This is a genomic window from Arthrobacter sp. HMSC08H08 (assembly GCF_001807575.1).
Taxonomy (GTDB): domain Bacteria; phylum Actinomycetota; class Actinomycetes; order Actinomycetales; family Micrococcaceae; genus Pseudoglutamicibacter; species Pseudoglutamicibacter albus.
The window spans coordinates 1-57,671 of the sequence record NZ_KV789409.1 but is presented as its reverse complement, the minus strand read 5'-3'; the positions used below and the strand labels follow the sequence as shown (position 1 = coordinate 57,671).

Sequence of the window (57,671 nt, the reverse complement as noted above, 5' to 3'; positions counted from 1 at the left end):
ACGATTTCGGCTGATTCCTCGGCAGAAGACGCGATCAGGCTGTTCATGCGTTCCGGTTGCTCCCGTGTTCCGGTGATCGGTGAAGACAGCGACGATGTTCGCGGCGTCGTTCACCTCAAAGACGTGATCGGGAACCTCTATTCGGATGAGCTGAATGCAACCAACGTGCTCGAGGTCGCTCGGCGTGCCCGTTTTGTACCTGATTCCAAGCACGTCAATGAGCTGTTGCAAGAGTTCCAGCGCGAATCCACGCACTTCGCGATTGTTGTGGATGAATACGGTGGCACCGCGGGGCTGATCACGCTTGAGGATCTTCTTGAAGAGCTCGTGGGCGAGATCGATGACGAATACGATTCGGATACACCTGACTACACGCAGCGCGAAGACGGAAGCTATGAGGTCGATGCCGGCTTCCAGATCGAACACCTAGGCGAACTTTTCGACCGCGAACTTCGCGATGAAGACGTCGATACGGTTGCCGGGTTGATGGGTAAGCTCATCGGCAAGGTCCCGATCGTCGGTTCCGTCGCTGAGATCGATGGGCTACGCATGGAGGTCAGAACCCTCGAGGGTCGCCGCAACCGTCCGGGCAAGATTATCGTCACGGAACTTGATCCACCTGTTGACAATGAAGCAGAAGATGATGGCGAAAGTGAATCTAATGCTGGCGCCACGACCATGCAACGCTATGAGCGGTTGCGAGGCGATCAATCGGGCGAGGACGGCACTCGCGCGGATGGCGCGGACGCTGGCTCAACAGATAGGCGCGTATCGGACCGTGACACACTAAGTGAAGAAGATGGGTCCGCTGGTAATGCTCAGCGGGCTTCGATGAGACGTGAAAGTGAGCAGGACTAATGCCTCCAGCACATGATTTCCGAGCTGGTTTCATTTCCCTTGTCGGGCGCCCTAACGCAGGGAAGTCCACTCTGACGAACGCTCTGGTGGGCCAAAAGATCGCGATCACCTCGAATAAGCCGCAAACAACCCGGCACACGATCCGTGGGGTTGTTCACCGCGAGAACTATCAGCTCATCTTGGTCGATACCCCTGGTATTCACCGCCCACGGACTTTGCTGGGGCATCGGCTCAATGACTTGGTTGAGAACACGTTGCGGGAAGTCGATGTCATAGGTTTCTGCACACCCGCAAATCAGGCGGTAGGGCCGGGGGACCGTTTCATCGTTGAACAGCTCGCCAAAGTTAAACGCACACCGGTGATCGCGATCGTCACCAAGACTGACACAGTGGATAAAGCCCGCATGGCTAACCACCTTCTAGAAGTCCAGGCGATGGGGGATGAACTCTTGCCTGGCGGGTTTAGAGCGATCGTTCCGGTTTCTGCACTCAAGGGTGAACAACTGGCAACCCTCGAAGACGTTATGGCTGAACACATGCCTGTCTCGCCGCCGCTGTATCCCGATGGGGACGTGACTGATCAGCCTGAACTCAAACTCGTCTCCGAGTTCATCCGCGAAGCCGCACTCGAGGGTGTCCGGGAAGAGCTTCCGCATTCGCTCACGGTCACCATCGAAGAGATGGCGCCGCGTGAGGACCGCCTGGAAGACAATCCACTCACCGATATCTACGCAACCTTATATGTTGAGCGTGATTCGCAGAAGGCGATCGTGATCGGTAAGCGCGGTTCGCGGCTACGGGATGTTGGGCAGCGTGCCCGACGATCCATCGAGGCGATGCTCGGAACTAAGGTCTACCTCGATATCCGCGTCAAGGTCGCTAAAGATTGGCAGCGCAATGCCCGCCACCTCGACCGTTTCGGTTTCTAACGCTCGGCTGAGGCGTAAGTCCACAGTTGCGTCATGAATGCACAAGCACCCCGGCCCGGGTGTTAGCTTTTAACCATGATCACGGTGCGCATGCTTCTTCTTGCTTGCCGCGACGAGATGCCACAGTTCTAAAGCCTTACTTACCCCCGCGCCAACGGCAGGTTGAAGGTAAACGTTTCGGCCGAGTCTCGTCGCGGAGTCTTTTGTTGCGGAGTTTTTCGCGCTCGGCCGTCGCACATTCGTCGTCTACAGGAGCTAAACCGTGAAGAATTTCCAGCAGCCATCTGGCATGCCAGTACACAAGTACGTCCCTTTTCATGAACAGATCACCGTTGATCTGCCTGACCGTACGTGGCCGGATCAGAAGATCACGAAGGCGCCGCGCTGGTGCGCGGTTGATCTGCGTGACGGTAACCAAGCACTCGTTGACCCGATGGACACCGACCGCAAGCTGAAACTGTTTCAGCTGTTGGTTGAGATGGGTTTCAAGGAGATCGAGGTGGGGTTCCCGGCCGCGTCCCAAACCGATTTCGACTTCGTACGCCACCTCATCGATAACGATCTGATCCCCGAAGACGTCACGATCCAGGTTCTGACCCAGTCGCGTGAGCACCTCATCGAGCGCACGTTCGAAGCCCTCGACGGCGTACACCGTGCGATCGTGCACCTATATAACTCGACATCGATCTTGCAGCGCCGCGTGGTGTTCCGTCAAGACGAGGACGGCATCGTCGATATCGCGTTGACCGGTGCCCGTCTGTGCAAGAAATACGAAGAGCAGATGTCCGGTGACACGGAGATCGTCTACGAGTACTCGCCGGAGTCCTACACGGGCACCGAGCTGGAGTTCGCTCGCCGGATCGTCGATGAGGTCGTCGAGGAGTTCGGTGCAACCCCGCAGAATCCGATCATCGTCAATCTGCCTGCAACGGTAGAGATGGCGACTCCGAACGTGTATGCCGATTCGATCGAGTGGATGCACCGCAACCTCAAGAACCGTGAGTCCATCATCCTCTCGCTGCACCCGCACAATGACCGCGGAACCGGTGTTGCTGCCGCGGAGCTTGGCTACATGGCTGGTGCCGACCGCATCGAAGGTTGCTTGTTCGGCAACGGTGAGCGCACCGGTAACGTGGACCTGGTTGCGCTGGGTATGAACATGTTCAGCCAGGGTGTGGACCCTGAGATCGATTTCTCTGACATGGATAAGATCCGCCGCACCGTCGAATACGCTAACCAGATGCCGATCCCTGAGCGTGTCCCGTGGGGTGGCGATTTGGTCTTCACCGCGTTCTCTGGATCGCACCAGGACGCGATCAAGAAGGGCTTCGAGGCGATGGAGGCCGACGCCGCGGCAGCTGGCAAGACCGTGGACGATATGGTGTGGGCTGTCCCTTACCTGCCGATCGATCCACGCGATGTTGGCCGAACCTACGAGGCTGTGATCCGTGTGAATTCGCAGTCCGGCAAGGGCGGGGTCGCCTACCTGTTGAAGGCGGATTACGGTTTGAATCTGCCGCGCCGTCACCAGGTTGAGTTCTCCCAGGTGGTGCAGAAGCACACCGAAACCTCCGGCACCGAAGTCACCTCGGAGCAGTTGTGGCAGGTCTTCAACGACGAGTATCTGCCCGCCAAGCAGGACGATTCGCAGTGGGGTTATTTCCGTCTGCTCAATGTTGAGAGCACCCACGAACCAAACGATTCAGTCAAGCTCACCGCGACCATGAAGATCGACGGTGTCGAGCGTGTACGCAGCGCTTCCGGTAACGGTCCGATCGACGCGCTCGTGAACCTGTTGAACTCCGAGGGTGTTGACGTGCGAGTCTTGGATTACACCGAGCACGCCCTCGAGGCCGGCGGTGCGGCGCGAGCTGCCGCCTACATCGAGGCAGCAGTCGATGACCGCGTCTTGTGGGGCGTTGGCATCCACACCAACACGACGCTTGCTGGCTTGAACGCTGTGATCTCGGCAGTCAACCGTGCGATCCGTGACCGTCAAGCGGCAGGCACCGCTGCTTCCTAAACCCTCGCACCGATTCCGGTAGCAGGCATTGTTGTGGGTGGGCCGAGCGCATCAACGCACGCCCCACCCACGTCTGTCTACGGCATAGGTCTATAGGCTGTAAGCATGGCCCGTGGTTCAACTTTCTCTGCGCGTTCTTATAAGGACCGCGCTATCGTGTTGCGCCACTATAAGCTCGCTGAAGCGGACCGGATCGTGGTGTTGCTGACGCAATCGCACGGGCAGGTGCGGGCGGTCGCGAAGGGTGTACGCCGGACCGCGTCCCGGTTCGGTGCGGTTTTGGAGCCGGGCATGGTGATCGATGTGCAGCTCGCTCAAGGCAGGAACCTGGATACCGTAACCCAGGCGCAGATCGTGGAGCCGTATGGCGCTACGTTGAGTGCGGACTATGTCCTCTATAGTTGCGCCGCGGTCATGGTTGAAGTTGCTGAGAAGCTCACTCGTGATGACGCCGATTCCACGCATGTCCAGTTCACGTTGCTCTACGGGGCCTTGAATGCTTTAGCCACGCGGCAGCAGCATCCTTTCGCTGTGCTTGATTCGTACGTTTTACGTTCTCTTGCGGTTGCCGGCTGGGCGGCCTCGTTCGCTGAATGTGTCCGATGCGGCGCGCCAGGTCCGCATCGTAGCCTCAACGTCCCGCTGGGTGGCGCTGTATGCCCCGACTGTCGGCCTGCGGGTTCCCGTAGCCCAACGCCGGAAGTTATGGATCTGTTGGATGCTTTGAACACGGGGGAGTGGGCACGGGTTCAGCGCGCTGATCACGTGACGATGCGGCAGGCCGGTGAGATCGTGACACAATATGTGCAGTGGCACCTCGAACGCTCAGTTAGGTCGTTGAGTGTGCTTGATCGCGCGCAGGATGTTTGAATCGGAGGTTTGCGCTCATAGTGGCTGATGTTTCCGCTTCAGTTCCAGCACCAGGCCAAGGGGCTGTCCGCTTCACGCCGGACTATAAGAGGTCTTTGTTGCCTCACCATGTTGGCATCGTGATGGATGGCAATGGGCGATGGGCGAATCAGCGGGGCCTTCCCCGTACCGAAGGGCACCGGGCGGGGGAGCAGGCGCTACTCGATGTTGTCGCAGGAGCCATCGAGGCTGGCATTAAGCATGTTTCGGTGTATGCGTTCTCCACGGAGAACTGGAAGCGTAGCCCGGACGAGGTCCGCTTCTTGATGGGTTTCTCACGCGATGTTTTGCGGCGCCAGCGTGACACGTTGAACGAGTGGGGTGTGCGTGTTCGTTGGTCTGGTGAGCGTGGTCGGTTGTGGAAGTCAGTCATCTCTGAGTTGGAGACTGCCGAACAGATGACGCGGAATAACACCGTCATGGACCTGGTGATGTGCGTCAATTACGGCGGCCGTTCGGAGATCATGCGTGCCGTGCGCGAGATCGCCTCCGATGTTGCCTCCGGTGCGCTGTCTGAGCGGGGTGTCACTGAGAAAGCGTTGAACGCACGGATGTATCAGCCGGATCTTCCTGATGTGGATCTGTTTTTGCGCACCTCGGGCGAGCACCGGATTTCGAATTTTCTTCTATGGCAGTCGGCGTATGCGGAACTGGTTTTCTTGGATACGTTGTGGCCGGATATGAGCCGTGAAGTGTTCTGGGACGCGTTGGGCCAGTATGTTTCGCGCGATCGCCGTTTCGGTGGCGCGGTGAATAAGCCGGCGTCGTTAGGTTCCCAGCCTGGTTCGTCCCCTGCTATAAACGGCGAGGTTTAGCCCATGCACCATGGGCACTGTATTGGTCTGGAACGTTGTACTGATCAGGAAGTTGCTTGATGCGTTTTTACCCTACGTTTTTTAAGCTTGCGTTTTCTCGCATGGATGCGGAGAAAGCTCACCACCTCGGTTTTTCGATGATCCGCTTGGTCGAAAAATGCGGCCTTGGCGCGGTTTTGCGTCGCTTGACGCGCCCGTCGACTCCCGTGCGGGCAATGGGCTTGACCTTCCCTTCAGCTTTCGGGCTGGCGGCCGGTTTCGATAAGCACGGCGAGGGAACCACTGCGCTGACTAACCTGGGTTTCGGCCACATCGAGGTGGGTACGGTCACAGGGCAGGCTCAGGATGGAAACCCTCAGCCTCGCTTGTTCCGTCTGGTTGAGGACAAGGCGATTATCAACCGGATGGGTTTCAATAACGAGGGTGCTGCAGCGATCGCTCCACGTTTGGCCCACACACGCGAGGTTTTGAGCCGCCGCGCCGGTATCCGCCCGATCATCGGCGTGAACATCGGTAAAACCAAAGTGGTTGAGCTTGAGAACGCTGTTGATGATTACCGGCTTTCGGCCCGCACTCTGGCGCCGTACGCGGATTACATGGTCGTGAACGTTTCTTCGCCGAACACACCGGGCTTGCGGATGCTGCAGGATATTGAGGCGTTACGTCCGCTGCTAGCGGCCGTTCGCGAGGAAGCCGATGCGGCGGTTACCGACCGCCGTGTTCCGTTGGCGGTGAAGATCGCCCCGGATCTTGCTGATGAGGATGTCCGCGACGTTGCCCGTTTGGCTCAAGATGTGGGGCTCGATGCGGTGATTGCTACCAACACCACGATCAAGCGGGAGCCACTTTCAACACCAACGAATGAGGTCGCTGCCCTGGGTGCTGGCGGTTTGTCGGGCCAGCCTCTGCGAGAACGCTCGATCGAGGTGCTAGAGATACTGCGTGAGGCACTCCCAGAAGAGATCGCGATCATCTCCGTTGGCGGTGTCACTACCGGCGAGGACGTGATTGAACGCATCGAAGCAGGCGCTGATCTAGTCCAGGGCTATACCGCTTTCTTGTATGAAGGTCCGTTCTGGGTCCACCGCATCAACCGTGCACTCAAGAAAGCCTATAAACGCAAGGCTGCTTAGCTGCCAACGCCACACTTACTGCACGGTAGCTTCCCTTAAACACGGTTCGGGACCCTGTCAGGGTCCCGAACCGTTGTGTATTGAGCATTAGACCGCGGTGCTAGCACCGGCGGATTATCACTCAGGGTATTCGCCGCGCTTATTCTGTGGTTTTGGTTGGCGCATCGGGCGGAACTGCAGCGCACGCATGAATGCGTACCACATCGTTCCCTTCTCGACCTCACCGAATTTCAACAACAAACGCTTCTTGAGCTGGCGGCTTGCCCAGATGCCATCCACAATCACGATGAACAGGTAGATCCACATGATGAAGACCATGTTCGCCTGCGCCTCGGGAGGCAGGATCGAGGACATTAGAAGCGAAGTGACCAGGAAGAGCACCACAACGATGAGCAGGGTCTCACCGATGGATGTTCGGGCGTCGATGAATTCACGGGCGTAGCGGCGCTGTGGCCCCTTGTCGCGGGCGAGCAGGTAGCGTTCATCCCCGGTACGCATCCCTTCACGGATACGCGCGGCCTCAGCGGCGCGGCGCTCACGCTGACGCTGCTTCGCAACAGCAGGGGAGCCACCTACCAAAGGGCGGCGGTTCTTTGCTTCCTGTTCACGGCGTGAAGGGGTGGGGCCCTTCTTAGCGCTAGGGGAGCGGCCCTTGTCTTCTTCCACTACAGGCTCGGGGGCATTCGTTTGAGCTTTGCCCGCCCGTTCATTCTTTTTACGACCAAACACGGCCCCAATCCTATCGGCCTTTGGCTCAATTACCGAACACGCGACGTGTTATTGGCCTTGGTGACCGTATTAGTGTTGGGTCTATGACTGAAACAAACGAACCCCTTTCCGTTGTCTCACCTGATGTGGTCGATCAGCTGCGTTCAGCAGTTGATGGCCAACGTGAACAGCTCATCAAAGAGCTGAGCGCACTCGTTGAGATCCCTTCGGTCGCGTGGGATGATCTTGACCCGCAGCCGGTGATCGATTCCGCGGAAGCGGTGGCTGAGCTGTTCCGCTCAGCTGGTCTCGAAGACGTCCGTGTTCTCTCCGCTGCTCGCCCTGATGGGGCGCAGGGCCGCCCGGCTATCATCGCGCGTCGCGAAGCAGCAGACGGTATGCCTACCGTGCTCATGTATGCCCACCACGACGTGCAGCCCACCGGGGACGTGGAGCTATGGAACACGGACCCGTGGAAAGCCACTGAGGTCAATGGGCGCCTGTATGGCCGCGGCACGGCCGACGATAAAGCAGGCATCATGGTCCACGTTGGAGCGCTACGCGCTATCGACCAGGTAGCTGCCGCGACCGGGCTTGGCTTGACGTATTTCATCGAAGGTGAAGAGGAAGTCGGTTCGCCATCGTTCGCTAACTTCCTGCAAGAGAATCGCGATGCGCTGGCAGCTGAGGTCATCATCGTTGCTGATTCGAGCAACTGGAAGGTCGGCCAGCCTGCCTTGACCACGTCGCTACGTGGCCTCACGGCAGGAGAGTTCGAGGTTCGGGTACTTGAGCACGCTGTTCACTCAGGTGTCTTTGGGGGCCCCGTTCTGGACGCCCCGACGATCGCGGCACGCTTGGTCGCAACCCTCCACGACGAGAACGGTGACGTGGCAGTTGAGGGGCTGGCCGTCGCCTCGACTGCCGAGATCGACTATGACGAGGCTGATTTCCGAGCCGATGCCAACGTAGTTGGGGGCTTACGTTTGGCAGGCACCGGTTCGATCGCGGATCGTTTGTGGCGCAAGCCAGCCATTTCGCTCATCGGTATGGACATCACCAACGTGTCGCTGTCTTCCAACACGATCATCCCGATGGTGCGGGGCAAAGTTTCAGTGCGTCTAGCACCGGGCCAGGACCCGGCGTTGGCGGCGAAAGCTATGGAAGAGCACTTTGCGAATCAAGACATCTTCGGTGCCGAGATTAGCTATAAGACCACGGAGGTTGGCCCGTCCTTCGCGACCGATACCTCCTCGCCGGCTGCTCAGGCGAAGATGTGGGCCCTTAAGCAAGCATGGAACGTCAAGCCAGTGGAAATGGGGCTTGGAGGCTCGATCCCATTCATCGGCGACCTCCAGGCGGTCTTCCCAGACGCCGAGATTCTCGTCACCGGTATTGAAGACCCGGATACCCGAGCACATTCGGCCAACGAATCGCTACATATTGAAGACTTCTTCAAGGCAACACTTTCGGAAGCTCTATTGCTTACGCATCTGGCCACTGAAGCGGACAACAGCTAAGGGCCTCGGACTACACTAGAGACAAAACAAGGTTTTCGATGGCAATAGAAATATCGCCTTCGATGACCGCAACAAGGCACACAGCATGCTGGATATCCGGCGTGCTGGGTATGGAGGTTTCTCATGACAACAGCTGCAGAGACTGCAAGCCATGAAGTCACTTTGACTGATGGTGCTGCCACTAAGGTTCGTGAACTGCTTCAGCAGGAAGGCCGCGATGATCTTCGACTACGGGTCGCTGTACAACCCGGTGGTTGTTCGGGTCTGATCTACCAGCTGTACTTCGACGAGCGTGTCCTCGACGGCGACGCCATCCGTGATTTCGATGGTGTCGAGCTGATCGTGGATCAGATGTCGGCTCCGTATCTTGCGGGATCGACCGTAGATTTCGAGGATTCCATCGAGAAGGTCGGCTTCACGATTGATAACCCGAACGCTGCGGGTTCATGCGCCTGCGGCGACTCGTTCCACTGACCAACATTAAGTGCATTCGGCGCGCCAACTGTGCGTCAGAGCGCAAAGAACGGTACTCTCTAAGGAGAGTAGGTGTGCCAGTTTCTCCACCGGCCGCCGCTTACCATCACGTCATCCGCATACACTCAAGAGGAAGGGCCGTCTGTGAGTTCGCAAGTTCGGACCAGCGGTCGCGTCAAGACTAAGGTCTTCGGCGGGATCCTTGCCGTTGGGGCACTAGCCCTCGCGGGATGCACCCCCGTGTCCAAGAATGGCTTCCTGCCCCTGGAAGATCTGGACACGACCAACCACACTCGCTCACTCGCGGAGCTGTGGAATCACTCCTGGATCGCCTCGTTGGTAATCGGTTTGATTACCTGGGGCTTGGCTCTGTGGTGCATCGTTGCCTACCGCCGCCGCAAGGGCGATACCGGTTATCCAAAGCAGCTGAGCTACTCGCTGCCACTCGAGGTCTTCTACACGGCGGTCCCGATCGCCATTATCATGACCTTCTTTACTTTCACCCACCGCACGCAGCAGAAGGTTGACACCCCAGTTGACTCTCCGCTGACCGTTAACGTCTACGGCAAGCAGTGGGCTTGGGACTTCAACTACGACTACGAAGGCGATCAGCGCTACGAGGTTACGACCCAGGTGCACGAGCCGGGCAAGGTCGTTGACGAGTCCAAGCTCCCGACGCTCTACCTCCCAGTTAACGTTCCGGTTCACTTCAAGTTGAACTCGCGTGACGTGATCCACTCGTTCTGGATTCCTGCATTCCTTCAGAAGATGGACATGATCCCAGGTAAGCAGAACCACATGTGGCTCACCCCGCAGAAGGAAGGCACCTACGCAGGTAAGTGTGCTGAGCTTTGCGGTGAATACCACTCCGAGATGATCTTCCAGGTCAAGGTTGTCTCCGAGGAAGAATTCAAGAACCAGCTCGCGAAGATGGAGAAGGGTAGCTTGAAGGAGGAGTACAACCGTCTTGAGGTTACTCCGACTAACGATCCTTCCTACCATCGTCTGACTGGCGAAGAAGAGCCAAGCCGAGAAGGGAAGTGATGACTCGTGGCAACTTTTGAATACTCGTCCAACGAGTCTCGCACCGTAAGTCAGCCGGTGGTGCCTAAGTCCAAGGGCCGCATCATCGTCGACTGGATTACGACGACTGACCACAAGAAGATCGGTTACCTTTACCTGATCTCCGCGTTTATTTTCTTCTGCATCGCCGGTGTCATGGCGTTGCTGATCCGTGCAGAGCTCTTCGAGCCAGGTATGCAGATCCTGCACACCAAGGAGCAGTACAACCAGCTGTTCACGATGCACGGTACCTTGATGCTGCTGATGTTTGGTACGCCGCTGTTCGCTGGCTTCGCCAACGTCCTCATGCCAGTACAGATTGGTGCACCGGATGTGGCCTTCCCACGTCTGAACGCGCTGGCTTTCTGGTTCTTCCTGTTCGGCTCGCTCATCGCGATGTCTGGCTACATCACCCCTCAGGGTGCAGCATCCTTCGGTTGGTTCGGTTACGCCCCACTTGCTTCCTCGACCTTCAGCCCTGGTTTGGGCGCTGACCTCTGGGTCTTCGGTCTGGCACTTCAGGGTTTCGGTACCATCTTCGGTGCGGTGAACTTCATCACCACGATCATCACCTTGCGTGCACCGGGTATGACCATGTGGCGTATGTCCATCTTCTCCTGGAACACGCTGATTACCTCGATGCTGATCCTCATGGCGTTCCCACCGTTCGCAGCAGCACTGTTCGCCCTCGGCGCTGACCGCCGCTTGGGTGCCCAGATCTTCGATGCCTCCAATGGTGGCCCGGTTCTCTGGCAGCACCTGTTCTGGTTCTTCGGTCACCCAGAGGTCTACATTCTCGCGCTGCCGTTCTTCGGTGTTGTGTCTGAGATCTTCCCGGTCTTCTCCCGTAAGCCGATCTTCGGTTACAAGGGCCTCGTCTTTGCAACCATCGCGATTGCTGCCCTCTCGGTTGCGGTCTGGGCGCACCACATGTACGTGACTGGCTCCGTCATGCTTCCGTTCTTCGGTTTCATGACCATGCTGATCGCGGTACCAACCGGTGTGAAGTTCTTCAACTGGCTCGGCACTCTATGGCGAGGATCCATCACGTTTGAGACTCCAATGATCTGGAGCCTCGGCTTCCTCACGACCTTCCTCTTCGGTGGTCTGACCGGTATTACGTTGTCTTCGGCACCGCTGGACTTCCACGTTTCCGATACCTACTTCGTTGTGGCTCACTTCCACTACGTGATCTTCGGTACCGTCGTGTTCGCGATGTTCGCAGGCTTCTACTTCTGGTGGCCAAAGTGGACCGGCAAGATGCTCAACGAGCGCCTCGGCAAGATCCACTTCTGGCTCGTGTTCATCGGTTTCCACCTGACCTTCCTGGTTCAGCACTGGCTCGGCGTCATGGGTATGCCACGTCGCTACGCTGACTACCTGCATTCCGATGGCTTCACCGCCATGAACCAGGTATCCACGGTTGGTTCCATGATCCTCGCGATCTCGATGATTCCGTTCTTCTTGAACGTATTCATCACCCACCGCAACGGCCGCCGCGTACAGGTTGATGACCCGTGGGGCTTTGGCGCCTCGCTCGAGTGGGCAACGCCTTGCCCACTGCCACGTCACAACTTCTACTCGCTGCCACGTATCCGTTCCGAGCGTCCGGCACTGGACCTGCACCACCCAGAACTCGCTTCGGGTCGTGTAACGCCAACTGGCCCAGTGGCATCGGTCTTCGGTCCGGCTGACCAGGGAGATAAGTGATTAAGTTATGAAAATTAGTGGTTACTTTTTCTTAGCTGGTGTTCTGTTCTTCATTCCGATTGGAATCGTTTACGGTTTCATGACGAGCTTCGAGGAATGGGTAGGTTTCCCAGCACTGGTATTGCTTGGTCTGATGACCGGCATGATCGGCTACTACTTCAACAAGCATGCTAAGCTGTCCGACAACCTGCCGGAGGATGACACTGAGGGTGAGATCGCTGAGCGCGCTGGCATCTACGGTCAGTTCACTCCGTGGTCCTGGTGGCCACTGATGCTCGGGGCTGGCGTAGCCATCGGCTTCGCAGGCCTGGCCATCGGCTGGTGGGTTTTCTACCTCGGCCTAGGTGCTGTAGCAGTCGGCGTCCTCGGTTGGGCGTTCGAACTCAACCGAGGCTCCTACCGCCACTAAATACCAGCTGACATAGTTTGAAGGGGCTTCCGCACCACGGTGCGGAAGCCCCTTCAAACATTTAACGATCGAAAGTATCTTGTTGCCGATATAGTTGAAACGTAAGCCCTCGTCGTTTCTCATCTTCACGTGTCAGACCTTCCGCGGCAGGACGTTCCATGAAGAATCCGTCAGTTACCACCGAGAGCACTCACGACAATCCGGCAACGCAAGAACCACCGCCAACACAGGAACTACCGGCATCCTCAAAACCGTTGGCAACTCCCACAGAGCAGGCCGTCACCAACACGGATCTCATCCTGCAAGCACTCGTAGACGCTTGGAAACATCACCCGATGGGAGCGCAAGGGCCAGCCTCCCGGGGGCAACGCAGCAGGGAATCCTATAAACGTTCAGACGGCCTCACAGAGGCTTTGCGTGGCGTTCTGCTGCAGATACCGCCAGGAACGCGCTTACCGGGGGAGAGACCCTTAGCTGAGGCTTTAGAGGTATCCCGTACGACGCTGAGGAATGCTGTCGAAACGCTAGCCAGGGAAGGTTATGTTCGCGTTCAGCCGGGCAGGGGGACACGTTCAGCCCGGCCTACCTCCACGCCGCCCACGTATGGGCTACGCACCTTCGCTGAGGAGATGCGTTTACGGCACCGCACCCCAAGCGTTCGCTTGATCCGTCACGAGGTTGTGAAGGCGACGAATCTTCTTGCGCGAGAGCTTCGTCTTGAGCGGGGCGAGGAGATCCTGTACCTGCAGCGGCTGCACAGCGCCGATAGCGCACCTGTCGCGGTTGAAGAGATGTACGTTGCGTTGCGGCGCACTCCGGGCCTCTTAGAAGGGCCTCCCAGCGCTCGGATAGAGAAGCATCTGGATGAGCGTTGCGGCGTGTCGTTGAATCGTTCACTCGAACAGATTGAGGCTGTCACAGCAACGTTGATGCAGGAGCGGATGCTGAATCTGAGTTCCGGTGCAGCGCTTCTACAGATTGTGCGCCACCAGTTCTCAGGTGAGGATGTAGTGGTCTTTAGCGGTACGTTCTATAGGCCTGAGGCTTTCCCGATCAGGCTTGATCTCAGGCGCCAGTAGAGCTTTTACCTGCATGACTGCAGGTGGAGATGGCGGCCCTGCCAATGCTCTATCAGCCACCGATCGTGGCTAGCTATGATCAGTGTTCCCGGCCAGTCACGTAAGGCTCGTTCCAACGACTCGATGGTGTCGAGATCCAGATAGTTGGTTGGCTCATCCACGATCAGTGTTGACGGGTGGGCTGATATGGCAACAGCTATTTGCGCTCTGCGTTGGTTTCCGTCCGATAGCTCCGGGATTGGTGTAGACCACATTGCTGGGTGGATGACGCCCTTACCGAGCTGACCCACACCGTTGTGCCAAATACCAACGGTGAATCCGGGGTCGTTTTCCATTGGAAGTCGTTGCGGAACCATGGTCACAGGCTCCTCGCGGGTTATGATCCCTGACGAGATGACGCCCTGTGGCGGCTGAGCGGTGGCGATCCACTGCAGCAGTGTCGACTTCCCGGCGCCGTTATCGCCAGTAACAAGTAGATGTTCACCGGCAGCTAGGTCGAGGTCGCACGGTGCCAGCCGGTGCTCGACAGCAGCGTGCCGAATGCTGAGAGCTAGGCCTTCGTATGGCTCTGGAGTTGGGATGCTGAGTTCGAGTTGATAGTCGCGCGGCTTACGGACTTCCCGCTCTTCTAGTCGTTCTAGCTTGACGTCATCGTTGCGTGTGCGTTTGACGGATGTCGCGGCTGCGCGGTCGGCGAAGAACTTCTTTGCCTTACCCGTCGCGGTCTTGAGGCGTACCCCGCCGCGCGCGATCGTCATGCTCTCGTTGCGGTGCTCGCGTATCTGATGTTTATGCGCTTGTTGCTCGGCATGAATCTGACGATGTGATTGCCGTGCTTTTTCTTTCGCGTCGAGATACTGCGAGTAGTTGCCAGCATTACGGAACAGCCCGCCAGTAAGTTCGTGGCCTTCGGCTCTAGCGAGCTCTTGCCAAACCGTGATGTCCATGTCGTAGATGACAGTCGCAACGTTCTCAATGAACAGACGGTCGTGACTGCTTACAAGCACAGGGCCGGGCCACTTGGTGACCATCGCGGTGAGGAAGTCGATCGCTTCACGGTCCAGGTGGTTTGTCGGTTCATCGAGTATCAGCACGTCTGGTTGTAGCGTGAGCAGCGCAGCTAAGTGAAGGCGTGCACACTGACCGGGGGAGAGACTCGTGAGCAGACGTTCCGAGGAACCGGAAAGCACCCCTAGACCTAGGCCTTCAAGTGTTTCATCTAGGCGTGCTTCGAGTGACCAGACATCGTGTGCCGTCATCGCGGCCAAGAGCTGGTCATATTCGCGCTCGGTCCCAGAGTCGCCAGTAGCCAGCGATGCAGTGGTTTCTTCGAAGCGGTGGGACAGTTCGTGCAATGGTGCCAGCGCTGCCGCGAAATACTCCGCCACAGTACCGTTGAAGCCTTCTGCTTCGTGAATCGGTGGCTCGACAACTCCAGAAGCGATGTGACCGCTGTCTGGTTTGAGGCGCCCCAAGACGAGGTTCAGGAGAGTGGATTTGCCACAGCCATTGGGCCCCACAAGGAAGGCTCGTTCACCATCACTGACGTGGAGGGATACATCATCCAGAACCTGGTGTGAAGCATAGGCGAAAGAAATACTCTGAAGATTGATAGAAGGCACAGCGATCTCCGTAACATTGCAGGGCTTTAGCAACACAATGGGCACCTATAGCGTGCCGCCCGCTGCCAATAGAAGCGGGGTGGAGATCACTTGTTCATGGTTATGAATTATACACACCAGTTAAGTGGGACTCTTGGCTAGATGTACTAACCGGAGACATTGATTGAGCTGGGCGCTGGAAGCAGCCTAGGTGACGTTTGTTGCTACTAGTATGTACACTGGTGGCATGGATACAAGGACACGTCTCTTGGATGCCACTCAGGAACTGCTGTGGGAGCGGGGTTACGCGGCAACCAGCCCGAAGGACATATTGAGCCGAGCCGCCGCGGGCCAAGGCAGCATGTACCACCACTTCTCAGGCAAGCAGGACCTCGCAGTGGCCGCTCTGGAGGCCAGCGCGGCGGCCATGCGGGATGATGCGGATGCGTTGCTCCGTGGCGAGGGAACGGCCACGGAGCGTCTCGTCGCCTATCTCGAGCGTCAGCGCGACTCCCTCCGGGGCTGCCGCATGGGTCGCATGACTTATGACGCCGACGTGCTCTCTACGCCTGAGCTGCTTCAGCCGGTCTCTGCGACCTTGGCCTGGCTGGTCGAGACGATCGGGGCAGTCGTCAGCCAGGGGATCGACGCGGGTGAGTTCCCGTCCGAGATTGACGCCCACCAGTTGGCCTCGATGGTCGTGGCCACAGTGCAGGGCGGCTATGTCTTGGCTCGCGCCCAGCAAGATCCTGCAGAGTTCGACGCTGCCGTCCACGGCGCAACCACGCTCCTGCGTACTTGGAGTCGGCGATGACCTTTACTCCTGAGCACTTCACGGGTGCTGTCGAAGCCACGACCTTGGCGGCGCCTACTCGTGAGTCGACTCTGGCCGTGTACGCCGTCACGTCCGCAGCTGGAGCGCACACTCACTGGCACACCCATCCCAAAGGGCAGGGGCTGTATGTCACGGACGGCGTTGCCCTAGTCCACATTGAAGGGCAAGCGCCCCAGCACCTGGCCGAGGTCGAGTCCATCTGGATCAACGCCGGGCAGCGGCACTGGCATGGCGCTACACCTGAACGGGCCATGACCCATGCCGCCTACCAGCAAGCTGCCGATGACCTGTCGACCATCTGCTGGCAGGAGGCCGTCACTCCCACGACTTACTCGCACGCCACCAAGGTGAACCGCTGATGTACGCCATGCAGTACCAGATCACGTTGCCCACCGACTACGACATGCAGATTATCCGCGATCGCGTCACTCGCACGGGACATCTCATGGACGGTTACCACGGGCTGGAGTTCAAGGCCTACCTCATCCAGGAGAATGCCAAGGGTGCACCCCAGAATGCCTACGCGCCCTTCTACGTCTGGCGCGACATCGACGGAATGCGTCAGTTTTGCTGGGGCGAACCCGGCTACTCGGCCATCGTGCGCGACTTCGGCCGCTACCCGATCCACGACTGGACTGTCCACCAGTTTGTTGCCGGCCCGGCCGACTACTCCGCAGCCCGAAGCCTGACCGTCAAGACCGTGCCCCTCCCGGTTGGTGCCGCGCCCTCCCACTGCATCGAGGACATCACCGCGGACTTCCTCGCCACGACCACTGACTCCACCGTGGCCCGCGTCGCCGCCGTCGACGTCACGACCTGGACCGTCATCCTCGTCGAACTCTGCACCCGTGAAGCCGACGAGAGCTCCACCGATGTCGCCGCCTACGAGGTGCTGCACGTTTCCGCTACTGCCTGACTCACACACCTTCGAGCCGCCCCGCGGGGGCACTTGGCCTTCTTGGGCGGCATCTGCCACTCAGGGAGGCTTCATGTCTCATCCCAACGCCGCTCTCACGCCGCGCCACCGCTTGATCGTCGCCCAGCTCGTGGTCGACCAGGGCTGGCCGATAAGCGAGGTCGCCGCCAGGTTTCAGGTCTCTTGGCCCACTGTGAAGCGCTGGGCCGACCGCTACCTGGCGGGCCAGTCCATGCAGGACCGCTCCTCGCGGCCTCACCACTCGCCAAACAGGACCAACCCGAAGACGACGAAGCGCTGCATCCAGCTCCGCCTCCGATTGCGCGAGGGCCCGCTCCAGCTCGCGTGCCGGCTGGGGATCGCGCCGTCGACGGTCCACCGGATCCTGGTCGACGCGCACCTGAACCGGCTCACCCACGTTGACCGCGCCGCCAGGGAGCCAGTGCGCCGTTACGAGCACGACCATCCCGGGGCGATGCTGCACGTCGACGTGAAGAAGCTCGGCAACATCCCCGACGGCGGCGGCTGGCGCTACGTCGGCCGGCAACAAGGCGACCGCAACCGAGCCGCCACCCCGGACAAGCCCCGCAACAAGTACCGGGATCCGCTCATGGGCAAGGCCTACGTCCACACCGTCATCGACGACCACTCCCGCGTCGCCTATGCCGAGATCCATGACGACGAAACCGCCCTTACCGCCACCGCCGTCCTCGTCCGGGCCGTCGAGTGGTTCAACCAGCGCGGTGTCACCGTCGAGCGCGTCCTGTCCGACAACGGTGGCGCCTACCGCTCACACCTGTGGCGAGACACCTGCGCGGAGTTGGGCGTCCGGCACAAGCGGACCAGGCCGTATCGGCCGCAGACCAACGGGAAGATCGAACGTTTCCACCGCACCCTGGCCGACGGCTGGGCCTACGCCCGCTGTTACACCTCCGAAGCTGAGCGGCGAGGGGAGCTTGACGGCTGGCTGCACTACTACAACCATCACCGGCCCCACACGGCCTGCGGCAACCAGTCACCCTTCTCACGATTGACCAACGTCCCCGGCCAGTACAGCTACAAGGATGCTGTCGAAAGAACCCGGGTAACGCAAAAGGGTGGGTCCGAAACTTTCGTTTCGAGCCCACCCTCAGCTGTTGTGTGGAGTGAAGCTTACTTCTCTACCGAACGGTGATCAGATCCTTCGATCTCATCGTGGTGTTCGTGAGCTGCTTCGAGTTCTGCCGGGGTGACCGGTGCAACACGGTCCTCGAGGAAGAACTTGGCCCACTTGGCGCGGCGGCGCTCCTTCTTGGAGATCTTGCCGTCTTCATCCGGCTGGGCCGGGATGTAGGCAGGGGAGTTGTAGGAGACCAAGCGCCAACGGTCGTATTCGCTGAGCTCGTTGTGCTTCTCGTGGAAACCACCGTCTGGGCTCATCAGAACGATGCCGGATTCGCTACCGTGCAGGACGGTCTCGCGGTCCTTACGCTGAAGCGCGATGCAGATTCGGCGGGTAATGATGAAACCGAGGATTGGGCCCAGGAAGAACAGGACACGCAACCAGTAGGTGACGTCGTTGAGCGAAACCTTGAAGTGCGTTGCTACGAGGTCAGAGGACGCTGCAGCCCACATGACGCAGTAGAAGATCACACCTGCAACACCAACGGCCGTACGGAACGGAGCGTTACGTGGACGGTCGAGGATGTGGTGCTCGCGGTTATCCTTGGTGATCCAGCGTTCGATCCATGGCCAGCCGAACATCAGCGCGAACAGGAACAGAGCCGGGCCAAGCGCTGGCAAGAGCACTGCGAATGCGAAGGTGTTGTCACCCCATGGGAGCGATACGACGCGCTCGAACGAGAAGTCGCCGAGCATACCTGGCATGAGACGCAACGCGCCGTCAACCCAACCGATGTACCAGTCAGGCTGAGTACCCGCGGAGACCGGCGATGGGTCGTATGGGCCGTAGTGCCAGATCGCGTTGATCTGGAAGACACCCGAGATGAATGCCAAGGCACCGAAGACGACGAAGAAGAAGCCGCCAGCCTTAGCTGCGTAGACAGGACCAACCGGGTAGCCGACCACGTTGTTGTTGGTGCGGCCCGGGCCAGGGTACTGGGTGTGCTTGTGAACGACGACCATCATCAAGTGGACAACAATCATCGCGAGGATCATCGCTGGAACCACGAGGATGTGCAGCACGTAGAGGCGAGGAATAATGTGCTCGCCTGGGAACTCGCCACCGAACAGGAACATCGAGATGTACGTGCCGACGATCGGGATGGCCTTGATAACGCCATCGATAATGCGCAGACCGTTACCGGAGAGCAGATCGTCTGGTAGCGAGTAGCCGGTGAAGCCAGCTGCGAGACCAAGGATCAACAGGACGCAACCGACAACCCAGTTGAGTTCACGTGGGCGACGGAAAGCGCCGGTGAAGAATACGCGCAACATGTGCACGGACATCGCTGCTACAAACAGCAGCGCAGACCAGTGGTGTAGCTGACGCATGAACAGGCCGCCACGCACATCGAAGGAAAGGTCCAACGCGGTGTGGTAGGCAGCGGACATTCCGATTCCCTGGAGACCAGGGTAGGAGCCATCGTAAGTGACGTGCGTCATCGACGGATCGAAGAAGAACGTCAGGAACGTACCGGACAGAAGGAGGATCACGAACGAGTAGAGGGCTACCTCACCGAACATGAACGACCAGTGGTCAGGGAAGACCTTGCGGCCGAACTCCTTGACGAGCGACTGAGCGCCCGTGCGGGTGTTCACAAAGTTGGCAATACGACCAGTTTTGGTCTTTGCCTCGTATTCAGTGACCGTATTAGTCATAGTGATCAACCACGCTCCCAGTAGCTCGGGCCAACAGGCTCCTGGAAGTCGCTACGCGCAACAAGGAAGCCTTCGTCGTCAACGGTGATTGGAAGCTGCGGCAGAGCGTGCGACGCTGGGCCGAAGACAACCTTGCACTCCTGCGTGAGGTCGAACGTCGACTGGTGGCATGGGCACAGCAAGTGGTGCGTGTGCTGCTCGTACAGTGCGATAGGGCAACCAACGTGGGTGCAAATCTTGGAGTATGCAACGATGCCGTTGACATGCCAGTCTTCACGACCAGGGGAGATGTGCATCCGGTCTTCAGACAGGCGCATGACAAGCACAACAGCCTTGGCTTTCTCATTGAGCTTGTCTTCCTTGAGCTCATTGAGGCCCTCAGGAATAACGTGCACTGCAGAACCGATCTGGATATCGGATGCCTTAATCGGCAGACCTGAAGGGTCACGAACGAGGCGGACACCTTCGTGCCACATAGTGTGACGCAGAGAGTCAACCATCTGGTTCGCGGTCTTCTTGGTGCGATCAAGGTCGCGGAACATGAAGATTGCTGGAAGCGGCGCGATAGCAGCTGCGCCGATGAGCGTGCCGGTGAGGACCTTACGGCGGCTCATGCCGGACTCTTCGATGATCTCCTCGATCATCTGCTGAGCTTCAGCTCGGCCAGCCTCAGGAGCGATCTCGTGGCGCTCTTCAACAACTTCATGGTCTGGCATCAGGGACTTAGCCCAGTGGATGACGCCAAGACCGATACCGAGCATCGCGAATGCGGTACCCAGACCGATCAGCGTGTTCTGCAAGCGCAGCTTGGTGCCGATTTCGATGCCGGTGTGGCCGACTCCGAAGTAACCGAAGAAGAACAGGATTGTTCCCAAGATGGAGATCAGGAACAAGACGAAGACTTGACGAGAAGCGCGCTTCTCGGCCTTCGGATCTACGTCGGTGATACGCGGGGTGTGCGGCGGTAGACCGGGGTTCTGGAACTCCTTAGGAGTTCCCCCCTGACCGACCGGATCGACGGCACCCGACGTGTGCGGGTTGCCGTGACGTTCGTCGCTCATAGTGGCTTACTACCTTCTCTTAGATGTGCAAGTGGAGATGACATGATGCGTCCCCAACATTAGTTGGGGAGCACGTGGATCATTAGGCGCGACGCGACGTGATCCAGATGGTGAACGAAATGATCAGGGCGAGACCTGCAGTCCAGATGAACAGACCTTCAGCCACCGGACCCAAACCACCGAGCGGGAAGCCGCCTGGGTTGCCCTCGTTCTCAAGCATCTTGAGGTAGCCGAGAACCTGGCGCTTCTGGTCAGGTGGCAGGTTGGTGTCGTTGAAGACTGGCATGTTCTGAGGACCAGTGACCATGGCCTCATAGATGTGCTTTTCAGAAACACCGTGAATGGTTGGCGCGAACTTACCACGGGTCAGAGCACCACCAGATGCACCGGCGTTGTGGCACATAGCGCAGTTAACGCGGAAGATCGTGCCGCCGTCAGCGATCTCTTCTGGAGTCAGGTTGGAGTGATCCAGGGTCTCCTTGGATGGGACAGCTGGTCCTGCACCAAGGGATGCAACATATGCCGCAAGGTCAGCGGTCTGCTGCTCGGAGAACTGCTTCGGTTTGATCTGAGCCTGTGGGCCCTGCATCTGCATAGGCATGCGGCCGGTACCGACCTGGAAGTCAACCGATGCAGCGCCAACACCAATCAGGCTTGGGCCAGCAGGGGAGCCTTCAGCGTTAGCACCGTGGCAGGTTGCGCAGTTGGCGGAGAAAAGCTTGCTGCCGTTTTCTACGTCGCCCTCGGCGGTTGCCTGAGCTTCAGCATTGGCGGAAGTTACGGAACCGGCAACTGTATATACGCCACCAGTCACAACCAAGCCGAGCACAAGCAGGGCGAGGAGTGCTAGCGGGGAGCGCCGGCGCTGGGACAAAGCCTTCACGTGCGGATCCTCAATTCGGGTTTATGGGCAATGAAGTGATGACGGTGGGAGCCGTTGACTACTTCAGGATGTAAATGATGATGAACAGGGCCACCCACACTACGTCGACGAAGTGCCAGTAGTAGGAGACGACCATGGCAGAGGACGCTTCATGGGCACCGAAGTTGCGTGCCATGTAGGTACGTCCAATGACGATCAGGAAGGCAATCAGACCGCCGATCACATGCAGGCCGTGGAAGCCTGTGGTGATGAAGAATGCGGAACCGAAGGCCGAGGACGAGAACGTCACGCCTGCCTGTACCAATTCGGTGTATTCGAAGGCCTGGACGGCAACGAAGATGGCACCCATCAGGAACGAGAGGATGAACCATTCCGCCAGCCCCCACTTGCCGATCTCGAAGATGCCGCCGGTACGCCGCGGAACCGCAGGCTTACCGTGCGCTTCGACCTTGTTCACGCCGATCTGGCAGGTGAAGGACGAAAGCACAAGGATCGTCGAGTTGATCAAGGCAAGAGGGAAGGCCAAATGCTGGGTATCCGCTGCCCAGACGTCTGGCCTTGTGGCCTTGAGGGAGAAATACATGGCGAATAGAGCCGCGAAGAACATCAGTTCGGACGACAACCAAACGATGGTTCCGACGGCCACCATGTTGGGGCGGCGAGGAATGGCCTGCCCCTGCTTGCTGAGTGATGAAGTCGCAGTGGTCACAGACCCATTATCCCTATTTCGACCCGTTTTGCCCAACGGCACGCCGCCTCTGGTGTCGTACATCCCCTATTAACCGCTTGCTCTCGGGGTTCTCGTGGTTACGAAACAAACAACCAGGCAAGGCGGTGTCCGTCTCAGAGAATCCGAGTTCTGTGTGAGGAAAAGAGTTACGTGCTTAGCGTCACGTTCACCGATTGTTTCGCTTCGACCTTGTAACCTGGCCACGTGACGATGACTAGTGAAGTTTTTACCTGGCCCCAGATCCTCGCGCCTCTTATGGAGGGGCGTGACATCACGACAAGTCAAGCAGCGTGGGCGATGCGTGAGATTATGCAGGGATCTGCAACCGATGCGCAGGTTGCCGGCTTCCTCATCGCGTTGCGCACCAAGGGGGAGACTGTCGATGAGTTCACTGGGCTTGTGGATTCGATGGTCGCCGCGGCCCGACCGCTCAACGTGGAGGGGGAGACCCTCGACATCGTAGGTACGGGCGGTGACCGCCAGAACACCGTCAACATTTCTACGATGGCCTCGCTTGTGTGCGCGGGTGCTGGCGCGCGTGTAGTGAAGCACGGTAACCGTGCAGCGTCCAGCTCGTCGGGCTCAGCTGACGTGATCGGGGCGCTTGGCGTTCGGCTGGATGTTCAGCCTGAGCATTTGCTTCCGGTTCTTGAAAAGGCTGGCCTCACGTTCTGTTTCGCGCAAGTTTTTCACCCCTCGATGCGGTTCGCGGCTCCAGCACGTGCACAACTAGGGGTGCCTACGGCTTTCAACTTCATGGGTCCTCTCACAAACCCGTCTGACCCGAGCGCTTCGGTTATTGGTTGCGCGATCGCCCCGATGGCTCCGATCATGGCTGGCGTTCTTGCCAAGCGAGGCAAGCGTGGCCTGGTTTTCCGTGGCGAGGATGGCCTTGACGAGTTCACGACCACCACTTCAAACAAAGTATGGGAGGTCCGTGACTGCGAGGTTGCAACGTTTGAATTCGATGCTCAAGACATCGGTGTTCCACGAGCTACCTTGGATGATCTGCGCGGAGCTGACGCCGAACACAACGCACAGGTGGTTCGCGACGTTTTGGCGGGGGAGAAGGGGCCTATCAGGGATGCGGTCCTGCTCAACGCAGCCGCTGCGTTGGTCGCCTTTGACAAGGAAGCCTCAGGCTCTTTCAAGGACCGAATTGCCGCGAAGTACGCAGTAGCCGAGCAATCGATTGATTCGGGTGCCGCTCAGAAGGTTCTCGAAGCCTGGGTTGCCGCGACACAAGAGGCATAAAGAGGAAATCCTTAAACGCGTGAGGCGTACCTAGTCTGGCCAACGGCTAGATACGCCTCACGCGTATATAGGGATCTATTATTCGAGGCCCAGCGAGAACGCTGCCTCAAGATCGTGTTGAGAGAAGGCTCGGAACGCGATGTTGGTGGTCGTGGAGACCACACCTTCGACCTTATTGAGATGGTTTGGGATAACCTCAGCGAGGTCTTCGTGATTCATGACACGCACGATAGCGATGAGGTCCCATTCACCGCCAGCAACCGAGTACACCTCAGCCACTCCATCGAGCTCTGAAATCTCCTGGGCGGTCTCCGGGATCCGTTCGGCCTCAACATCGATCATCACAAAAGCGGTAATCATGACTCTCCTTATACGTGGCAACTTATTCAGGGCATCTAGACAGGGCAACCTAGACAGGACCTATAGGACTCGCAGACCACTGTACGCGCGGGGGAGTCACACAACCTATATGCCCATACATTTTTAGACAAACATCAACACTGAAGTGGCACACCTATGGTGTTCAGACGCGGTGGCGCATGAAGAGGCCGCTGATCATGCGGCGGCCAATCAAGAACAGGAACAGCACACCGGCTGTCACGAGAATGAACGGCAGTGCTGCAGTGGCTCCGCCGACGATCCGTAGCAGAACGCCAATCACGACGACCAACGCCCAATAGATGAAACCGTGCGGCCAGATCTTCCAGTAGGTTTGCCATCCGCGGGTCACTGCGAATGCGATCAGGACCGCAACCATGAACGGCCACGCGACCTGGAAGATCCCGCCGGCGCTGAGTTCTTCATTATGAGAGCTACGCCCTGTGGTTGCGAAGACAAGCATGAGGGCGAGATCGACGATGAGCCACAGGATCCACACGAAACGTTGCATACACATCAGTCTATGCCGGGCAGAGCCCGGTGGGGCGTGGGCACCACAACATTACTTGACATAATGTAGATTATCGGCGCTTTTTATATAGGTGCCGCGACGACGCCGCAATACAGTCCATCCAGTCCATACAGCCCATCGTGAACCATTTCCCAGTGCGATAATGATACACATGTCCTCTGAGTCAAACAATCACTCCAGCACCCACTCCAACGAGCCCCAAGCTGACACCCCAGAACGCGCGCCGTTTTCTTCAGAGCCTCTGCCGCTTGTGCATGTTGGCGACCCTGTCTTGCGTCAGGTCTGCGATGACTGGGATGGATCTGATACGCCTGAGTTACGCGAACTCGTTGAACGCATGGTCGCCACAATGCACGACGCGCCGGGCGTCGGCGTTGCCGCACCCCAGGTCGGCGTGAATCTTCGCTTGGCGGTTCTCGAGGATCTCTACGAAATACCGGCTAGCTTCGCCGAGGCACGTGAACGGGAAAAGCTCGAGCTCATGGTCGTACTCAATCCGTCCTATGAACCGATCGGTGATCGAACGGCTACGCATTACGAGGGTTGCCTTTCGATGCCAGGCTATACGGCTGCAGTCGAGCGCCCTGCTGACATCCGCGCAACATGGCAAGACCTTGACGGGAATCTACACATCCGCGATCTTTCAGGTTGGCAGGCTCGCATCTTCCAGCATGAGACCGACCACTTGGCCGGCATCATCTATATCGACAAAGCCCACATCCGTAGCATCTGCACCGATGAGAACTACGCGGGGCTGTGGGCCGAGCCGACACCTCATGAAGTCCGCGAGGCGTTGCAGTTTTGAGTCGCCCTTCACCGCACCTCTCCCCTGCTGACAACAACGCTAGCATAACAATGCATGATACAAAAGAGGTCGCCCCTCAAGATTCACACGGATTTTCGTGGACCTTGACCTGCCCTGTATGTGGCATCGAGCCCTCGCCATTGACCATCGAGTACAAGGGCAATAGGAAGCCAGCTACCGCATCGTGTGCTTCAGGCCACCGCTTCGATGCCGCCCGCCAAGGACACATCAATCTACTGACCGGCCGCGGCACCTCGTTCACACCGGATAGCCGCGACATGGTGGCCTCACGCATTCAGTTCCTTGAAGCGGGGCACTACGAACCGATCGCGCGCACCATCCGGGAGGCCATAACAAAGCACACCAGCCTTGACCACACAAGCGATACGAAAGAGAGAGCGGATCATTGCTCCGCTCCCCTTGTGCTCGATGCCGGATGCGGCACAGGCTATTACCTCGCCCACGCAATCGCCGGGCTGGGCGCTGGCGCACGCGGCATCGGGTTCGACATTTCTCCCGCCGCAGCGCAGCGTGCCGCGCACATCGACAATGTTTTGGCCCTCGTGTGGGATGTGTGGCGCACTTGGCCTATCCCCACACATTCAGCCGATGCAATCCTCAATGTATTTGCTCCTCGCAACTGGGAGGAATTCGACCGAGCACTCAAACCATCCGGCGCGCTGATCGTGGTGACTCCCCTACCTGAGCATCTGGCTGAGATACGCGATCTCGCAGGCCTCTTAGCGATCCAAGAAGGAAAACAGGAACACCTGCTCGCTGATGCCGCTCGCCACGGTTTCCATCTTGTGGGCGAACACAGCCTCAAAGAAACGATGCTGCTAGAGCCTCAGGCGGTATCGGCTCTAGCGCACATGGGTCCAGCCGGGCATCATCACAGCCGCGATGAGATCCGTGCGCGCGTCGAAAGCGAATGGGACGGGCACGTTCCCGAAACGGCCCAGACCCATTCAGCCTTGCAGGTCACATGCAACGTCATGATCAGCGCTTTCAAGAAACAGTGAACATTCTTTTCAAACTGATCATTCTGCTCAAACAGTGAGCGTCCCCAGCGAACCAGCAGCCATGAGACCAGTGAAATCCACTAATTCCCTAACTCATGCGAAGATAGGGTCATGATGCATTGGATCATGGAAAACGGTTGGGCGTTTTGGCTCATCGTGATGCTCGTCATGCTCGGAATCGAGATGCTCTCGCTCGATTTATGGTTCGCGATGCTCGCAGGTGGGGCCCTCGCCGCTACCCTCACATCGCTGGCCGACGCTGAATTTTGGTTGCAGCTCATCGTGTTCAGTGTGGTTTCTTTGATCCTGATGACAACGTTGCGGCCCTTCGCGATGCGGATGTTGCGCAAACGAACCACAGACGCCCGCTCCAACGTTTCCCGGCTCATCAACAGTGAAGCCCTCGTCCTCGAACGAGTCACTAAGCAGACCGGGCTCATCCGCGTTGAAGGCGACGAATGGAGCGCCCGCACCAATCTTGCTCAAGGCATCGCACCAGGTGAATACGTCACGATTGACAGCATCCAGGGTGCAACCGCCTACATCTCCCCTGTCCGGACACACGAAAGCTAACCTATGTCATCAGTAGACTCCTCGGAGCCGTTCCTCTCCCCGGCGCTCGTTGTGGCGCTCGTGGTTGTGGTGATTGCGCTCATCGTTTTAGTCAAGTCCATCCACATCATCCCGCAGGCTCGTGAACGCATCGTTGAACGTTTGGGCCGTTACCACCGCACCGCGAAAGCGGGCCTGACCCTGGTGGTGCCGTTCATCGACCGTCTCGGCCCGGTCATCGACTTGCGTGAACAGGTTCAGACCTTCCCGCCGCAGCCGGTGATTACCGAAGATAACCTCGTGGTCAACATTGACACCGTTGTCTACTACCAAGTCACTAACGCGAAGGATGCCACCTACGAGATCGCGAACTATATTCGCGCCGTTGAGCAGCTGACCACCACGACGCTACGTAACGTGGTCGGCGGCATGAACCTTGAAGAAGCCCTGACTTCGCGTGACCGCATCAACGGTCAGCTGCGCGGTGTTCTCGATGAGGCGACCGGCCGCTGGGGTATCCGCGTATCCCGCGTTGAGCTCAAGGCGATTGATCCGCCGATGTCCATCCAGGACTCGATGGAAAAGCAGATGCGTGCTGAACGTGACCGCCGTGCCGCGATCCTCACCGCAGAAGGCGTCAAGCAGTCCCAGATTCTGACTGCTGAGGGTGAACGCCAGGCTCAGATCCTCAAGGCTGAGGGTGAAGCGAAGGCCGCTGTTTTGCGTGCACAAGGTGAAGCTGAAGCGATCCGCAACGTCTTCGAAGCGGTCCACACAGCTGACGCCTCTCCTAAGCTGCTGGCGTACCAGTACCTGCAGCAGCTACCAAAGATCGCCGAAGGTGAATCGAATAAGCTCTGGTTCATCCCGACCGATGTCACTGATGCGATGAAGGGCCTCGGCAATGCCTTCGGCAGCCCTGGCGCTTCATTCGGTAGCGCTTTCGCCTCCGATTCCTCCGAAGCCGGCGGCACGGCTGGAACGGACGCGAAGAACTAACCTGTCTGGTTCGCAGGGTGCACCATGATGTGCGGGAATAATTCCGCCGGCATCGTTGTTGCACCCTGCGAATCATTTTTCATTGGAATTAAACAACGACAAGCAAACACTGAGGAGAACGTGTGAGCGATCGCAGCCTACGCGGTATGCGTCTTGGATCTCAGTCGATGGAGTCTGAGGCAGGTGTCGAGCCTGCAGCTCGTCAGACCGTAACCTACGAGACTGAAGACGGCGAACGCATGGATGTCGTTTTCGCCATCGAAGCCGACGTCCCGACCGTTTGGTACACCAAGACCGGCAAGAAGGCTAAGCGGATTGACGGTGGCGAAGAGGAACCAACCAAGGAAAAACCGGTTCGAACCCACTGGGACATGCTGCTGGAGCGTCGCTCTTTCGACGAACTCGAAGTTATCCTCAAAGACCGCTTGAACCAGTTGCGTGAGGCCCGCGGAGAGAAGCCGAAGAAATAGGGCTCACCCGGCCGGCTGAACGCTAGAAGGCCGAGTACGTACACGTTGAGGGGCTGCACCGATGTTCTCGGTGCAGCCCCTCAACGTGTATGTTGGGCTGCTCAGCAGATTGACGCTTAGCCCTTGAACAAGCTAACGAGCTTTTTCGCTCGAGCCTTCAGGCCCCATCGAACAACGTTGAGCAACGCTTCGACGATGATGTTGCCGCTCATCTTCGATTCGCCCAGCTCACGGTCGATGAAGGTCACGGGAACCTCAACGATCTTGTGTCCAGCCAGTGCTATCTGGAAGGTCATGTCGATCTGGAAACCGTAGCCGACAGACTCAATCGAGCCGAGCAGCTCATCCGTGAGAATCTCCACCCTATATGCGCGCAAGCCAGCCGTGATGTCTTTCAAGTTCAGGCCCAAGAAGAAGCGGGAGACGAACGATCCGGCCTTCGAAAGCAGCTTGCGGGACGCCGGCCAGTTCTTGACCTCGCCCCCAGGAACCCAACGGGAACCAATCGCGGCATCCGCGCCGCGTTCGATCGCACGCAGCAAGCGAGGCAACTGCTCTGGCTGATGCGAGCCGTCAGCGTCCATCTCCACCAAGACGTCATAGCCGCGCTCTTTACCCCACCCGAAACCAGCGAGGTATGCGGCACCCAAGCCCTGCTTACCCGGACGGTGCAGAACGAAAACCTGCTCATCGTGCTCGGCGATCTCGTCAGCGAGCTTGCCGGTACCGTCAGGCGAGTTGTCATCGGCGATCAAAACGTCCACGTGTGGAACCGCGGCACGAACACGCTTAACGATGCTTTCGAGCGTCTCAATCTCGTTGTATGTAGGGATGATAGTCAATACACGCACAGTGTTTAGTCTAACCTTTCACGATCCTCATCCACGCTTAGGCGGCCGTTGCACAGCACTGACTGCGCAACGGCCCACACCATTATGGGTGCAAACCTTGAGCGTCCCATAGAATTTCGCCATGCCGCAGCGTCGCCCAGCACTCCGGCAGCTTCTCACCGTCAAGGTCCGGAAGCATCGGGGTCCGTGCCCGCGCATCCGTTGAGAAACTGGTTCGCGACTGATCAGCAGAACCGACCACGAGCTCGCTCGGTTCCCAGATCGCAAACGTGGCTGAAGCTCCCCAACGCAAGACGCCCGCCGTAGGGTCAGGACTATTCAAGGCGCGGTAGCCGGCGCGCGTATGAGCGAGGAATCCCGCGCGTGCAGGCAGAGTCTGTTGCGCATCGTGGTGATGCATCGCCGCACGAATCGCCTTCCACGGATGAGCCTGGGTCACCGGGGCATCCGAGCCGAACACGAGCGGAACCCCTGCCGCAGAGAGCGAGCCGAACGGGTTCATACCGCCAGCCCGCTCGACGCCTAGGCGGGCCTCATACATGTCGCCTGTATGACCCCACAACTCATCGAAGCGCGGCTGAACACTCGCGGTGAGGCCGTAGTCCAGCATCGTCTCAATGTGTGCAGCATCCAGCATTTCAGCATGTTCGATGCGGTGCCGTTGCTGCCGGATCGCACGGGCACCCACCACATCAGCGGCGAGCCGATACCCTTCCAGGAGCGCGTCCAGCGCCGCATCGCCGATCGCGTGGAAGCCTGTCGAGACGCCCGCGGTAACGCACGCGATCACGTGCGCCGCTACCTGCCGAGGGGTTAGCAGCAACTGCCCCTTCTCCCCCGGCGCGTCCGCATAATCCTGGCGAAGCGCCGCGGTATAGGCGCCAATCGAACCATCCATCGACAAATCCCCGCCGATGCCAGCTAAACGCCTGTAACGGCTGTTGGAGCTGAAAGACGCCACGAGCTCGCGCGCCTGCTCTTCAGTCTCGACAAGCTGCGCCCAGAACGCATCCACCGAAGGGAAAGCCCGAGCCTCTTGTTCGCACGTTGCCAGAAGAACCTCGAGGTCACGCCCGCCCGAAACGTGCGGTGCCGCCATCTCCGTCACCAGCGCATGCCCCGTCTGAGCGAAACTGCTCAAAGCTCTCCGTTGCCAATCACGCAGTTCATCATCGCTAGCTGTGAGCGCCCAGTCTCGCAACGCATGATGCTCTTGTTCACTCATCCACGCACCATCAAGCTCACCCGATGGAACGTCCAGGCCAGCCGCGGTGAGTGCCGCACTCGAGGCCAGAGCCGTGTGCAAGTCTCGACGCAGAATATAGGCCGGGCGGGACCCCACCGCACGGTCCAGTTCCGCTACGGTCGGCAAAGCTGCCCCGTCCGCTACTCCAGCGTCACCTTCACAAGCCGCCTCATCCCACAGCGTCTCATCCCAACCGGACGCCAAAACACGCTGTTTCTCGCCCAAGCCGGCCGCGTAGCGGGACAATTCATCCAGAAACTCAGTCTTGGAGCGCACATGATCCAGCTGCAGAGTCGAAAGATGCCTGCCGGTCTCAGTGATATGAGCGTGAGAGTCCACGAAAGCCGGCGCGATGAGTGCGCCTTCAACATCAACGACCGTCATGGCATCAGAGATGATCGTCTTCGCAGCAGCGTGGGTACCCATCCACGCGATCGTTCCGTCCTCAACCAACATTGCAGTGGCGAACGGATCCTCCGGCGCATAAATCGCAGCGCCCACATACATGACCGGCTTAGTCATGCGTCTCCTTTTCTTCTAACGCTTCCTCGACCACCGAGGAGACCTCCACGATGCCTCGCGAGATCAGATCCGCCGCAGCCGCCGCACTCGCACACACATCCGGGGCAATCGCCTCGTTGCTAGCAACCTGACCTAAAAAGTCGATGGTCTGCTTAGCCCAACGTACAAAATCGCCGGCCTCAATCGGGGACGCAAAAAGCGCATCAGCAAGGTCCTCGCCCGTCGCCCAACTGTGCATCGGCTGAACAAGCGAACAATCCGGGGCGGGCGTCGGCTCGATGTGGTGCTTCTTCTCCAAGCGAGAAAGCTCCTCAGCGATGCTCACGGCTTCATCCCAGATCGGGCGAACACCGGTAGGCCACACGTGCGGAACCACATCCGCATCCCGTTTAGGCATGAACACGAACATCGTCGCAGCCGCGGCCATCGCCGCAGGGGAAAGACCAGAGAACAACCCCGTATTAGCTACCAGGCACGTCAACAGATCGCGCTCGCCGTACATCCGCAGCATCACAGTGCCCGCGTCAGTGACCCGCGCATCTTGGCCGCGTCCCTTGACGTAGCCGACCTCCTCCAAGACGTGCAGAACACGGTCGAAGGTTCGCGCGATCGAGTTGGTGCGTGCCTGAATCTCTCCGTGGAGGCGGTCTGTTTCTCTTTTGAGGCGCTGATAGCGCTCGGCCCAACGCGCATGCTGTTCACGGTCAGGGCACTGGTGGCACGGGTGGTCTTTGAGCTTGGCACGCAGTTCTTCGATGCGTTCGTTCGCATCCTGCTGACCCGGGAACGTGAAGCCCACAGTCCGCGGGCGGTGCTTGGGCGACCTGTTGGCCGCTGCGTTACGTGCCCGGCGAGCCAACTCGATGCGCTCCGTAGGGGAAGCTCCCTTAAAAGACTTAGGAACCTTGACCCGCGCCACAACCTCAACCGGAGCGTCGAGGTCATTGACGCTCAGGCGGCGGCTCGCCCCTTCCATCGTGACCACGAACGGACGCGGGTCGCGCAAGGACGGGCTGGGTTGGGTCACCACAACAACGCCAAGCCCGCGCCGGCCACCCACCTCAACGATGTCGCCGCGAACTAGCGATTCCAGCGACATCTCGATAGCGCTCTTGCGGGCACGGTTACGTCCCGAGGAAGCCGCTTTCTCCGCGGCAGAAAGCTCGGCACGAAGTTGCGCGTATTCCTTGAAATCACCCAAGTGACACTGCATGGCTTCCGCGTAGCCATCGAGGGATTCTTCACGCGAATCCAGCTGGCGGGCAAGCCCCACAACAGAAGCATCGGCCTGGTATTGAGCGAAAGACCGTTCAAGGACTTCACGCGCTTTCGGAGCCCCCAACCGGCGAACCAGGTTGAGGCTCATGTTGTAGGTTGGGCGGAAACTTGAATTCAGCGGATACGTGCGCTTCGAGGCAAGCCCGGCAACCTCGCCCGGCTCCATCCCTCGATGCCACGTCACTACCGCGTGCCCTTCAACATCGATTCCGCGGCGCCCGGCCCGTCCGGTGAGCTGGGTGTATTCCCCCGGGGTGATCGGGACATGTGTTTCGCCGTTGAACTTATCGAGCTTCTCCAACACCACTGAACGTGCGGGCATGTTGATACCCAGAGCAAGGGTTTCCGTCGCGTAAACGACCTTAACCACCCCGCGCACGAACAGGCGCTCCACGGCTTCCTTAAACACTGGAACCATGCCGGCGTGATGCGCGGCAATGCCTCGCAGCAAGCCCTCACGTAGCTGCCAATAGCCGAGCACATCGAGGTCTTCGGCAGGCAGATTCTGCGCTACTTCATCCAGCTCGGCACGGATGATCCTCTGTTCGTGTTGGTCCGTAAGCCTCAGACCCGCGTTGATGCACTGCTGGACAGCGAGATCGCATTGCTTCCGCGAGAAAATGAACACGATCGCTGGCAACAGGTGCGCTTTCTTCAGCGTCATCACCACGTCAGGCCGTTGGGCCTTTGCCGGAACGAGGTGATGTTCTTCATGCTGTTCATGCCCAATGCGAGCATGAGCGCTCCCCTCAGCACGGTGCGCCGAGTAGCTTTCCCCACGGCTATAACGCTGCGCATCTTCCTTGAACTCTTTAGAACGCTTAGCGCGCCCGCCTTGACGGCCACGCCCGCCACGACGGTTGCGGCCACGCCGCTCGCGCTCATTTCGACCATGTGAACGGCTACCTCGTGGCGCGCGCCAATCCCTCAAACCGCCACGGGAGTTTTGCTGCTGAGCAAGCCGCAGCAGGTGCGGATTCACCAGTTGGTCAACACCGGCGGTCTCCTCGAAGGAAACATCTTCAGCGAACAGATCCACCAGCTGCTTGCCCACCAGAACATGCTGACTGAGCGGGACTGGCCTGTGCTCGGTCACCACCACATCGGTGGCCCCGCGCACTGAGTTCAGCCACCCGCCGAACTCTTCAGCGTTGGAAACCGTAGCCGAAAGCGAAACCACCTGGACCCGTTGCGGCAAATGCAGAATAACCTCTTCCCACACCGCGCCCCGGTCTTTATCCGCCAGGTAGTGGACCTCGTCCATGACCACATATTCAAGTCCCTCGAGGGTTGTGGAGCCCGCATACAGCATGTTCCTGAGAACCTCGGTGGTCATCACAACTACCGGGGCCTCAGAGTTGATGCTCGTGTCCCCCGTCAGCAACCCGACGTTATGGGCGCCATACGTGTGGGCGAAGTCAGAGAACTTCTGGTTCGACAACGCCTTGATCGGGGTCGTATAGAACGCCTTAGTGCCGCGGGCCAGCGCCAAGTGCACCGCGAACTCACCTACGATGGTCTTACCGGCGCCTGTCGGAGCGGCAACCAGGATATCGCGCCCGGCTTCAAGCGCGTCACAAGCCGTGAGCTGGAACTCATCCAAATCGAACGAGAATTGCGACGTGAACCGGCCGACCTCGTTCCGGTTACGGCGTTGCCTGGCTGCTGCTGCTTGGAAGCGCTCGGCGGGGCTGAGTCCCTCTACTTCAGATGACACGTCTTGTCCTCGATGCTTTCTTGACTCCTGCTGGGGTCGGTTGACGCGGTGGGCGGGTTTCCGCGGTGTCGTCTAAAGCTCATCACTTCCTTTGGGCGCCGATACAGCCCGAGCGGCCTCGACCTCGGTTGGTGCCGCTTCGCGGTTCTTGACCTCGCGTTTGGCCCGCCGCCGGTCCAGGATCCAACAGAACAGTGTGGCCGCGATGAACAGCACCAGCATGGGACCGGCGATGAAGAACATGCTCAACGCGTCACCACCGGGTGCGGCCACAGCTGAGAACACGGTGATCAGAAACACCGTGATCCGCCAATGCTTCAGAATCGACTTAGCAGGCAAAATCCCCACCAAGTTGAGCCCAACCATCCCGACCGGCAGAACCATCGCAATCCCGAACGCGAGAGTCAGGCGGGTCACGAACGGCAAGAAGTCCATGACCGGGATGATGTTGTCCGCCTGGTCAGGGGTTAGCGAGAGGAAGAACCGGAGCGCATGCGGGATCACATAGATGCCGAGCGCCACACCCATCAGAAACAGCGGGATCGCCGCCGCCATGAAGGAAACCGTGAGGCGCTTTTCCTTCCGTAACAGGCCAGGGACGATGAACGCCCAGATCTGCCAGATGAACATCGGTGCCGCCAAGACCATACCGATCCACAGGGCGACCCTGATCATGACATCGAGCGGGGCGATCGCCGAACCGAAGTTGATGGTTCCACCAAGATCGGAAACGAGCTCGATCATGAACGCCATGACTGGCTTATACAGGAAAAAGCCAACGATGGACGTGACCAGTAGCGTGATAACGCAAACAATGAGCCGGTTGCGGAACTCTTTAAAGTGCCGCTTTAAGGGCATGTGCCCGCCGGTGTTCTTCCGCCGAGTGCTCGACACCACTGAAGGTTTACTTGTTCTCTTCCCGAGCCTGCGGGGTGTCTACGATGCGGCCTTCAAGAGGCTCTTTGGGCTGGTTCTCAGCCGAGCTGGATTCCGCCTTGCCTTCCTTCTCGGAAGCCTTGGCAGCTTCTTCGTCCTTCTTCATCTGCCGCATCTCGGATTTGAAGATGCGGGTCGATTCACCCAGGCTGCGTGCGATGGTCGGCAACTTGGGCAGCGCGAACAGCACAAGAATGACGACGATGATGATCGCCCAGGCCATGGGTGACGGCGGATGCATAGTTGCTACTCCTTCAAGCGTTCGGTGAGACAACCCGCCAAACATGGGTTGTCATCTAACTTCTCTTATTCTAGTGCAGGGGTCTACCCAGGCAGGTGAGCAACGGCGGCGGTTGCGAGACCTCCGTGATTGCGAGACGCCCTGGTTCCGAGACGTCGGCACTCAGGCTTGGCGGAGTGTGGCTTGAGGTTTCGCCGTTGTGCCTGGGCATAGCCGGCATCGTTGGCGTTAGCGGACTGCGGTGTCCTCATCGACGTCGTGGATGTCTTCCCAACGGCGTGGCCGTCCTGTGGCCCACAGCATGTCGATGCGGCGCTTCCGGCGCGCTTCAACGCGATGATCGCGTTGGTTGGCTCGAGCCGCGCGCACCACGGCGGGGTCAGCAAAGGTGGCGTCCCAGCCGACGGGCGTTCCGTGGCGGCCTTCCGCGCTCAGCGAGGCGACCGGTTCAGCGTCAGTCTGTAACGCATCGGCGATCTTCTCACTTGCTTGAGACACATCAACGAGCGAAGCACGCACTTTACGCCATAAGTGCAGGGCGCCCCAGGCGAGCATCGCGATCAGCCCCAGGGAAAGTGCGAGCCATAACAAGGTCCACATGAACCAATTCACTTCTGCTCCTGATGGTTGGGGTTTGGATCGTGTGCCGGGATCTGCTTCAATGCGCGCATCCCGTCACGCCACGAATCAGTTCAGTGCCCACTGTACGGCACTTCCGTGAGCGATCGAGTAACCCCTCGAGCGCTAAGCTGACGTCGTGCCGCAATTGGGTCGGCGCGATGATGCGCATGTCCCCGCCTGCTGCAGCGACCGAACGCGCGACCCGTTCAGCACTGATCACCTCGATGCGGCCGATGAGTTCATGCTCGGTGCGCTTGGTTGCACTGGGACGGAACGCGGGCGCCATCCACTCTGCATTCGGTCCGAACGCGACCAGGGCGTCGATCCCTTCGCCCTGCTCTTGGGTACCGCGCGCTTGAACGCCGTACGGGTGTACCGGAGTGTGGGTCGCTTCGCGCTCAGTGATGTTCATATGCACGATGCGCTCCAACAGGAAGGTACGCTCGTCGCTTCGAAGATGGCACCACGCCCGCACATAGAGCTTGTCATCAACCCTGATCAGAGTGAGCGGATCGATGCTGCGTTCCGTGGTGGCGTCAAGGCCCGCATATTCGAGCTCAACGGTTCGCCGGTCTGCGATCACTTGGCCTAGTTTCTGGGCAAAACCTGCCGTTTCGTGGCCGGGTTCTCCTGCCTCGATGGCGACGACCTTATCGAAGGCGCCGAGCTGTTCGCGTGCTTGCATCAGTTTGTGCATCACAGTCTGCGCCGCTGCATGGACAGTGGGGGCAATGCCTGGGATCGAAACCAACAGTTGACAGCCCAAAAGTAATGCAGTGGCTTCTTGCAATGACACGTTGAGCGGGTACCTCAACGCATCACCTCCGGTGAGTTGAACGTTTCCGTTCTCGATGCTCAACGCAAAGTTCTCTTGAGATCCCGCTGCGTCTTCGGTCAGCTGCGCACCTAACTCAAGGGTTGCAACCCGTCGCTGGATTTCGCTGACGCTCACACCGAAGCGATGCGCCAGGTCTTCCAGGCCGGTGATCCCTTCGCCCTGGATCACAGCAACCAAGCTCACAACATCAGCCAGGACGTGATCTGTTGAAGGCCTTCCGCCTGCTGATATACGCACTCTCGGAGCCGCGGCATCAGCGCCTGTTGGGTCAGCATTCGCGGCAATGGCTGCCTCGACCAACGCTTCAACATCCTCGAGCGCTGCGCGTTCGGGCTGATCGGTTTCTGTCACATCAAGTTCCGGGACACCGATGTCAGCTTCCGCATCGACCACGGCAGCCCCGATAGCCGCGCATTCCCGCACCACATCGGGATAGACGCCCTGGATCTCGATGACCTCTACCCCACCACCGTGAGCCACGCTGCGGCCGCGAGCCTTCATCTCAGCTCCCGTACCTTCAGCAACAGCGATCAGCACCGTATGGCGAGGCTCACGCTCGCTCAACCTGCCGAGCTCTTGACGCATCGAAAACTTATCCGGGCGCCCATAGATCTCGTGGACCATTTCGGTTTTGCGTGCGTTGGCTTGCGCGACATGCCCTTGGACGCGGTCGAGCCTGAACATCCGTTCGCCCCCGCGTTCGATGTCCCCACCGAACATGTACCAACGGCCCGCTTTCTGCCCCACACCCCACGGCATGATTCTGCGTGAGGTCAGTTCACCGTTGGCCGCACGGTAATCGAACGCGACCGGATATTCGCATAAGGCTGCCAGGATCAACGCTTCAGCGGCCTCTGGCGGGTTGCTCAGCTCGACACGTGCTCCGAGCCCCGAGGTTTCCCTACCACTGAGGCGATCGGATGCACCACCAACGAGCCGAGCGGATGCTCGACGCGCGTGGGATCCCCAACTGCTACCCCCAACAGCGGCCGCGGCAAGAGAGGTCACAAGCCGTTCAGTCTCGCTCAAATGAAGCTCAGGTAGCCTGTGCGCGGGCAGGTCGATGCGGTAGCGCACCTCCCCTAAGCCGTCAGCTTCGAGCCTTTCCACAGTGAGTTCAAGCCCGAGCGCGCGCAGACGGCTCTTATCGCGTTCAAATGCACGTTCAAAAGCGGCGTCGCTGAGGCCGCGATACTCAGGGATACGTTCCCGGAGCATGGCTGCAGTGAGTCCTATGCGAGTCGAGGTAAGCACGCGCATGAGCCCCACGGCTTTCGCCGCAGGGCTCACGGGCTTAACGTTGCTTCTGCTCACTGTTGCTTCTTAGCTTCGTGCGCTAGATTCTCTCCGGGCTTCTAACACGCCTTTTCTAGCGCACTGCCAGAAGATCAACCACGAAGATGAGGGCTTCGTTAGGGCCGATCGCGGGAGGTGCTCCGTGTTCGCCGTATGCGAGGTTGGCTGGGATTTCGAGTCGGCGGCGCCCGCCAACCTTCATGCCGAGCAGGCCTTCGTCCCAACCCTGAATAACCTGACCGATGCCTGCGGTGAATTCGAGTGGCTGGCCACGGTTCCAGGACGCGTCGAACTCTTCTCCAGTGGAGAAAGCAACGCCGACGTAGTGGGTTGTCACGTGCGAGCCGCGTGCGACTTCCGAGCCGGTGCCTTCGATCTCATCGATGATTTTCAGCTCGGTTGGTACCTCGCTACCTGGGAAGTCGATTTCTGGTTTCTCGCGGTCGATATCAAAGTTCCGCTGTCCAAAAGACATACTGCTTTTCTCCTGCGTCTTGGAGGTCGGTGTTTAGGCTGTGAGGTCGATGTTTTGACTGGTTAGTCGTTGTCGGTTGCGTCCCGCTGGGTTTCAACCTTCTCGATGGTCACGAGGAACACGAGCGTGCCCTTTGGTGGGTTGCCGGTGTCCCCTGGGGATTCCTCGCCGTAGGCTTTATCCCCCGGGATCGTGAGCAATACCGTGGTGCCGGCCTTGAGGCCTTCGAGGCCTTCCGTCCAGCCTTGAATAACCTGGTTGAGCCCGAACGTGCTTGGTTCAGGTGCGTCGAAGTTACCGTCGAACTGTTTGGCATCGGACCATTTAGCGCCGGAGTAGCGCACCGTCAGCATGGATTCCTTGGTGGCCTTAGGCCCCTTGGTGCCTTCGTCGATGACGTCGACCTGGAGTTTCTTAGGTGCGTCAGATTCAGGGATGGTTACCGTGTAGGTGTCTTTCTTACCCTTGTCTAAGCTTGGCTTATCGCCCTTTTCCGAAGACTTCTTCCACTTCACTGACGGGTCTTTCGCATCCTCAACATGGATGACCCACAACTGCGGGCTGTCAACGCTAGGCGAGGTGATGAAGTAAGCGATGTCGGAGCCTACGGTCGCTTCTTTGAGACCGTCGTAGAGCCCTTCAACACCAACGAGTGCGTCCTTGTCGAGTGTGAGCGCTTGCGGCTGCTTGAAGCTACCCGGCTGCAGTTCCTTGCCCGTTTCTGCATCGAAGGTCGCCAGACGCAACTGGACGCTCTGACCGTCCTTAAGCTTGGCGCCATCACCCTTGTTGACGAGCTTGGCTGTGGCTTTTTCGCCCTTGAGCGGGTTCTTGAAGTCCGCTGCGACTTTGTCTTTGCCCTCATGGGTGATCTTCACGGAGTCCAAGTCAGCAGGTGCGCCAGTGTTTCCCTTGTCCGTGTCTTGTTCTGTTGTTTGAAGTTGACTATCTCCGGACGCCGAGCTAGCGGGTTCATCTTTGGAGCCCGAGCATGCGGCCAAAGACAGGGCCAGGGTGCCGACTAGGGTTGCAGTCGCTAGTTTGCGCACTGAAAACCTTCCTTCGCAGTATGAGCAGAGACGAGGGTGGATATTCGTGGGTTAACTCTACAGTCCACCTGGGACCATGTTTCGCGCGGGAAGTGAAGCGAAAACTGTGTCGATGTCGGTGGCGGTGTTCTCTACGCCACGCACGTGTTCGCCGGAGCCAAGCGATTCCCGGTTCAGAGGAAGTGCACCGATCAGCTCCGCCGCTGCCTGCGATGTCGCCTCAAGCGGGTCTGGCATGAGCACTTTCGTTTCGGCAGTATCTGTGAGCCGGAAGCTCATCCAATCAGCTTTATACCCCGCCCCGCACGTCTTAGCTGCAGCGATCAATGCACCGCGTGAGAATGCCCGTGTGGTGCGCGGTGGATTGGTACGTGCGTGTTCAACCGCATCGGGTGCTGTTATCCGCTCCAAGAGACCAGCGGCTTCCAGTTTTTCTTGCAACGAGGAACTACCCGGTTGGGCCAGCTCATGATAAGCGAGTTCGAGGCGGCGCATGGAGGCATGGCTCCAGTCCACTCCGCGGCGGGCAGCATTGCGTTCTAGGAGTCTGCGTTTAGCCTCAAAATCTAAAGTTGTGGCAACAGTGCTGAGGTCTTCGGCCTGCCACGCATCCAAGGTTCGGCGCCACAACGTCAGTGCGGTGGCCATCAGCGGGTCACGCTCCACAGCCCCACTTCGTTGAGCGTGAGCTGCGGCTTGTTCATAGAAATACTCCTGAACATCTACAGCGCTGAGCCGGCGGCCGTTGTCGAAGTTCACAAGCGTGTGCCCGTCCGCGTCATCAGACACGGCACGTAGCGCATCCACCGGATGCGCTATCTCACCAAGATCAGACCCGCCACCGGCCTCGAGCCAATCCAAAACAAGCCACGTCGAAGCGACCTTCAATAAGGTGGAAGCCTCAGACACATTGGTGTCGCCCACAATCACGTGCAGACGCCGGTGCTTAGCCGCATCCGCATGTGGTTCATCGCGGGTGTTGATCATCGGGCGGGAACGGGTCGAACCTGAGGAAACGGCCTCCCACATGTGCCGGGCGCGCGGAGAGAGCACATAGCGGGGTTTGTCATCGAACAAACGGATATGGCCTGAGCCGCATAGCAACGGGCGTGTTACCAAAAAAGGGATGAGCGTATGGGCCAGCCGGGCAGCAGCCAGCTTACGCGGGATCATATAGTTCTCGTGGCAGCCGAAAGCGTTACCGGCGGAGTCCACGTTATTACGCAACAGGTGCACGGTCCCTGGATGGGGTGAATCCTCCCAGGAGTCCTCGGCTATCTGTGCAAGCTGTTCCAGGGTCCGCGCCCCTGCACGGTCCTGTTCGAGCACCTCGCCCAGCATCGAGCATTCGGCGGTAGCAACCTCGGGGTGGGACCCGACATCCAGATAGAGCCGCGAACCGTTCGGTAGGAACACCGAGGTCGCTCGTCCCCATTCGATCACCGGCTGAAATAAATGCTTGGCAACCTCATCGACCTCAGGGGCACGCCCGCTACGAGCGCTGTAGGCAAGACCGTATTCGGTTTCCAAGCCCACAATCCGGTTCGCGGCAGGGTACGGCTGGCTCACTGCCCGCCCTTTTGCACGTAGCCGGAAACGAACTCGGAAGCGTTGCTTTCCAATAATCCGTCGATCTCATCGAGGATCGAATCCACGCCTGCGTCCTGACCCTGCGTGTTGATCTGCGGGGTGTCCGCGGTTTCGTTGCTCTGTTCCGCGGGTGATTCGCTCTGTTGGTTGATGCGTTCCTGGGCCATGTTCTACTCCCTACTTCCCTATGCCGTTTCAGTTCCCGGTGGTCTTTGCATGCCGGTTGCTGTGTGCCTCCATGCTACAAACCCGCCTGTTAGAGGGCGTGCGGGTCGCTCGCGCTCGCCGTGTGTGCGTTCATTGATGCGTTGATGGATGAACAGAATTCGCTCAAGCGGAATTCGTTCGGGGATGTGGCGCTGACTTCCTCGCAGGTGCCCGCCCACGGCACGGGCATGTCGATGCGTTCGATGGGGCCGTTGGTTTCGAAGGTCAGGCTCTCCCACGATGCGGCGTTCAGTTGGCTGCCGAATGTTGTCACGGCCTGGCCACGGGCCCACGCGCGTGTGTTGGCAGGTGGTGTGGTCATTGCCGTAACGATATCGGCTTCCGTAAGCACGGTTTCTGCTTTGCCGGCGCACTCAAGTGCCCACGCTAGGCCTTTACCTTCCCTCATGTCAGACCATTGCAGGTCGATGAGTTTGAGCTGGTCTGCTTCCCAGGCGTCCGGATCCTCAATGTCGAGCCCGCCACGAGCGGCGTAGGCCCGCAGTAGCGCGTATTTGCCGCGCCATTCAACTAACCGGTCAGCGACAGTGTCGTTAGCACGCAACGCATCGATCACCCGCCGCCATAGTGGCAACACCTCGCGCTCCGCTCCGGTAGCCTCGGCGTCGCTTGCGGCGTAGGCTTCTGCCGCTTCGAGATAGCTCTCCTGGATATCAAGCGCACTCACTCGCTGGCCATCAATCGTTGGCACCTGAACGTGCAATGCAGGGTCGTGGGAGAAAATTTTCACCGCGGCCACCGGATCAACAATCTCAACGCGCGGGCATCGGCCTGCTTCGATGAGACGCAAAACCCAGTTGGTTGCACCCATACGGAGGCGAGCGGAAACACCCCAACAATTCGCATCCCCCACAATCACGTGCAAGCGGCGAAAACGACTATGTTGAGCATGCGGCTCATCCCGCGTGTTCACCAGTGGGCGCCGCAGAGTGGTTTCCAACCCTACGCGCTGCTCAAAATAGTCGGCACGCTGGGAGACCTGAAAACCCGGTTTCTCACCGAACTGCCCCAACCCAACCCGGCCGGAGCCGCAGACGATATGCCGAGTAGCGAAGAACGGCAGCAGGCCTGACACGAGGGCATCGAACGGTAACGCACGCGGGGTCAGATAATTCTCGTGCGTTCCATACGAGGCACCCTTACCGTCCACATTGTTCTTGTGCAGAAGAATCTCGTGCCCGATGCGCCCGCTAGCGATCCGCGCCGCCGCGCCCGCCAGGCGGTCACCTGCCTGATCCCACACCGCGGCATCGTAGGAGTTCGTGGTCTCCGGGGAGGAATATTCGGGGTGAGCGTGATCAACATAGAAGCGGGCACCGTTACCCAAAACCGAGTTCATCAGAATCCTGCCCGCACCACCCTTAGCCGTAGCCCCTGCGGCAACTGAGGTCCCTTCATGGGTCAGCTGGGATTCGTGGGCGTCTGCGCGCCTCATCGAAAAGCCGCGGGCGTCATCAAGCGGCCGCTCATACAGGTAATCCCACGGGGCGGCAGCGCTTGCTGAGCCGAGCTGTTCGAGTGCCTCCCCCATCGCGGTCACTACCGCCGCGGAGAGCTGTGTTGGTGTCAGCCCGGAACCGGGGGCGATGACCCCGTATTCGGTCTCGGTGCCCATAATCCGTTCGCCGGGTGCCCGCCCTACTAGTCCGGCGGCTACTAAACCAACCGGGACGTGTTGTTGGATCGTACTCACGCGTGTGGTCTCTGCTTTTTGGTTCCTCACTGATCCCCTGCCGGTTCCGTTTCTTCGCCGTTTTCTTCACCGTTCTCTAGGCGGCGCACGCTCACGATGCGGGTTCGGGTTGGTGTGTTCAGCCCCAGGATGCGGGCCCATTCGTCCGGTGAGCCTTGCGTTGGCATGTGGCCGGAGTGCGTGAACTCGTCTTGGACCGCTGAACGCAGCGGGCCCGCGTCGAGGCCGGTCTCTCCGCCGTTGATCTCGCGTTTGATGGCGGCACGCTTTGCGCGGTCAACGATTGCTTTGACAACTGCGCCGGAGATCAGCTGGGCTCGGCCGATGTAGTGGGGTTGGCCGTCGGTATCGAGACATTCGAACAATGGAGCGTCAGCATCGAAGATTTCGTGTGCCACCACCTCACACAGATGCGCTGCCGCCGCCGCTGCATCGACGTGTTGGGTGAGCTCAGTCCGTGCGATTGGTGTGTCTTCGTTCAGGTAGCGCTGCAAAATATCGAGTGTCGCGGCGCGGTCGGGCCTCTCGATACGCACTTTGACGTCCAGGCGTCCAGGCCGCAACACCGCTGGGTCAAGCATGTCGGCGCGGTTGGTCGCGCCGATCACGAGCACATTCGATAGCTTCTCTACCCCATCGATCTCCGCGAGCAACTGCGGGACGATCGTGGTTTCAACGTCTGAGGACACGCCGGTGCCGCGGGTGCGGAAGAGCGCGTCCATCTCGTCAAAGAACACCACGACGGGGTGGCCGGCTGCCGCTTGATCGCGGGCTTGGTCGAAAATCAACCGGATGTGGCGTTCGGTTTCACCTACGAACTTGTCGAGCAGTTCGGGGCCTTTGACATTGAGGAAGTAAGCGGATGATCCGGTTTGTTCGCTCAAGGCATGGGCGACCGCTTGGGCGATCATCGTCTTGCCTGTCCCCGGAGGCCCGTAGAGCAAAACCCCGCGTGGGGCTTCAAGCCCGTAGGCCGCGAATTTCTCGCGGTGAATGAACGGCAGCTCGATCGCATCGCGAACCTGGGTGATCTGCTGATCCAGTCCGCCGATCATCTGGTAGGTCGTTTGTGGAACCTCGGCCAATTGCAGGCCTGACGTGCCTGAGTCCACCGTGACCGTGGAGAGGGCCATGTCCGTCTTCGGGTCAACGACCACGAGCTCACCGGCCCGGACTCCGCGGCGGGCCAGCTCGGTAGCCGCGCGGACTACGAGCCGTTCGCCTGTGCGGGTTGAAACGACAATCTTATCCGCGCCCAGAGTATCGGCCACGGTCATGACAGTCCCGGTTTCTCGCCGCCCAAGAACAGCCACGACTATGAGGGACTCGTTGACTAGAACATCCGCACCAGGAACTACATACTCATCTTCCAGCAGGGGTGAAATGCTGGTGCGCACGGTTCTTCCGGCGTGCAGGATGTCCACCCCGGCAGCTGCTGCCCCTGGGATTGTACGCGTGCGGTCCGTGATCGCTTCGTGGCGAGCCAGCACTACCGCGTGAGTCAGCGGGAAGTCCCCGTCCCGCTCCAGCGAAGCTCGTAAACCGTCGATTGCTTCGCGTGAGCGGCGCAACGCATCTACTAGCCGCGCGTTTTGTCGGCTCAGGTCCTCTGCCCTGCGCGATAACTCGACGTTGCGGCTACGCACGTCGGCGAGTTCGTTGGAAGAACTCTCCCTGGGTTCCGGCGAAGGTGGCGGTGTTGATGCTTGATCGCTCATGCATCCACCCTACGTGTTGCCCAGCAAAGCAAGCACGATGGTGAGTGTAGCTTCGGCAGTCGATGCGCCGTGCCGTGAAAGGATGCAGCCTAGTCTTCGGGCTGGGTGGCGTGGGTTCCGTTGACTTCGCTTCCGCTGCCTGCATCTGGAAGATCAGCGCCGGCGGCTCGGCCCATCGCTACCGCGTCGCGCGCTGAGCGGCGCAATTTCTTGGCTGAAAGACCCCGCTCCCCTAGCCCTTCGGCTGTCCAGGCTTCTGGGTCGTGATCGGCGGTCCAAGCGGAAACATCTTCAGCCGGGAAGGTCACGTCTTTGACGCGCCGAGACCCTGGAATGCCTACGGCCCCGTCAGCGAGCCGGCGGGTAGTCATCAGAAAACCGGTGTGGGCAACCATGCGGTGATCAGGCCGGACAGCCAAACCTTCAACGTGCCAGCCGCGCACCATCGATTCGAAAGCCTCAGGTTCGGTGAAACGGCCGTCGGAGCGGATCGCTTCGATCACGCGGGAAAGCTGCGTTACGGTCGCAACATAGTTAACCCATACCCCACCTGGAGCCAGAACGGTGGCTACCGCATCCAGGCATTCCCAAGGCGAGAGCATATCCAGCACCACGCGGTCCACACTGCCTGGCTTGTGCTCTTCGACCACACGATCCTGGAAGTCCCCCAAGGATAGTCGGAAAGAGGGCGGAACTTCACCGAACATCGCGGCGATGTTGCCGCGAGCGATATCCGCGAACTCTTCACGGCGCTCAAAGGAATGCACAAGGCCCGTATCGCCAACCGCACGCAACAAAGAAATCGTCAACGCGCCCGAACCGATGCCGGCTTCCACCACGCGCGCGCCCGGGTAGATGTCCCCCATCGTCACGATCTGGCCGGCGTCTTTCGGGTACACCACTGTCGCGCCGCGCGGCATCGACAAAACGAAATCTTTCAAAAGTGGACGCAACGCCTGATACCGAACACCTTCGGAGTTCTCGATGACGCTGCCTTCTGGTTGGCCGAGCAACTGATCGTGGAACAAAACACCAACGTGGGTGTGGAACTCCCCGCCCTCTTTGAGGGTCAGTGTGTGTACGCGGCGGCGCTCGTCTGTGACTTGCACCCTGTCGCCCACTTTGAACGGTCCGCGACGGTGCTGGGCACCTACAGCCACTATTTAAGTCCTTTCGCTCAGCGCCCTTCGAGCGCCTTGACAACGCTTTCGCGACGCACAGCACCAATGCATTGCTGCTGCGAGTCCACTACCAGCACCGTCCCCGTCTCAGAATCAAGTGCGGCACGAGCCAAAATATCACCATCTGATTCAGCGGAGACTACATGGGCGTCCATCGCGTCCATCACAACATGCATCACTGGCGTGCCTGCATACACAGCAGGAAGCATGTTCTGAAGCGGTTCCGGACGCACACGGTACAAGTGCGTTCCGTCTTGGCTTAGGACCAGGACAACGGTGTCGTCAAAGACCCCTGCCTCAACCGCATCGGCCACTGAAGCGTGAGGTGCGAGGCGCACGACGGGGCTGATCAACTGCCCGGCCTGCATTCCTTCGATCCGCAAACGGAAGTGTCCCAACCGAACTGACTTGACCGCTCCATCAAGCAACGGAACGATCATGACCAACAGCATCAGAAGCGTCACGAACTTGGTGTTGTGCTGGGCTTGCACCAAGAAGACGATGACGCTGACCCCGCCGGCCAAAGCGAGGATCCCGCCGATCCATCCGGCAACGATCGTGCCGATCGGCTGACGCCCGGCGATACCCCACACGATTGACTCAACTACCCTGCCGCCATCCAGGGGTAGGCCTGGCAAGAGGTTGAATACGCCGATCGCGAGGTTCGCGATGACCGTCATCATGATGAAGAACTTCAGCGGCCCATCGGGAAGTTGGGCTCCGAGCCAGATGGGAGAATAGATGATCGCGGCAAGGGCAAGGTTGGTGAGCGGCCCCACGATCGAGACGAAGAACGATTGCGACGCTTTTGGTTTCGTCGTATCGAAGCTCGTGTGCCCGCCCCACAGCGTGACTTCGATGCCCGTGGTTTTCCAACCGAGTGCCTTAGCGACGAGCGCGTGGGCGACCTCGTGGATGAGAACCGAGAACATGAGGGCGACTGTCTGTAGAAGCCCCAAGATGATCGCTACAGCGGTAGTGGTCCCTGGCAGCCAGTCTTGGACCACCACAACCACTGCGATGGGAAGGACTAAGGCTACGAAGAACCAGGATGTGGATAGTGAAACGGGTACGCCACCGATACTCCCGAGCGGGAGCGGACGGTTGTACCACGGCTGGGTGGCACCTTCGGTAGGCATGACTCATATCTTAGGTCCTAAAACGCGAACCGATTAATCGGTTGGTCTTTTCACTCGCCGAGAGGGTGACTAGGGTAACGAATAAATGCTTGAAGGTGAGGAGACTGAGCTCGTGAGCAGTGACCGTGAGAGCACTCAACCGCTCGAATCATTACCGTATGAGTCGGTGCCGTTTGATTCGGTCAAGGAGTGGGTGCGCGCCCAGCCAGTCTCGGGTTCGAGTACGGATAAGTTGCGTCCGGCTGTTTTGATCGCGGCTTTCGGTGGCTTTGAGAACGCTGGCCACGCCGCGACCAGCGCCGCGGAATGGATCCTTGAACATGTCGATTCAACCTTGGCGGCCAAGTTAGAACCTGAGGAATATTACGACTTCCTCGTCAATCGACCTTCACGTGTTGCAGGTGTCAACGGAAACCTTAAACTCGCTTGGCCTACTACGCGGTTGTATCGGTTCCGCACCCCTACCGGTTTGGACGTCGTGGTTGCTCTGGGCCCGGAACCTAACATGCGGTGGATCTCGTTTGTTGGTGAGGTTTTGATGCATGCCGAAGCCCTGAACGTTGTTATGGTCACGGCCTTGCACGCCACCGCTGAACAGATACCTCATTCAGCGAATGCCCAGGCGCGCTTGACCTCTGACTCTCGGGCTCTGCGTTCGCTGACCTCAGCGGATCGTTCGGTGGATGTGGGCCCTGCCGGCATTGTTTCGGTGCTTTCGGATACCGCGTGGGCGGCGGGTCTACCTGTTCTGGATGTGTGGGTTGATGTGCCGCGCTATGTTGCCGCGCTACAGGATCCGAAGGCCCAGATCGCTCTGATCGCGGCGCTCGATGAGCATTTCGGTTTGGATCTGCCAACCGATAGTTTGCGTGCGCACGCCGAAGAGTGGGAAGAGGCCCTCGATGCCGCGGCCGCTGAAGACCCGCGGCTGGCAACTCTCTTTTCGGAGCTTAAACAACAACATGCACAGACCGAACAGGAGACTCCGCAGGAGCGCATCGATGGGGAGGCCATTGCGGAAGAGCTCCGCCGCTACCTTTCTGGCCGCGACGACCTCACGTCCTAGAAAGTCCTAGTTCCCGGCAGGCTGCAGTTCGATACCCAGTAGAGCGTTGACGGCGTCTGCGACCAAGCGAGCGGCCGCATCGGAAGTAGCTGGCCCATCGTGCGTTGCCGCGGCCCATTCATCGAGTGCGGCCAAGGCAAGTGGCGCATCGAGGTCGTTGGCAAGTGCGGCCCGCACGCGAGCGAGCACGTCCTCGGCCTGCTGCTGGGTGCTGCGGCCCAGGGCGCTCTCCCACGTTGCGATGCGCTGGTCGGCGCGTTCCAGGTCTGCGTGTTCGAAAGACCAGTCGTCACGGTAGTGATGATCCAGGATAACCGCGCGGATCGCTCGTGGATCGCGCCCTTCGGAGGTCAGCTTTGAGACGAGCACAAGGTTGCCGAGCGACTTCGACATCTTGACCCCGTCAAGGCCAACCATGCCGGTGTGTGCGTAGTGTTCGGCAAGACGGTGACCGGAAACAGCGGCCGTATGGCCTGCAGAGAACTCGTGGTGCGGGAAGATGAGGTCGTTACCGCCGGCCTGGACGGTGAGCGGACCGTCGTTGAGGCGGGCCGCCATGACGGAACATTCGATGTGCCAGCCGGGCCGGCCGTCACCGAGGGTCCCGCCGTCCCAGGATGGTTCCCCTTCGCGGGCCACCCGCCACAACAGCGGATCCAACGGGTCGCGTTTACCTGGACGGTCCGGGTCGCCGCCACGTTCAGCGAAGAACTCGTTCATGGTTTCGGCGTCGTAGTGAGACACATCCCCGAGCCGCCATGCATCCGTTGCTGCAGCCGCGGAGTCGAAGTAGACATCCCCGTCTGGCTCACCGGCCGCACCGCGCACACGGTAGGCGACACCGTCGGCGAGCATCTTCTCAACGCCTTCAACAACCCACGGGATCGCGGCAACCGCGCCCATGTAGTGCTGCGGTGGGATGACCCGTAGCGCCTCCATGTCGCCGCGGAACAGGTTGGTCTGGTCTTCAGCGAGCCATTCCCAATCCACGCCGGTATCGTTGGCCCGCTCCAGGAGCGGGTCGTCGATGTCGGTCACGTTTTGAATGTAGTTCACTTCAAGGCCAGCATCGAGCCACTGCCGGATCAGCAGGTCAAAGGTCACATACGTTGAGGCGTGCCCTAAGTGTGTGGCGTCATAAGGGGTGATACCGCACACGTAGATGGATGCACGATCGTTCGTCTTGACCTCTTCGATCTTTCCTGTCGAGGTATCGAACAACCGCATCGCTGGTGGTTGTCCGGGGACCTGAGGAACGTGTGGTCGTGGCCAAGACTGCACGGGCTCTCCTTACGTTACGGGGTGGAACGCGGGCATAACACTTATCATTCGAGGCTACCGTGTGGCTCGCCCGTTTAGACCGTTGGGTCGATGAGGTTAAGACCGAGCAGGACGAACAGGATGAAGCCCAGCGCGATGCGGTACCACACGAACAGGCGGAACGAGTGGGTTGAGATGTAGCGCAGCAGCCATCCGATCACTACGAAACCGACGATGAACGCGATGACGGTCGCCAACGCGGTGGGGCCTGCACCGTATGGGCCGTCGAAACCGTCTTTAAGTGCTTTCGCGAGTTTGTAGCCGCCGGAGATCATGACCGCGGGGATCGCTAGCAGGAATGAGTAGCGGGTAGCGGCTTCACGCGAATAGCCGAGGGCCAAACCACCCGTGATGGTTCCGCCTGAACGGGATACGCCAGGGATCAACGCGAGCGCTTGGAAGAAACCATAGAGAATACCGTGTTTGACGGTGAGGTCTTGTAGCTGTCGGCGTTGTTTACCCAAGGAGTCCGCGGCCGCGAGCAAGAGGCCGAAGAACACGAGCATGAACGCCACGATCCACAGACTGCGGAAGGTTGTGTCGATCTGTTCTTCCAGTAGCAGACCGAGCACGCCGATCGGGATCGAACCGATGATGATCAGCCAACCCATACGCGCGTCGGGGTCATTGCGCGGCATCTTCCCCACGAGCGCTAGGCACCAGTGCTTGATGATCCGCGCGATGTCTCGCCAGAAGAACAGCAAGACCGCGGTCTCGGTGCCTAGCTGGGTGATCGCGGTGAATGCCGCGCCAGGGTCAGACCCGCCAGGCAGGAAAGACCCCGTGATGCGCAAGTGCGCGGATGAAGAGATCGGAAGAAACTCAGTCAGCCCTTGAACGAGGCCGAGGATCGCTGCGTATAACCATTCCACCACTGCAGGGTATCGTGCCGAGCGGACACAACCTAGCTGTTAGTGGTGTGTTCCACCGGACCAACCAGCCAGTTAGCCACAGATTCCATCGCCGATGGGCGTTGCGACGGATGGTGCATACCTGCCGCAACGTCGCGGTAAAGACGCGAGATCTCTGAGGTGCGCGTGAACCCGGCTCCACCAGAGAGTGCTCGGGCGGTCTCGATGTGGGCTTGGGCGGTGTCGGTAGCCATCGTGCGCAATGTCACCCACCGTGCGACTGTTGCCGGGCTCGGGTTGAGTCCAGCATCCAGTTCGTTGACGACTGATTCGACCACTGCATCGAGCGCGATCTGTTTCATGCCGGCCTCCGCGATAAGCGTACGTGGCGCCGGTTGTTGTGAGAGCGCCAGCCCGGTTGAGCGGGATGTGCGTTCATTCGCGCTCGTGCGTGCGAGCTCGAGCGCGCGGTCTGCGATGCCGACGTACACCGAACCGGTGAGGGTCAGGAAGGAGGCGAAGATCGCCGCAACCAGCGGCTCGGTGGCATCCCACGGCTCAAAACGGGTGTGGATGGTCTCTTCTTTCATCCATGCGTCGGTGAGTTTGGTGGCAAATGATCCGGAAGCCCGCATGCCGAGTGCGTCCCATTCCCCGACTCGCTGCACGCCTTCCTGTGGTTCCACGAACCCGTAGAGCAGCTGGCCGTCATGTTTACCCATGACGCCCAGCCGCGTCCACGCCGGACCTAGGGAGGTGAAGACTTTCAGGCCGTTGAGGGTATAGCCGCCTTGCCCTGGGGTCGCTTGAGTGTAGGAGTCCAGCAGCACGGCGTCGTTGCCTGGTTCGGAGACCCCAAAGGCCAATAGTTCGCCTTCGGAAACCCACTGGCGCATGAACGCGAGCCGATCATCGCCCCAGGACCGCAGGATCTTGTCGACGCCGCACCACACCTGGTGCATGTTCACGGCCAGCGCGGTGGCAGGTGCCGCGGCTGCCAGCATCCTTTCGGCGCGCACCAGGTCTGCGAAGCTCCACCCTGCCCCGCCTTCTTCAACTGGCAACGTAGCGGTGAAGTAGCCGGCTTCTGCGAGGTCGCGCACATCCTGGGCCGCGAACTCGTTGTTCTGGTCGTATTCAGGTGCGCGCTCACGCAGGGTTTCTAGCAGGCCGGGAGTCAGGATTGCTGTGACTCGATCAGACACGGTGATGTCCTTTCCGTTCGTGGTAGGGGCTCTATGGGTTGTGGGCGCTAGTAGTCGAGGAGGAATTCGGAGAGTACGGCGCGGCCGAAAGTGATCGATTCGATGGGTACTCGTTCATCGATCCCGTGGAACATGCCGGTGAAGTCCAGTTCAGCGGGAAGTAGCAGTGGGGCGAAACCGTATCCGTTGATTCCGAGGTCGGCTAGAGCGTTGTTATCGGTTCCTGCGCCGAGCATGTATGGCAGTACGTGGCAGCCGGAGTCGTGGCGGTTCAGGGCCTCCCGCATCGCATCGAAGATGGGGGCATCGATCGGGGCGCTGACTGATGGCCTGTGGTGGTCGATGCTGTAGGTGACGTGTTCGCCTGCGAGTTCAGCGATGCGTTCAAGCGTGGATTCGTGTTTGCCCGGTAGCGTGCGCACATCGAGCCGCGCTTGGGCTTCTTGTGGGATGACGTTGTCTTTGTAGCCGGCTTTCAGGACGGTCGGGTTGCTTGTGGTCTGTAGTGTGTTCGCGATGAACTTCACGGTGGGCCCGAGGGCTTCTAGTTGCGGCTGGGGGTTGGCGGGGTCGAATTCTGTGCCGGTGATGTGCGCGATGCCTTCAAGTAGGGCGGTGGTGGCTTCGTTGTATTCGCGGGGCCAGTCATCGCCTGCGATGCGGGCGATAGCGGTGGCCAGGTGCACGATCGGGTTTTCGTGTGTTACGGCGGATCCGTGCCCGGCGCGCCCGTGGGCGGTGAGTGCGCCCCAGGCGCGGCCTTTCTCGGCGGTTTGGACGAGGTAGAGGCGTTCGCCGTTGATGGTGGTTGAGTAGCCTCCGACTTCGCTGATGGCTTCGGTTGCGCCAGCGAATACTTCTGGGTGGTTTTTGACCATCCATAGTGCACCGTATTCGCCTCCTGCTTCTTCGTCTGCGAAGAACGCGACGATGAGGTCTCTGCGTGGTTTGAGTCCGCGGCGTGCCATGTCTCGCACGGTGGTGAGGATCATCGCGTTCATGTTTTTCATGTCTACGGCTCCGCGGCCCCAGATCATGTCGTCTTTGATGACTGCTTCGAACGGGTTGACGGACCAGTCTTCGGGTTGGGCTGGTACGACGTCGAGGTGACCGTGCACTACGAGCGCGGGCAGGTCGGGTTCGCGGCCCTCGATACGGGCCACGACGCTGGCGCGTCCTGGCGCGGATTCGTACATTGTGGGTTCGAGGCCGACTTCCTGGAGCAGCTCCATGACGTATTCGGCTGCAGGACGTTCATTGGCGGCGTCTGGATAGCTGCCGAGGTTGGTGGTGTCGATGCGGATCAGGTCTCGGCAGATCCTCACTACTTCTTGATCCAGGGATTCCCGTGTACGGGCATCAGGGGCGTGTTCGCTGGAGTATCGCGGTTCGGGATTCTGAGGCGTGAGCACGGAGTCTGGCATGCTCTCAAGTCTAGAACCCTGAAGCGCCCTGGGAATGGTGCGCACTTCGGCTCGCGAAGGATTGAACTATGCCCGGGAGGTACTCCGGCGAGTTCAAGGGGAAGAAGCGGGTTGTTCTCTACAGGGACTGTGCATTACTTTCTTTTGCGGCGACGTCTACGTTCACGCCGCTTTCGTACGCGACCTTTCAGCCAGGCGATAGCAGTTGCCCATTCTTCTTTCTGTTTCTTCACCGCCCACTTAGGTAAGAACGGATAAGGAAGAGGGACACCGCCCGCCCCGAGAAAACCAATAAATCCAATAGCTATGCCAGCGTACATTGGCACCCCTACGAACCAGAACAGCACGAACTTCGGCATATCTAGCTGAGCGAGCAATAGCGCCGCCGAAACAGAACCTGCAGCGAGCCATCCATACGGAAATATATACAGGCTTCCAAGACTCCAGACTGAGTCATACCACGCATCAGATTTCGGTTTACGCACAACCTTGACATAGTAAATCCAATACAACACCGCACAAACCAGCAAGACACCCCAGAGTAGATTGTCTTCTGCAGACACTGTCCCTTACCTTCCCGGACTCATTTAGCTCTCCGCCAAGCCGGTTTTCGAATCACTGAGTGGCCTACTTTCTTCTGCGGGAACGCAGGCGGTCCCGCAATTTCTGCATGTACTCTTTGATATAACCTATGGTTCTAACCAAGTCCTCTTTCTGTTTCATCACCGCCCACTTGGGTAAGAACGGATAAGGAAGTGGGACACCGGCTAACCCGAGAAAAGCAATAGCCACACAAAGGATGACACCCCACGGGACCAACTTCAGGAGCCAATATCCCACAACCTTAGGCAAACCGAGCTGCACAAGCAGGAATGTAGCCGAGAGAGAACCAAACATGAGCGCAAGGTAGGGATATAGGTAAAAGCTAAAGACACTCCAGGGCGATTCCCACCACGACTCATTTTTCGGGTTACGTACAACCTTGACATAGTAAATCCAATACAATATCGCCCAAGTAAGCATGGCGACCCAGAATAGATTGTCCCCTAGAGACACTGTCCCCTACCTCCCCGGACTCATTTAGCTCTCCGCCAAGCCGGTTTTCGAATCAGCGAGGGGGCCACTTCCTCTTGCGGAGACGCCTACGTTCACGCCTAATTCGTGCCCGTACCTTTCGCCTGGCTCTGCTCCTCGCCCATTCCTCTCGACGCTGCTTCACAAACCACTTAGGCACCAACGGATAAGGAAGAGGAACACCGCCTGCCCCAAGAAGCCCAATAAAAGAAAGAGCTATGCTGGCGTACATTGGCACCCCTACGAACCAGAACAGCACGAACTTCGGTATATCCAGTTGACCGAGCAGTGCCGCCACCGAAATAAATCCGAGCATGAGCGAAACGTATGGATATAAATGCAAATGTCTCATGCACCAGCCGGAATATTCATACCGCCAGGAATTCTTCGGATGACGTACAGCCTTGACGTAGTAAATCCAATACAACACCGCCCAAGTAAGCATGGCAACCCATAGTAGATTGTCCTCTGTAGACACTGTCCCCCCCTACCTCCCCGAGCTCAGCTAGCCGCTGGTTCGGATTCGTCTTGCCAGACTTCTATGAGCCATTGAGGTGGAAGCAGAGCCACAGCGCGTTGAAGGATGTACCAGCCGGGTGCAGGGTGTAGCTGGTGCTCTTTACGCAACATGCGGCGCTCGGTGTCATAGAGCAGATATCCGTGTGGAGTATCAAGATAGATCACCACACCGGCCTCGTCACGATCACCTGCTTGATAGGTTCCTTCGACCACGATCATCTCGTATTGGCCATCCACCAGATCTTTGGCCATCTCAGGCTGAATGTGGTTCACGGAATCAGCGAGGGCTTTCACAGAGTCGGCGAGCTCAGAAGCCGGTAGATCATCAGGGATGAGAACAGTCAGGAAGTCTTTCTTCTTAATCACTCCATGCCCTGGCTCATAGTCTCGCCGGAAGTTACGCCGCCCTAAAACCATACTGTCAATCAAAAGCGTGAACCGGCTGTCACGATCTGCAGCCATCATCGTCACGATGCCATCAGTGTGATTCTCTACCGTAGAGATAACGCCTTCCGGGCCTGTCCACACGTGAGCAGCATTAACGGTGCCGTCGGCACGTCGACGCCCTACTTTCACCGCACCTAGCGTGGCGTGAAAGATCTTCCAGAACTGCTCATAGCCCGGTTCTGCTTCACCATTAGTCAACACACAAGTGCCGGTTACATCATGAAGTGTGGGACCATATCCTTCGTATTCACCACCAACCATGTACTGGTATTGTTCCCAGCTTAGAACGATTCTGGTTTCTTGTTCCTTGTGATTGTTCTCTACACTGCCCATTCGAATTCCTTCGCCCACATATATGCAACGTCTGCCCACGCGAAAAGTAGTGCCGCATGGAATGTCAACGCCACATTCATCTCAATACCGCCGCGTATCGCATTCCACTGATACAACACCACCGGTGTACCTTCCTCATTGCGGTAAGAAGCCACACGCAACACGGCCGCAGTATCATCCCCACCCAGAGTGTCCCAACCCAGGTGAATATTGCGGTATTCCGCCAGTTGGTCTGCTAACCCAGCATCCGTGGCGAGGATCTCGTTGTAATAGCCCTCATCCGTGGCGTGCCGCTGATCATAAGCCCTCTGGATGATCACGAAATTAGAACGAAACCCCTCAACACTCCAGAGTTCAGAAGGCCGTCCTTTATAGATGAACACCCCATTATCACTACCGGAGTCATCGACCTCCCAGTCCTCCGGGATAGGCAACCTGAACTTCGCATCAGGATGCTCCGGAATCTTAATCTCAACATCTGGAAAATCCATAAACAACGCCACCCTTCACGTTTCTCACCTTTACCTAAAATCCAGCCACCACACCAAAGCAGCAGCACAACAGGCCCCGCTAACCAGGCGAAAACGGGCCCAGTCAGAACAGATTCTTAAACCAGACCATTCCTTCTTTAAACCTGTCACCAACCCAACTGCCCACATTCCCTCCAACAACACCGCCGACGACACCGCCAATAACGGCACCGGCAGCAGTGCCCACGGGGCCGCCGAAGGAGCCGATTGCGGCGCCGAGAGCTGCACCCCCTTTGGCTCCAAGTGCAGCCCCACCGGCAGTTGCCCCAGCGGTTGCCCCCGCCCGCAACCCCTTCTCAACGTTGCCCATACTTGGGTATTTCCTGGAGTCTTCCTGCCAACTGCTCGCGAAGTTGACGCCACCAGCGAGCAAAACGGAGGAGCGACCAACCCACTTCGAGGCTGTAATGAGTTTGGCTTTCCGTTTGGCTTGATACTTGTTCGCTTTGCGGTTCTTTACTTCACTGACTCCGTAAATGGTTCGTCCTACCAGTAGACGTAGGAAGTCCCTAAAGCTCTCTGGCTTACGCGCGATGTTGCCAGGGTGCTTTCCCTTGATGAAACTGCTCGCAGTTCGTCTCCCGACTCTTACGAGGAGCGCTGGTTCCCATCCGGTCGTCCATTTAACGAGGCGCTCACCTAATTTGCTGCTTTTTGCAATCCACTGCAGCCACCCAGGTGCCCAATTATTTCGAACCTGAAGCGTGGTGTACTTCACCCCTGCAAAGGTCAACGCATTTTCAGTTCTACTCAACCCAAACGCGACGCTTTGCGTGATCCCACCAGCAACGCCCTCTAGATCATTCGCTCCGGTGAATTCATTCAACGTCTGTTGAAAGAAGTTCGAGTCTGCCCCGCCGTTGGCTTCATGTGCTTGCGGGGCCTTGTCTTGTGCATTCTTAGCTGATTTACCGTCAATGTTGATAGCTAGCAGGCTGTCACGGCATCGGTTCTGGACATCGTCCTTATCCTGCGCCAACACAGAAGCATCAGCTTCGATTTCCTTACGCAGACTCTCTTTCTCGTCACGCCCCGCGTCATCGTCATCATCAGGATTCATCGCCTCATAGTTACTGATTTTGTCCATGAGTGCTCTACGGCGTTGCATCAGGCCATCAAGATTAGTCGCATAGTCTCCCAGCACCCTCTTGATAGATTCGCCGGCGTCATCAAACTCACCGACCGTCTTTTCAGGGACCTTCATCGCCTCGACCACGGTAGGAGCCTCAGGCGCTACATACTGGCCTTGAATAGGACGCCACCGAGCATGCACGGTTTTCATGGCATCAGCTGCATCACCAAACCTCGAGCGCAAACCAGATACCCGTGTGCGGATCTCATCCGGATCATCAACCTCTACGACGTTGAAGCTCACTCACCTCACCCCGGCATGTCGATATTGCCTGGGACTGGGCACACGTTGGCAGTCATCTGCTGGTCCCCACCCCAATACAGCTTCAACGCATCACTCGTGGAGCCTGTTGCGGTACGGATCTTAGACATCACACCATCCGCGGTAGGCTCAACAGCACCCTCTTTAACAGCAACTAACGCCCCAGCAACAGCAGGAGAATGCTTCAACACCTCCTGCATACCATCCAACCCAGCTTTCACATCAGCGAAAGCATCATCCAGATCATCAGCGGCGCTGTTGGTTGCTGTAACAGTCTGCGTAGCGGCCGCGTGATGGATATCAAAGTGCATGTGTCACAACTTTCTGAAAGAACAGTCCATCTACCCCCCCCTTAGAAGAGGGGGCACACCCTTGGCTAGCCGATATTCGCTACAGCATTACG

The 57,671-nt window shown here is 58.8% G+C and carries 54 protein-coding genes and 2 pseudogenes (1 of these 56 running past the window's edge); 24 read left to right on the top strand and 32 right to left on the bottom strand.

Annotation, left to right across the window (positions count from 1 at the left end):
- From HMPREF3175_RS09090 to HMPREF3175_RS09065, 6 genes are all read left to right on the top strand, one after another.
- On the top strand, nucleotides 1-858 hold the 3' portion of the coding sequence (locus HMPREF3175_RS09090) for a hemolysin family protein (protein ID WP_070492152.1). Its footprint begins 621 nt before the window's first position; the window shows 858 of its 1,479 coding nt (coding positions 622-1,479); its start codon lies off the left edge, out of view; the stop codon is at nucleotides 856-858.
- Nucleotides 858-1,787 (top strand): GTPase Era, encoded by a 930-nt coding sequence (era, locus tag HMPREF3175_RS09085; protein WP_070492147.1) that lies wholly within the window; start codon nucleotides 858-860, stop codon nucleotides 1,785-1,787. Before HMPREF3175_RS09090 ends, era begins: the two co-directional genes overlap by 1 nt.
- 262 nt (nucleotides 1,788-2,049) lie before the next feature.
- Entirely contained in the window at nucleotides 2,050-3,810 is a 1,761-nt protein-coding gene (gene leuA, locus HMPREF3175_RS09080) for a 2-isopropylmalate synthase (protein WP_035755220.1), read from the top strand.
- A 105-nt stretch (nucleotides 3,811-3,915) separates the two neighbouring features.
- Nucleotides 3,916-4,680, top strand: a complete 765-nt coding sequence (gene recO, locus HMPREF3175_RS09075; protein WP_070492144.1) for a DNA repair protein RecO — start codon at nucleotides 3,916-3,918, stop codon at nucleotides 4,678-4,680.
- 20 nt (nucleotides 4,681-4,700) lie between these two features.
- Nucleotides 4,701-5,534: an isoprenyl transferase gene (locus HMPREF3175_RS09070; RefSeq protein ID WP_070492143.1), complete on the top strand. Its 834-nt coding sequence runs from the start codon at nucleotides 4,701-4,703 to the stop codon at nucleotides 5,532-5,534.
- 59 nt (nucleotides 5,535-5,593) lie between these two features.
- On the top strand, nucleotides 5,594-6,667 hold the full coding sequence (locus tag HMPREF3175_RS09065) for a quinone-dependent dihydroorotate dehydrogenase (RefSeq protein WP_070492141.1): 1,074 nt from the start codon (nucleotides 5,594-5,596) through the stop codon (nucleotides 6,665-6,667).
- A gap of 117 nt (nucleotides 6,668-6,784) precedes the next feature.
- Here the strand turns inward: HMPREF3175_RS09065 and HMPREF3175_RS09060 are convergent, their stop codons facing one another.
- Entirely contained in the window at nucleotides 6,785-7,396 is a 612-nt protein-coding gene (locus tag HMPREF3175_RS09060) for a DUF3043 domain-containing protein (RefSeq protein WP_035755227.1), read from the bottom strand.
- Nucleotides 7,397-7,479: 83 nt separating this feature from the next.
- Between HMPREF3175_RS09060 and HMPREF3175_RS09055 the strand changes: the two genes are divergently transcribed.
- The 7 genes and pseudogenes from HMPREF3175_RS09055 to HMPREF3175_RS10555 all read left to right on the top strand — a co-directional run bounded on the left by HMPREF3175_RS09055 (nucleotide 7,480) and on the right by HMPREF3175_RS10555 (nucleotide 13,629).
- Nucleotides 7,480-8,895 carry a dipeptidase gene (locus HMPREF3175_RS09055; protein WP_070492138.1) on the top strand — a complete coding sequence of 472 codons (1,416 nt, stop codon included), beginning with the start codon at nucleotides 7,480-7,482 and terminating at the stop codon, nucleotides 8,893-8,895.
- Between the two features lie 123 nt (nucleotides 8,896-9,018).
- Nucleotides 9,019-9,369, top strand: coding sequence for an iron-sulfur cluster insertion protein ErpA (erpA, locus tag HMPREF3175_RS09050; protein WP_035755232.1), 351 nt, complete (start codon nucleotides 9,019-9,021; stop codon nucleotides 9,367-9,369).
- 144 nt (nucleotides 9,370-9,513) lie between these two features.
- Nucleotides 9,514-10,413, top strand: a complete 900-nt coding sequence (gene coxB, locus HMPREF3175_RS09045; RefSeq protein WP_070492135.1) for an aa3-type cytochrome oxidase subunit II — start codon at nucleotides 9,514-9,516, stop codon at nucleotides 10,411-10,413.
- Nucleotides 10,414-10,419: 6 nt separating this feature from the next.
- Nucleotides 10,420-12,141 carry an aa3-type cytochrome oxidase subunit I gene (gene ctaD / locus HMPREF3175_RS09040; protein WP_035755233.1) on the top strand — a complete coding sequence of 574 codons (1,722 nt, stop codon included), beginning with the start codon at nucleotides 10,420-10,422 and terminating at the stop codon, nucleotides 12,139-12,141.
- Between the two features lie 7 nt (nucleotides 12,142-12,148).
- Entirely contained in the window at nucleotides 12,149-12,550 is a 402-nt protein-coding gene (locus tag HMPREF3175_RS09035; protein ID WP_035755235.1) for a cytochrome c oxidase subunit 4, read from the top strand.
- Between the two features lie 158 nt (nucleotides 12,551-12,708).
- Nucleotides 12,709-13,110: pseudogene (locus HMPREF3175_RS10670) on the top strand (winged helix-turn-helix domain-containing protein); the annotation flags it as partial.
- A gap of 69 nt (nucleotides 13,111-13,179) precedes the next feature.
- Nucleotides 13,180-13,629: a GntR family transcriptional regulator gene (locus HMPREF3175_RS10555; protein ID WP_070492133.1), complete on the top strand. Its 450-nt coding sequence runs from the start codon at nucleotides 13,180-13,182 to the stop codon at nucleotides 13,627-13,629.
- A 5-nt stretch (nucleotides 13,630-13,634) separates the two neighbouring features.
- On the opposite strand, the gene HMPREF3175_RS09025 is transcribed toward HMPREF3175_RS10555, so the two are convergent.
- Nucleotides 13,635-15,251 (bottom strand): ABC-F family ATP-binding cassette domain-containing protein, encoded by a 1,617-nt coding sequence (locus HMPREF3175_RS09025; protein ID WP_070492130.1) that lies wholly within the window; start codon nucleotides 15,249-15,251, stop codon nucleotides 13,635-13,637.
- Between the two features lie 226 nt (nucleotides 15,252-15,477).
- On the opposite strand from HMPREF3175_RS09025, the gene HMPREF3175_RS09020 reads away from it, so the two are divergent.
- From HMPREF3175_RS09020 to HMPREF3175_RS09005, 4 genes and pseudogenes are all read left to right on the top strand, one after another.
- Entirely contained in the window at nucleotides 15,478-16,044 is a 567-nt protein-coding gene (locus tag HMPREF3175_RS09020) for a TetR/AcrR family transcriptional regulator (protein WP_256276354.1), read from the top strand.
- Nucleotides 16,041-16,424, top strand: coding sequence for a cupin domain-containing protein (locus tag HMPREF3175_RS09015; protein WP_070492127.1), 384 nt, complete (start codon nucleotides 16,041-16,043; stop codon nucleotides 16,422-16,424). Before HMPREF3175_RS09020 ends, HMPREF3175_RS09015 begins: the two co-directional genes overlap by 4 nt.
- Nucleotides 16,424-16,981 carry a DUF4865 family protein gene (locus HMPREF3175_RS09010; protein WP_070492124.1) on the top strand — a complete coding sequence of 186 codons (558 nt, stop codon included), beginning with the start codon at nucleotides 16,424-16,426 and terminating at the stop codon, nucleotides 16,979-16,981. The genes HMPREF3175_RS09015 and HMPREF3175_RS09010 overlap by 1 nt, the downstream gene beginning before the upstream one ends.
- A 73-nt stretch (nucleotides 16,982-17,054) precedes the next feature.
- Nucleotides 17,055-18,038, top strand: a pseudogene (locus HMPREF3175_RS09005) (IS481 family transposase); the annotation flags it as partial.
- Nucleotides 18,039-18,133: 95 nt separating this feature from the next.
- Here HMPREF3175_RS09005 and HMPREF3175_RS09000 read toward each other — a convergent pair.
- From HMPREF3175_RS09000 to HMPREF3175_RS08985, 4 genes are all read right to left on the bottom strand, one after another.
- A complete protein-coding gene (locus HMPREF3175_RS09000) occupies nucleotides 18,134-19,801 on the bottom strand; it encodes a cytochrome bc1 complex cytochrome b subunit (protein WP_035755241.1) in 1,668 nt (555 codons plus the stop codon).
- 5 nt (nucleotides 19,802-19,806) lie between these two features.
- On the bottom strand, nucleotides 19,807-20,862 hold the full coding sequence (locus HMPREF3175_RS08995; RefSeq protein ID WP_035755244.1) for a cytochrome bc1 complex Rieske iron-sulfur subunit: 1,056 nt from the start codon (nucleotides 20,860-20,862) through the stop codon (nucleotides 19,807-19,809).
- 82 nt (nucleotides 20,863-20,944) lie between these two features.
- The gene (locus HMPREF3175_RS08990; protein ID WP_035755245.1) at nucleotides 20,945-21,745 is read right to left on the bottom strand and encodes a cytochrome bc1 complex diheme cytochrome c subunit; all 801 of its coding nucleotides are present in this window, start codon (nucleotides 21,743-21,745) and stop codon (nucleotides 20,945-20,947) included.
- Nucleotides 21,746-21,803: 58 nt separating this feature from the next.
- Entirely contained in the window at nucleotides 21,804-22,454 is a 651-nt protein-coding gene (locus HMPREF3175_RS08985) for an aa3-type cytochrome oxidase subunit III (protein WP_035755248.1), read from the bottom strand.
- Between the two features lie 231 nt (nucleotides 22,455-22,685).
- Between HMPREF3175_RS08985 and trpD the strand changes: the two genes are divergently transcribed.
- Nucleotides 22,686-23,729 (top strand): anthranilate phosphoribosyltransferase, encoded by a 1,044-nt coding sequence (trpD, locus tag HMPREF3175_RS08980; RefSeq protein WP_070492122.1) that lies wholly within the window; start codon nucleotides 22,686-22,688, stop codon nucleotides 23,727-23,729.
- Nucleotides 23,730-23,807: 78 nt separating this feature from the next.
- Here the strand turns inward: trpD and HMPREF3175_RS08975 are convergent, their stop codons facing one another.
- Complete coding sequence (locus HMPREF3175_RS08975) at nucleotides 23,808-24,089, bottom strand: Lrp/AsnC family transcriptional regulator (protein ID WP_070492119.1); 282 nt, start codon at nucleotides 24,087-24,089, stop codon at nucleotides 23,808-23,810.
- A 163-nt stretch (nucleotides 24,090-24,252) separates the two neighbouring features.
- Complete coding sequence (locus HMPREF3175_RS08970) at nucleotides 24,253-24,618, bottom strand: DUF3054 domain-containing protein (RefSeq protein ID WP_052048320.1); 366 nt, start codon at nucleotides 24,616-24,618, stop codon at nucleotides 24,253-24,255.
- A 172-nt stretch (nucleotides 24,619-24,790) separates the two neighbouring features.
- Here HMPREF3175_RS08970 and HMPREF3175_RS08965 point away from each other — a divergent pair, with 172 nt between their 5' ends.
- From HMPREF3175_RS08965 to HMPREF3175_RS08945, 5 genes are all read left to right on the top strand, one after another.
- Complete coding sequence (locus tag HMPREF3175_RS08965) at nucleotides 24,791-25,444, top strand: peptide deformylase (RefSeq protein ID WP_070492116.1); 654 nt, start codon at nucleotides 24,791-24,793, stop codon at nucleotides 25,442-25,444.
- A 50-nt stretch (nucleotides 25,445-25,494) separates the two neighbouring features.
- Complete coding sequence (locus HMPREF3175_RS08960) at nucleotides 25,495-26,466, top strand: methyltransferase domain-containing protein (RefSeq protein WP_070492114.1); 972 nt, start codon at nucleotides 25,495-25,497, stop codon at nucleotides 26,464-26,466.
- 111 nt (nucleotides 26,467-26,577) lie between these two features.
- Nucleotides 26,578-27,039, top strand: coding sequence for an NfeD family protein (locus HMPREF3175_RS08955; protein WP_035755257.1), 462 nt, complete (start codon nucleotides 26,578-26,580; stop codon nucleotides 27,037-27,039).
- A 3-nt stretch (nucleotides 27,040-27,042) separates the two neighbouring features.
- Nucleotides 27,043-28,017 (top strand): SPFH domain-containing protein, encoded by a 975-nt coding sequence (locus HMPREF3175_RS08950; protein ID WP_070492111.1) that lies wholly within the window; start codon nucleotides 27,043-27,045, stop codon nucleotides 28,015-28,017.
- A 122-nt stretch (nucleotides 28,018-28,139) separates the two neighbouring features.
- A complete protein-coding gene (locus HMPREF3175_RS08945) occupies nucleotides 28,140-28,487 on the top strand; it encodes an RNA polymerase-binding protein RbpA (protein WP_070492108.1) in 348 nt (115 codons plus the stop codon).
- 116 nt (nucleotides 28,488-28,603) lie between these two features.
- Here HMPREF3175_RS08945 and HMPREF3175_RS08940 read toward each other — a convergent pair whose 3' ends face one another.
- The 15 genes from HMPREF3175_RS08940 to HMPREF3175_RS08870 form a co-directional block, all read right to left on the bottom strand.
- Nucleotides 28,604-29,338 carry a polyprenol monophosphomannose synthase gene (locus HMPREF3175_RS08940; protein WP_070492105.1) on the bottom strand — a complete coding sequence of 245 codons (735 nt, stop codon included), beginning with the start codon at nucleotides 29,336-29,338 and terminating at the stop codon, nucleotides 28,604-28,606.
- Nucleotides 29,339-29,420: 82 nt separating this feature from the next.
- Entirely contained in the window at nucleotides 29,421-31,106 is a 1,686-nt protein-coding gene (locus HMPREF3175_RS08935; RefSeq protein WP_070492102.1) for an amidohydrolase, read from the bottom strand.
- Nucleotides 31,099-34,101: a DEAD/DEAH box helicase gene (locus tag HMPREF3175_RS08930; protein ID WP_070492100.1), complete on the bottom strand. Its 3,003-nt coding sequence runs from the start codon at nucleotides 34,099-34,101 to the stop codon at nucleotides 31,099-31,101. Before HMPREF3175_RS08930 ends, HMPREF3175_RS08935 begins: the two co-directional genes overlap by 8 nt.
- A 72-nt stretch (nucleotides 34,102-34,173) precedes the next feature.
- Nucleotides 34,174-34,995: a twin-arginine translocase subunit TatC gene (gene tatC / locus HMPREF3175_RS08925; RefSeq protein ID WP_141742520.1), complete on the bottom strand. Its 822-nt coding sequence runs from the start codon at nucleotides 34,993-34,995 to the stop codon at nucleotides 34,174-34,176.
- Between the two features lie 10 nt (nucleotides 34,996-35,005).
- Entirely contained in the window at nucleotides 35,006-35,278 is a 273-nt protein-coding gene (tatA, locus tag HMPREF3175_RS08920) for a Sec-independent protein translocase subunit TatA (protein ID WP_070492095.1), read from the bottom strand.
- A 228-nt stretch (nucleotides 35,279-35,506) separates the two neighbouring features.
- Complete coding sequence (locus HMPREF3175_RS08915; protein ID WP_070492092.1) at nucleotides 35,507-35,890, bottom strand: hypothetical protein; 384 nt, start codon at nucleotides 35,888-35,890, stop codon at nucleotides 35,507-35,509.
- 46 nt (nucleotides 35,891-35,936) lie between these two features.
- Complete coding sequence (locus HMPREF3175_RS08910; RefSeq protein WP_141742519.1) at nucleotides 35,937-38,051, bottom strand: helix-turn-helix transcriptional regulator; 2,115 nt, start codon at nucleotides 38,049-38,051, stop codon at nucleotides 35,937-35,939.
- A 55-nt stretch (nucleotides 38,052-38,106) separates the two neighbouring features.
- Complete coding sequence (locus HMPREF3175_RS08905) at nucleotides 38,107-38,508, bottom strand: FKBP-type peptidyl-prolyl cis-trans isomerase (protein WP_035755282.1); 402 nt, start codon at nucleotides 38,506-38,508, stop codon at nucleotides 38,107-38,109.
- A 62-nt stretch (nucleotides 38,509-38,570) separates the two neighbouring features.
- Complete coding sequence (locus HMPREF3175_RS08900; protein WP_141739764.1) at nucleotides 38,571-39,386, bottom strand: FKBP-type peptidyl-prolyl cis-trans isomerase; 816 nt, start codon at nucleotides 39,384-39,386, stop codon at nucleotides 38,571-38,573.
- 228 nt (nucleotides 39,387-39,614) lie between these two features.
- On the bottom strand, nucleotides 39,615-41,126 hold the full coding sequence (locus HMPREF3175_RS08895) for a proteasome accessory factor PafA2 family protein (protein WP_070492087.1): 1,512 nt from the start codon (nucleotides 41,124-41,126) through the stop codon (nucleotides 39,615-39,617).
- Nucleotides 41,123-41,314 (bottom strand): ubiquitin-like protein Pup, encoded by a 192-nt coding sequence (locus tag HMPREF3175_RS08890; protein ID WP_035755288.1) that lies wholly within the window; start codon nucleotides 41,312-41,314, stop codon nucleotides 41,123-41,125. The genes HMPREF3175_RS08895 and HMPREF3175_RS08890 overlap by 4 nt, the downstream gene beginning before the upstream one ends.
- Before the next feature lie 89 nt (nucleotides 41,315-41,403).
- On the bottom strand, nucleotides 41,404-43,068 hold the full coding sequence (dop, locus tag HMPREF3175_RS08885) for a depupylase/deamidase Dop (RefSeq protein WP_141742518.1): 1,665 nt from the start codon (nucleotides 43,066-43,068) through the stop codon (nucleotides 41,404-41,406).
- A 26-nt stretch (nucleotides 43,069-43,094) separates the two neighbouring features.
- Complete coding sequence (gene arc / locus HMPREF3175_RS08880; protein ID WP_070492082.1) at nucleotides 43,095-44,786, bottom strand: proteasome ATPase; 1,692 nt, start codon at nucleotides 44,784-44,786, stop codon at nucleotides 43,095-43,097.
- A gap of 89 nt (nucleotides 44,787-44,875) precedes the next feature.
- Nucleotides 44,876-45,949, bottom strand: a complete 1,074-nt coding sequence (locus tag HMPREF3175_RS08875) for a tRNA (adenine-N1)-methyltransferase (RefSeq protein ID WP_070492080.1) — start codon at nucleotides 45,947-45,949, stop codon at nucleotides 44,876-44,878.
- A 14-nt stretch (nucleotides 45,950-45,963) separates the two neighbouring features.
- Nucleotides 45,964-47,106, bottom strand: a complete 1,143-nt coding sequence (locus HMPREF3175_RS08870; protein WP_052048325.1) for a site-2 protease family protein — start codon at nucleotides 47,104-47,106, stop codon at nucleotides 45,964-45,966.
- An 85-nt stretch (nucleotides 47,107-47,191) separates the two neighbouring features.
- Between HMPREF3175_RS08870 and HMPREF3175_RS08865 the strand changes: the two genes are divergently transcribed.
- Nucleotides 47,192-48,172, top strand: a complete 981-nt coding sequence (locus HMPREF3175_RS08865) for a PAC2 family protein (protein ID WP_070492077.1) — start codon at nucleotides 47,192-47,194, stop codon at nucleotides 48,170-48,172.
- A 6-nt stretch (nucleotides 48,173-48,178) separates the two neighbouring features.
- On the opposite strand, the gene mshC is transcribed toward HMPREF3175_RS08865, so the two are convergent.
- From mshC to HMPREF3175_RS08815, 9 genes are all read right to left on the bottom strand, one after another.
- On the bottom strand, nucleotides 48,179-49,453 hold the full coding sequence (mshC, locus tag HMPREF3175_RS08860) for a cysteine--1-D-myo-inosityl 2-amino-2-deoxy-alpha-D-glucopyranoside ligase (protein WP_070492074.1): 1,275 nt from the start codon (nucleotides 49,451-49,453) through the stop codon (nucleotides 48,179-48,181).
- Nucleotides 49,454-49,527: 74 nt separating this feature from the next.
- The gene (locus tag HMPREF3175_RS08855) at nucleotides 49,528-50,364 is read right to left on the bottom strand and encodes an undecaprenyl-diphosphate phosphatase (protein WP_070492303.1); all 837 of its coding nucleotides are present in this window, start codon (nucleotides 50,362-50,364) and stop codon (nucleotides 49,528-49,530) included.
- 32 nt (nucleotides 50,365-50,396) lie between these two features.
- Complete coding sequence (locus HMPREF3175_RS08850; protein WP_070492071.1) at nucleotides 50,397-51,548, bottom strand: acyl-CoA dehydrogenase family protein; 1,152 nt, start codon at nucleotides 51,546-51,548, stop codon at nucleotides 50,397-50,399.
- Nucleotides 51,549-51,595: 47 nt separating this feature from the next.
- Nucleotides 51,596-52,972, bottom strand: a complete 1,377-nt coding sequence (locus tag HMPREF3175_RS08845; protein WP_083289535.1) for a M20/M25/M40 family metallo-hydrolase — start codon at nucleotides 52,970-52,972, stop codon at nucleotides 51,596-51,598.
- A gap of 134 nt (nucleotides 52,973-53,106) precedes the next feature.
- On the bottom strand, nucleotides 53,107-53,535 hold the full coding sequence (locus HMPREF3175_RS10210; RefSeq protein WP_141739762.1) for a hypothetical protein: 429 nt from the start codon (nucleotides 53,533-53,535) through the stop codon (nucleotides 53,107-53,109).
- A gap of 1,012 nt (nucleotides 53,536-54,547) precedes the next feature.
- The gene (locus HMPREF3175_RS08830) at nucleotides 54,548-55,141 is read right to left on the bottom strand and encodes a hypothetical protein (protein WP_141739761.1); all 594 of its coding nucleotides are present in this window, start codon (nucleotides 55,139-55,141) and stop codon (nucleotides 54,548-54,550) included.
- A gap of 191 nt (nucleotides 55,142-55,332) precedes the next feature.
- Complete coding sequence (locus tag HMPREF3175_RS08825; RefSeq protein WP_070492061.1) at nucleotides 55,333-55,836, bottom strand: hypothetical protein; 504 nt, start codon at nucleotides 55,834-55,836, stop codon at nucleotides 55,333-55,335.
- 103 nt (nucleotides 55,837-55,939) lie between these two features.
- Entirely contained in the window at nucleotides 55,940-57,250 is a 1,311-nt protein-coding gene (locus tag HMPREF3175_RS10335; RefSeq protein WP_070492058.1) for a hypothetical protein, read from the bottom strand.
- A gap of 5 nt (nucleotides 57,251-57,255) precedes the next feature.
- The gene (locus HMPREF3175_RS08815; protein WP_070492055.1) at nucleotides 57,256-57,579 is read right to left on the bottom strand and encodes a hypothetical protein; all 324 of its coding nucleotides are present in this window, start codon (nucleotides 57,577-57,579) and stop codon (nucleotides 57,256-57,258) included.
- Between the last annotated feature and the right edge of the window lie 92 nt (nucleotides 57,580-57,671).

Coding starts and splice junctions, on each gene's coding strand:
- era (WP_070492147.1), top strand. CDS start 858: ATGCCTCCAGCACATGATTTCCGAGCTGGTTTCATTTCCCTTGTCGGG.
- recO (WP_070492144.1), top strand. CDS start 3,916: ATGGCCCGTGGTTCAACTTTCTCTGCGCGTTCTTATAAGGACCGCGCT.
- HMPREF3175_RS09065 (WP_070492141.1), top strand. CDS start 5,594: ATGCGTTTTTACCCTACGTTTTTTAAGCTTGCGTTTTCTCGCATGGAT.
- HMPREF3175_RS09055 (WP_070492138.1), top strand. CDS start 7,480: ATGACTGAAACAAACGAACCCCTTTCCGTTGTCTCACCTGATGTGGTC.
- erpA (WP_035755232.1), top strand. CDS start 9,019: ATGACAACAGCTGCAGAGACTGCAAGCCATGAAGTCACTTTGACTGAT.
- HMPREF3175_RS09035 (WP_035755235.1), top strand. CDS start 12,149: ATGAAAATTAGTGGTTACTTTTTCTTAGCTGGTGTTCTGTTCTTCATT.
- HMPREF3175_RS10555 (WP_070492133.1), top strand. CDS start 13,180: ATGCGTTTACGGCACCGCACCCCAAGCGTTCGCTTGATCCGTCACGAG.
- HMPREF3175_RS09020 (WP_256276354.1), top strand. CDS start 15,478: ATGGATACAAGGACACGTCTCTTGGATGCCACTCAGGAACTGCTGTGG.
- HMPREF3175_RS09015 (WP_070492127.1), top strand. CDS start 16,041: ATGACCTTTACTCCTGAGCACTTCACGGGTGCTGTCGAAGCCACGACC.
- HMPREF3175_RS09010 (WP_070492124.1), top strand. CDS start 16,424: ATGTACGCCATGCAGTACCAGATCACGTTGCCCACCGACTACGACATG.
- HMPREF3175_RS09000 (WP_035755241.1), bottom strand. CDS start 19,801: ATGACTAATACGGTCACTGAATACGAGGCAAAGACCAAAACTGGTCGT.
- HMPREF3175_RS08995 (WP_035755244.1), bottom strand. CDS start 20,862: ATGAGCGACGAACGTCACGGCAACCCGCACACGTCGGGTGCCGTCGAT.
- trpD (WP_070492122.1), top strand. CDS start 22,686: ATGACTAGTGAAGTTTTTACCTGGCCCCAGATCCTCGCGCCTCTTATG.
- HMPREF3175_RS08975 (WP_070492119.1), bottom strand. CDS start 24,089: ATGATTACCGCTTTTGTGATGATCGATGTTGAGGCCGAACGGATCCCG.
- HMPREF3175_RS08970 (WP_052048320.1), bottom strand. CDS start 24,618: ATGCAACGTTTCGTGTGGATCCTGTGGCTCATCGTCGATCTCGCCCTC.
- HMPREF3175_RS08965 (WP_070492116.1), top strand. CDS start 24,791: ATGTCCTCTGAGTCAAACAATCACTCCAGCACCCACTCCAACGAGCCC.
- HMPREF3175_RS08960 (WP_070492114.1), top strand. CDS start 25,495: ATGCATGATACAAAAGAGGTCGCCCCTCAAGATTCACACGGATTTTCG.
- HMPREF3175_RS08955 (WP_035755257.1), top strand. CDS start 26,578: ATGATGCATTGGATCATGGAAAACGGTTGGGCGTTTTGGCTCATCGTG.
- HMPREF3175_RS08950 (WP_070492111.1), top strand. CDS start 27,043: ATGTCATCAGTAGACTCCTCGGAGCCGTTCCTCTCCCCGGCGCTCGTT.
- HMPREF3175_RS08935 (WP_070492102.1), bottom strand. CDS start 31,106: ATGACTAAGCCGGTCATGTATGTGGGCGCTGCGATTTATGCGCCGGAG.
- tatA (WP_070492095.1), bottom strand. CDS start 35,278: ATGCATCCGCCGTCACCCATGGCCTGGGCGATCATCATCGTCGTCATT.
- HMPREF3175_RS08905 (WP_035755282.1), bottom strand. CDS start 38,508: ATGTCTTTTGGACAGCGGAACTTTGATATCGACCGCGAGAAACCAGAA.
- HMPREF3175_RS08890 (WP_035755288.1), bottom strand. CDS start 41,314: ATGGCCCAGGAACGCATCAACCAACAGAGCGAATCACCCGCGGAACAG.
- arc (WP_070492082.1), bottom strand. CDS start 44,786: ATGAGCGATCAAGCATCAACACCGCCACCTTCGCCGGAACCCAGGGAG.
- HMPREF3175_RS08870 (WP_052048325.1), bottom strand. CDS start 47,106: ATGCCTACCGAAGGTGCCACCCAGCCGTGGTACAACCGTCCGCTCCCG.
- HMPREF3175_RS08865 (WP_070492077.1), top strand. CDS start 47,192: ATGCTTGAAGGTGAGGAGACTGAGCTCGTGAGCAGTGACCGTGAGAGC.
- HMPREF3175_RS08845 (WP_083289535.1), bottom strand. CDS start 52,972: ATGCCAGACTCCGTGCTCACGCCTCAGAATCCCGAACCGCGATACTCC.
- HMPREF3175_RS08825 (WP_070492061.1), bottom strand. CDS start 55,836: ATGGATTTTCCAGATGTTGAGATTAAGATTCCGGAGCATCCTGATGCG.
- HMPREF3175_RS08815 (WP_070492055.1), bottom strand. CDS start 57,579: ATGCACTTTGATATCCATCACGCGGCCGCTACGCAGACTGTTACAGCA.